Source organism: Myroides sp. NP-2, from assembly GCF_014145665.1.
Lineage (GTDB): Bacteria > Bacteroidota > Bacteroidia > Flavobacteriales > Flavobacteriaceae > Flavobacterium.
The window spans coordinates 1-57,671 of record NZ_JACHTD010000001.1; the positions used below are offsets into that span (position 1 = coordinate 1).

55 protein-coding genes and 1 tRNA gene (1 of these 56 running past the window's edge) are annotated in these 57,671 nt (G+C 36.0%); 28 read left to right on the forward strand and 28 right to left on the reverse strand.

The genetic code is table 11. The annotated features are described in order from the left end of the window. Nucleotides 1-453 precede the first annotated feature (453 nt). The 7 genes from H4K35_RS00005 (at nt 454) to tnpA (ending at nt 6,470) form a co-directional block, all read left to right on the forward strand. Nucleotides 454-1,695 (forward strand): tyrosine-type recombinase/integrase, encoded by a 1,242-nt coding sequence (locus tag H4K35_RS00005; RefSeq protein WP_182625348.1) that lies wholly within the window; start codon nt 454-456, stop codon nt 1,693-1,695. 5 nt (nt 1,696-1,700) lie between these two features. Continuing rightward, nucleotides 1,701-2,435, forward strand: a complete 735-nt coding sequence (locus tag H4K35_RS00010) for a hypothetical protein (protein WP_182625349.1) — start codon at nt 1,701-1,703, stop codon at nt 2,433-2,435. Between the two features lie 81 nt (nt 2,436-2,516). Continuing rightward, nucleotides 2,517-2,792: a helix-turn-helix domain-containing protein gene (locus H4K35_RS00015; protein ID WP_182625350.1), complete on the forward strand. Its 276-nt coding sequence runs from the start codon at nt 2,517-2,519 to the stop codon at nt 2,790-2,792. A gap of 19 nt (nt 2,793-2,811) precedes the next feature. Then, the gene (locus tag H4K35_RS00020) at nt 2,812-4,044 is read left to right on the forward strand and encodes a primase-helicase family protein (protein WP_182625351.1); all 1,233 of its coding nucleotides are present in this window, start codon (nt 2,812-2,814) and stop codon (nt 4,042-4,044) included. A gap of 366 nt (nt 4,045-4,410) precedes the next feature. Continuing rightward, nucleotides 4,411-5,358, forward strand: a complete 948-nt coding sequence (locus tag H4K35_RS00025) for a toprim domain-containing protein (RefSeq protein WP_182625352.1) — start codon at nt 4,411-4,413, stop codon at nt 5,356-5,358. 129 nt (nt 5,359-5,487) lie between these two features. After that, complete coding sequence (locus tag H4K35_RS00030; RefSeq protein ID WP_182625353.1) at nt 5,488-5,838, forward strand: plasmid mobilization relaxosome protein MobC; 351 nt, start codon at nt 5,488-5,490, stop codon at nt 5,836-5,838. A 200-nt stretch (nt 5,839-6,038) separates the two neighbouring features. Further along, nucleotides 6,039-6,470 (forward strand): IS200/IS605 family transposase, encoded by a 432-nt coding sequence (tnpA, locus tag H4K35_RS00035; protein WP_155093506.1) that lies wholly within the window; start codon nt 6,039-6,041, stop codon nt 6,468-6,470. 181 nt (nt 6,471-6,651) lie between these two features. On the opposite strand, the gene H4K35_RS00040 is transcribed toward tnpA, so the two are convergent. The 3 genes from H4K35_RS00040 to H4K35_RS00050 are packed head-to-tail and all read right to left on the reverse strand — an operon-like array spanning nt 6,652 to nt 8,173. Then, nucleotides 6,652-7,284: a hypothetical protein gene (locus tag H4K35_RS00040; protein ID WP_182625354.1), complete on the reverse strand. Its 633-nt coding sequence runs from the start codon at nt 7,282-7,284 to the stop codon at nt 6,652-6,654. A 49-nt stretch (nt 7,285-7,333) separates the two neighbouring features. Then, complete coding sequence (locus H4K35_RS00045) at nt 7,334-7,852, reverse strand: hypothetical protein (protein ID WP_182625355.1); 519 nt, start codon at nt 7,850-7,852, stop codon at nt 7,334-7,336. Nucleotides 7,853-7,858: 6 nt separating this feature from the next. Further along, nucleotides 7,859-8,173 carry a hypothetical protein gene (locus H4K35_RS00050; protein WP_182625356.1) on the reverse strand — a complete coding sequence of 105 codons (315 nt, stop codon included), beginning with the start codon at nt 8,171-8,173 and terminating at the stop codon, nt 7,859-7,861. A gap of 285 nt (nt 8,174-8,458) precedes the next feature. Between H4K35_RS00050 and H4K35_RS00055 the strand changes: the two genes are divergently transcribed. The 7 genes from H4K35_RS00055 (at nt 8,459) to H4K35_RS15685 (ending at nt 18,381) form a co-directional block, all read left to right on the forward strand. Beyond that, nucleotides 8,459-11,344 (forward strand): DNA methyltransferase, encoded by a 2,886-nt coding sequence (locus H4K35_RS00055; RefSeq protein ID WP_255492316.1) that lies wholly within the window; start codon nt 8,459-8,461, stop codon nt 11,342-11,344. After that, complete coding sequence (locus H4K35_RS00060; RefSeq protein WP_182625357.1) at nt 11,341-11,769, forward strand: hypothetical protein; 429 nt, start codon at nt 11,341-11,343, stop codon at nt 11,767-11,769. The genes H4K35_RS00055 and H4K35_RS00060 overlap by 4 nt, the downstream gene beginning before the upstream one ends. 189 nt (nt 11,770-11,958) lie before the next feature. After that, entirely contained in the window at nt 11,959-13,404 is a 1,446-nt protein-coding gene (locus tag H4K35_RS00065; protein ID WP_182625358.1) for an RNA-binding domain-containing protein, read from the forward strand. 230 nt (nt 13,405-13,634) lie between these two features. Further along, on the forward strand, nt 13,635-14,975 hold the full coding sequence (locus H4K35_RS00070; RefSeq protein ID WP_182625359.1) for a hypothetical protein: 1,341 nt from the start codon (nt 13,635-13,637) through the stop codon (nt 14,973-14,975). Between the two features lie 8 nt (nt 14,976-14,983). After that, complete coding sequence (locus H4K35_RS00075; protein ID WP_368668685.1) at nt 14,984-16,978, forward strand: DEAD/DEAH box helicase; 1,995 nt, start codon at nt 14,984-14,986, stop codon at nt 16,976-16,978. Next, nucleotides 16,971-18,170 (forward strand): GIY-YIG nuclease family protein, encoded by a 1,200-nt coding sequence (locus H4K35_RS00080; RefSeq protein ID WP_182625360.1) that lies wholly within the window; start codon nt 16,971-16,973, stop codon nt 18,168-18,170. Before H4K35_RS00075 ends, H4K35_RS00080 begins: the two co-directional genes overlap by 8 nt. Nucleotides 18,171-18,246: 76 nt before the next feature. Beyond that, nucleotides 18,247-18,381 carry a hypothetical protein gene (locus H4K35_RS15685; RefSeq protein WP_255492317.1) on the forward strand — a complete coding sequence of 45 codons (135 nt, stop codon included), beginning with the start codon at nt 18,247-18,249 and terminating at the stop codon, nt 18,379-18,381. 171 nt (nt 18,382-18,552) lie between these two features. On the opposite strand, the gene H4K35_RS00085 is transcribed toward H4K35_RS15685, so the two are convergent. From H4K35_RS00085 to H4K35_RS00100, 4 genes are all read right to left on the reverse strand, one after another. After that, nucleotides 18,553-18,637: transfer RNA gene (locus H4K35_RS00085), tRNA-Ser, on the reverse strand. A 10-nt stretch (nt 18,638-18,647) separates the two neighbouring features. Beyond that, entirely contained in the window at nt 18,648-19,676 is a 1,029-nt protein-coding gene (locus tag H4K35_RS00090; RefSeq protein WP_182625361.1) for an asparaginase, read from the reverse strand. Continuing rightward, nucleotides 19,669-20,802 carry a 1-acyl-sn-glycerol-3-phosphate acyltransferase gene (locus H4K35_RS00095; RefSeq protein WP_182625362.1) on the reverse strand — a complete coding sequence of 378 codons (1,134 nt, stop codon included), beginning with the start codon at nt 20,800-20,802 and terminating at the stop codon, nt 19,669-19,671. The genes H4K35_RS00090 and H4K35_RS00095 overlap by 8 nt, the downstream gene beginning before the upstream one ends. A 53-nt stretch (nt 20,803-20,855) precedes the next feature. Beyond that, nucleotides 20,856-21,626: a TatD family hydrolase gene (locus H4K35_RS00100; protein ID WP_182625363.1), complete on the reverse strand. Its 771-nt coding sequence runs from the start codon at nt 21,624-21,626 to the stop codon at nt 20,856-20,858. 80 nt (nt 21,627-21,706) lie between these two features. Between H4K35_RS00100 and H4K35_RS00105 the strand changes: the two genes are divergently transcribed. Continuing rightward, nucleotides 21,707-22,144 (forward strand): retropepsin-like aspartic protease, encoded by a 438-nt coding sequence (locus H4K35_RS00105; RefSeq protein WP_182625364.1) that lies wholly within the window; start codon nt 21,707-21,709, stop codon nt 22,142-22,144. 2 nt (nt 22,145-22,146) lie between these two features. On the opposite strand, the gene H4K35_RS00110 is transcribed toward H4K35_RS00105, so the two are convergent. Next, nucleotides 22,147-22,716, reverse strand: a complete 570-nt coding sequence (locus H4K35_RS00110) for a DUF3109 family protein (RefSeq protein WP_182625365.1) — start codon at nt 22,714-22,716, stop codon at nt 22,147-22,149. A 367-nt stretch (nt 22,717-23,083) separates the two neighbouring features. Between H4K35_RS00110 and H4K35_RS15690 the strand changes: the two genes are divergently transcribed. From H4K35_RS15690 to H4K35_RS00120, 3 genes are all read left to right on the forward strand, one after another. Beyond that, nucleotides 23,084-23,278 carry a hypothetical protein gene (locus H4K35_RS15690; RefSeq protein WP_255492318.1) on the forward strand — a complete coding sequence of 65 codons (195 nt, stop codon included), beginning with the start codon at nt 23,084-23,086 and terminating at the stop codon, nt 23,276-23,278. Between the two features lie 6 nt (nt 23,279-23,284). After that, nucleotides 23,285-23,899, forward strand: coding sequence for an FAD-dependent oxidoreductase (locus H4K35_RS00115; RefSeq protein ID WP_182625366.1), 615 nt, complete (start codon nt 23,285-23,287; stop codon nt 23,897-23,899). Nucleotides 23,900-24,068: 169 nt separating this feature from the next. Next, entirely contained in the window at nt 24,069-24,449 is a 381-nt protein-coding gene (locus H4K35_RS00120) for a DUF805 domain-containing protein (RefSeq protein WP_182625367.1), read from the forward strand. Nucleotides 24,450-24,498: 49 nt separating this feature from the next. Here the strand turns inward: H4K35_RS00120 and H4K35_RS00125 are convergent, their stop codons facing one another. The 4 genes from H4K35_RS00125 to H4K35_RS00140 are packed head-to-tail and all read right to left on the reverse strand — an operon-like array spanning nt 24,499 to nt 29,577. Continuing rightward, nucleotides 24,499-25,464, reverse strand: coding sequence for a PCMD domain-containing protein (locus H4K35_RS00125; protein ID WP_182625368.1), 966 nt, complete (start codon nt 25,462-25,464; stop codon nt 24,499-24,501). 5 nt (nt 25,465-25,469) lie between these two features. Then, nucleotides 25,470-27,191, reverse strand: a complete 1,722-nt coding sequence (locus tag H4K35_RS00130; RefSeq protein WP_182625369.1) for a phosphoethanolamine transferase — start codon at nt 27,189-27,191, stop codon at nt 25,470-25,472. Nucleotides 27,192-27,201: 10 nt separating this feature from the next. Next, nucleotides 27,202-28,350 (reverse strand): BamA/TamA family outer membrane protein, encoded by a 1,149-nt coding sequence (locus tag H4K35_RS00135; RefSeq protein ID WP_182625370.1) that lies wholly within the window; start codon nt 28,348-28,350, stop codon nt 27,202-27,204. Between the two features lie 30 nt (nt 28,351-28,380). Beyond that, complete coding sequence (locus H4K35_RS00140; protein WP_182625371.1) at nt 28,381-29,577, reverse strand: aromatic amino acid transport family protein; 1,197 nt, start codon at nt 29,575-29,577, stop codon at nt 28,381-28,383. Between the two features lie 522 nt (nt 29,578-30,099). Between H4K35_RS00140 and H4K35_RS00145 the strand changes: the two genes are divergently transcribed. From H4K35_RS00145 to H4K35_RS00165, 5 genes are all read left to right on the forward strand, one after another. Then, nucleotides 30,100-30,456: a DUF2946 domain-containing protein gene (locus H4K35_RS00145; protein ID WP_182625372.1), complete on the forward strand. Its 357-nt coding sequence runs from the start codon at nt 30,100-30,102 to the stop codon at nt 30,454-30,456. A 70-nt stretch (nt 30,457-30,526) separates the two neighbouring features. Beyond that, entirely contained in the window at nt 30,527-32,893 is a 2,367-nt protein-coding gene (locus H4K35_RS00150) for a TonB-dependent receptor (protein WP_182625373.1), read from the forward strand. Continuing rightward, complete coding sequence (locus tag H4K35_RS00155; protein ID WP_182625374.1) at nt 32,893-33,216, forward strand: hypothetical protein; 324 nt, start codon at nt 32,893-32,895, stop codon at nt 33,214-33,216. Before H4K35_RS00150 ends, H4K35_RS00155 begins: the two co-directional genes overlap by 1 nt. 74 nt (nt 33,217-33,290) lie before the next feature. Beyond that, complete coding sequence (locus tag H4K35_RS00160; protein ID WP_182625375.1) at nt 33,291-33,824, forward strand: DUF4625 domain-containing protein; 534 nt, start codon at nt 33,291-33,293, stop codon at nt 33,822-33,824. Nucleotides 33,825-33,931: 107 nt separating this feature from the next. After that, on the forward strand, nt 33,932-36,052 hold the full coding sequence (locus tag H4K35_RS00165; RefSeq protein ID WP_182625376.1) for a prolyl oligopeptidase family protein: 2,121 nt from the start codon (nt 33,932-33,934) through the stop codon (nt 36,050-36,052). Nucleotides 36,053-36,115: 63 nt separating this feature from the next. On the opposite strand, the gene H4K35_RS00170 is transcribed toward H4K35_RS00165, so the two are convergent. The 8 genes from H4K35_RS00170 to H4K35_RS00205 form a co-directional block, all read right to left on the reverse strand. Further along, complete coding sequence (locus H4K35_RS00170; protein ID WP_255492319.1) at nt 36,116-36,721, reverse strand: DUF1684 domain-containing protein; 606 nt, start codon at nt 36,719-36,721, stop codon at nt 36,116-36,118. Between the two features lie 89 nt (nt 36,722-36,810). After that, complete coding sequence (locus H4K35_RS00175) at nt 36,811-37,284, reverse strand: Dps family protein (protein ID WP_182625377.1); 474 nt, start codon at nt 37,282-37,284, stop codon at nt 36,811-36,813. A gap of 325 nt (nt 37,285-37,609) precedes the next feature. After that, a complete protein-coding gene (locus tag H4K35_RS00180; protein WP_182625378.1) occupies nt 37,610-38,077 on the reverse strand; it encodes a hypothetical protein in 468 nt (155 codons plus the stop codon). A gap of 78 nt (nt 38,078-38,155) precedes the next feature. Next, nucleotides 38,156-38,860, reverse strand: a complete 705-nt coding sequence (mtgA, locus tag H4K35_RS00185) for a monofunctional biosynthetic peptidoglycan transglycosylase (RefSeq protein WP_182625379.1) — start codon at nt 38,858-38,860, stop codon at nt 38,156-38,158. A gap of 120 nt (nt 38,861-38,980) precedes the next feature. Continuing rightward, nucleotides 38,981-39,700, reverse strand: coding sequence for a 3-ketoacyl-ACP reductase (locus H4K35_RS00190; RefSeq protein WP_182625380.1), 720 nt, complete (start codon nt 39,698-39,700; stop codon nt 38,981-38,983). A 27-nt stretch (nt 39,701-39,727) separates the two neighbouring features. Beyond that, nucleotides 39,728-40,498: a DUF3050 domain-containing protein gene (locus tag H4K35_RS00195; protein ID WP_182625381.1), complete on the reverse strand. Its 771-nt coding sequence runs from the start codon at nt 40,496-40,498 to the stop codon at nt 39,728-39,730. 90 nt (nt 40,499-40,588) lie between these two features. Next, nucleotides 40,589-41,767, reverse strand: a complete 1,179-nt coding sequence (locus tag H4K35_RS00200; RefSeq protein ID WP_182625382.1) for an acyl-CoA dehydrogenase family protein — start codon at nt 41,765-41,767, stop codon at nt 40,589-40,591. 316 nt (nt 41,768-42,083) lie between these two features. Next, on the reverse strand, nt 42,084-42,911 hold the full coding sequence (locus H4K35_RS00205; protein ID WP_182625383.1) for a DUF4349 domain-containing protein: 828 nt from the start codon (nt 42,909-42,911) through the stop codon (nt 42,084-42,086). 199 nt (nt 42,912-43,110) lie between these two features. Between H4K35_RS00205 and H4K35_RS00210 the strand changes: the two genes are divergently transcribed. Next, nucleotides 43,111-44,226, forward strand: a complete 1,116-nt coding sequence (locus H4K35_RS00210; RefSeq protein WP_182625384.1) for a TlpA disulfide reductase family protein — start codon at nt 43,111-43,113, stop codon at nt 44,224-44,226. 260 nt (nt 44,227-44,486) lie between these two features. On the opposite strand, the gene thrA is transcribed toward H4K35_RS00210, so the two are convergent. The 4 genes from thrA to H4K35_RS00225 all read right to left on the reverse strand — a co-directional run bounded on the left by thrA (nt 44,487) and on the right by H4K35_RS00225 (nt 50,193). Next, entirely contained in the window at nt 44,487-46,889 is a 2,403-nt protein-coding gene (thrA, locus tag H4K35_RS00215) for a bifunctional aspartate kinase/homoserine dehydrogenase I (RefSeq protein WP_255492320.1), read from the reverse strand. 12 nt (nt 46,890-46,901) lie between these two features. Next, a complete protein-coding gene (locus H4K35_RS15695; protein ID WP_255492321.1) occupies nt 46,902-47,861 on the reverse strand; it encodes an alpha/beta fold hydrolase in 960 nt (319 codons plus the stop codon). A 39-nt stretch (nt 47,862-47,900) separates the two neighbouring features. Then, nucleotides 47,901-49,178: an O-acetylhomoserine aminocarboxypropyltransferase/cysteine synthase family protein gene (locus H4K35_RS00220; RefSeq protein ID WP_182625385.1), complete on the reverse strand. Its 1,278-nt coding sequence runs from the start codon at nt 49,176-49,178 to the stop codon at nt 47,901-47,903. A gap of 307 nt (nt 49,179-49,485) precedes the next feature. Then, complete coding sequence (locus tag H4K35_RS00225) at nt 49,486-50,193, reverse strand: tRNA1(Val) (adenine(37)-N6)-methyltransferase (protein WP_182625386.1); 708 nt, start codon at nt 50,191-50,193, stop codon at nt 49,486-49,488. A gap of 205 nt (nt 50,194-50,398) precedes the next feature. Between H4K35_RS00225 and H4K35_RS00230 the strand changes: the two genes are divergently transcribed. Both H4K35_RS00230 and H4K35_RS00235 read left to right on the forward strand, forming a co-directional pair. After that, nucleotides 50,399-50,863 (forward strand): hypothetical protein, encoded by a 465-nt coding sequence (locus H4K35_RS00230; RefSeq protein ID WP_182625387.1) that lies wholly within the window; start codon nt 50,399-50,401, stop codon nt 50,861-50,863. A 4-nt stretch (nt 50,864-50,867) separates the two neighbouring features. Beyond that, complete coding sequence (locus H4K35_RS00235) at nt 50,868-51,068, forward strand: helix-turn-helix transcriptional regulator (RefSeq protein ID WP_182625388.1); 201 nt, start codon at nt 50,868-50,870, stop codon at nt 51,066-51,068. Nucleotides 51,069-51,112: 44 nt separating this feature from the next. Here H4K35_RS00235 and H4K35_RS00240 read toward each other — a convergent pair whose 3' ends face one another. The 4 genes from H4K35_RS00240 to H4K35_RS00255 form a co-directional block, all read right to left on the reverse strand. Beyond that, a complete protein-coding gene (locus H4K35_RS00240; protein WP_182625389.1) occupies nt 51,113-51,643 on the reverse strand; it encodes an adenylate kinase in 531 nt (176 codons plus the stop codon). A gap of 100 nt (nt 51,644-51,743) precedes the next feature. Beyond that, entirely contained in the window at nt 51,744-52,439 is a 696-nt protein-coding gene (locus H4K35_RS00245; RefSeq protein ID WP_182625390.1) for a DUF1003 domain-containing protein, read from the reverse strand. 211 nt (nt 52,440-52,650) lie between these two features. Continuing rightward, entirely contained in the window at nt 52,651-53,181 is a 531-nt protein-coding gene (rimM, locus tag H4K35_RS00250; RefSeq protein WP_182625391.1) for a ribosome maturation factor RimM, read from the reverse strand. 12 nt (nt 53,182-53,193) lie between these two features. Beyond that, complete coding sequence (locus H4K35_RS00255; RefSeq protein ID WP_182625392.1) at nt 53,194-53,718, reverse strand: 30S ribosomal protein S16; 525 nt, start codon at nt 53,716-53,718, stop codon at nt 53,194-53,196. Between the two features lie 533 nt (nt 53,719-54,251). On the opposite strand from H4K35_RS00255, the gene H4K35_RS00260 reads away from it, so the two are divergent. Next, nucleotides 54,252-54,848: a DUF6252 family protein gene (locus H4K35_RS00260; RefSeq protein WP_182625393.1), complete on the forward strand. Its 597-nt coding sequence runs from the start codon at nt 54,252-54,254 to the stop codon at nt 54,846-54,848. A 117-nt stretch (nt 54,849-54,965) separates the two neighbouring features. Then, on the forward strand, nt 54,966-57,671 hold the 5' portion of the coding sequence (gene dnaE, locus H4K35_RS00265; protein WP_182625394.1) for a DNA polymerase III subunit alpha. 1,836 nt of this gene lie beyond the right edge of the window; the window shows 2,706 of its 4,542 coding nt (coding positions 1-2,706); the start codon lies at nt 54,966-54,968; the stop codon falls past the right edge of the window.

Consider the following 57,671-nt stretch of genomic DNA (forward strand, 5'->3'; position numbering starts at 1 on the left):
ACCGCTGCGCTTTGCCTTGTTTTTTTGTATGTATAACCTCTTAGAAAAGCAGAGCTTTCCACGAGGTATATAAACACAAAAAAACCACCAACATCCGTTGGTGGTTTTCCTAGCAGAGAGGAAGGGATTACCTACGCTGCGCTACGGTTTTCCCTAGAAGGGGTATTTTTCACAAGGAAAAACCACGGCACCGCTGCGCTTTGCCTTGTTTTTTTGTATGTATAACCTCTTAGAAAAGCAGAGCTTTCCACGAGGTATATAAACACAAAAAAACCACCAACATCCGTTGGTGGTTTTCCTAGCAGAGAGGAAGGGAAGTGAACCTGAATAAATTTAACATAGCCTGTCTTATATAATGTTACTATATATCACTATTTTAGATATATTTACATAATCTAACATTAGTTGTTTTTATGTTTAAATATTGAATTAGTAGCACCTAAATTAGCACCTATGAACTATACCTTCAAATTAAAAGAACCGAACTCTGATAAGGAGACCTTAATTTATTTCAGATCATACTTTAGTAGTGAAAATAAAAACTTTATCTATTCTACGGGCGAAAAAATAAAATCCTCAGAATGGGATTTTGACAATAGACAACCGAATGATTTGAATGGACGTACTAAAAAGGCAGAAGGGCATAGAAGTATAAAAAAGCAGTTAGATAGATATAGTAGTTTCTTCACTGAAATTGTAAATCGTTATAAAAATATTAATGAAGAGCTAAGTATAACTATAATAAGACAGCGGTTTGATGAAGAGTTTAAGAAAGTTAAAGCTAAAGAAGACTTTTTTAGAGTATATGAAGAATTTATTGAAGAGCGAGCCAACGATTTTACAGGTAAAGGAATTTCTAAGTCAACTAAAACGAGATATGAGTACAATATGAATTTACTTTTAGAGTTTCAGAATTACTCGAAAATAAAAATCACGTTAGGTAACTTCAATGTCAAAATATATAATCAATTTATTAAATATTGTGTAGAGATAAAAGACCATTCAGCAAATACGATTCACAGGGATGTTGGCTTACTTAAAACGTTTTTATACTGGGCTTTAAATAAGAAATACACCTATAATAATGACTTCATTAGTTTTCAAAAGCCTCCTAAATTTCGTACAGACGAAATTGCTTTAAATTATCAACAGGTTGAGGAAGTTTATAATCACGATTTTAGTAAAAATAAAAGGTTAGAAAGAGTAAGAGATTTGTTTGTTTTTGGATGTGTAACTAGTTTAAGATTTGGTAATTATAATCGTATAACCAAAGATGATATTGATGGAGATTTTATTCGAGTTGTAGATATGAAGAGTAAAACTAAAAAACTAGCCATTCCGCTTAATAGTATTTCCCGATCCATTTTGGAAAAGTATGATTATAATCTTCCTAGTATTTCTAATCAAAAAATGAATAAATTTATTAAAGAAGTTTTTCAGGAATTAGAATTTACAGATGAAATAAAAAAAACCATGAAATATGGGGATGAATTAATAGAAAAGAAAACGGAGTTTTATAAGAGGATTTCTTCTCATACCGCTCGTAGAAGTTTTATTACCATTATGAAAAATAAGCGAGTGCCTGATAAAGTGATTATGAGTTATACAGGACACACAAGTTTAGAGGTTTTTAATGCGTATTATCGTCCAAGTGAAGAGGATAAAATAAATTATATGAACGAGGTTTTTAATTAATAGATATGGATCAAAAAAAGCTGTACGGGAAGTGGTTTTTCTGGGATGAGTTGGTAGGTTATCCTATGATGCTTTATTATTGGATAAAAGGGAATAAAATTAATAAATTGTTGGATATTCGAATTGAAAAGGCAAGAATTAAAGCCAGTAGAATTGAGCTAACGAAGAAAATAAAAAATGAATTTTTGATAGAATATGATAAACAAGATAACTTTTTTAGTTATCATTTTAAAAATATCGATGAATCTAGAGATCATAATTTTCAAGATAAAATCAATTATTGTTTATTACGTTTTAGGGATGAATCAAAGAGGAATCTTAGTTCCAGTAAATTGATGATTTTACAGGAGAATTTTCTAAATGGAGCAGAACATACGCTATTCTTGTACTTTGCTTTAGAAGGTAAAGTGAAAAGAGATATCCGCTTATCTGATATTATGATCGGAGAAAAGAGTGCAGAATATTTTCTTCTCTTTCTCAAAGAAAAAAAATTTATTGATGAGAATCATAATTTGCTTGTAGATAAGAAGTCTTTTCTTATACGAATTCATCATTTTTTAAAAGATCACCACATTATTAATCCCGATTTTCAGGATATTACTATTATTAAAGCAATGGAAAATGAGTATAATTCTAATTTCGACCGCGGTACCTTTTCGAGGGCTGTTACCGCAAAACTCAATGATTTCGAAGAAATTGTATTTAAAGAATTATCGATACTATTTAATATTAGGTATTAAATTTTATGCAATTGAGTAGAATTGCATAAGTTATTATTTCTATTACACAATTTTGTTTGCAGAAATAAAAAATATACAGATATGCAAACAAATCCATTCCAGATCATTCTGGATGAATTGGAAGTTTTAAAAGACTTACTCTATTCCATTCAGAAAGAACCAGAAGTAGAACTTCAAAAAAAATTATACTCCTTCAAAGAAGCGTCTGAAATTCTAAAGTTAGATTATCAGACGGTTCGCTCCCATGTCCTTAAAGGAACTATTAAAGCCGAAAAGATAGGTAGGTTCTATCGCATTAGCCATCAAGATTTAATGGCTGCTTTACAAGATGTCAAATCGTTGAAGTATAGAAGGTAATCTTTCAAACATAATTATTATGAGAAAAAATCTTCTATACTTCAGAGTAGGTACGTCTTATTTTAAAATGATAAATAAACCTTTAATTTCTGGCGATACAGTCAAAGTAATGGTTCGTTGGAATCGAGAAACTATAATTTCTGATCACGGTAAATCATTTTTAAATGATATCCCAAAATTAGATGGGTTTTGTTGTATTCCCAATCATTTTGATTATCAACAAATAGTAGGCGACTTTTATAATACATACAATGAATTGCCAATTCAGCCTATTGATAAAGAGTTTGTGTTGGAGGAACTTGAAAAGCTCATTCCACATTCACTAGAGTTTGTGAACCATATTTTTGGAGAACAAATGCAATTAGGTCTGGATTATATCAAATTATTGTATGAAAAACCCACACAAACATTGCCAATACTCTGTTTAGTTAGTAAAGAACGATCCACAGGAAAAAGTTCGTTTATAAAATGGATGAAAGCTATTTTTGGAATGAATATGACCTATATTAAGGGCGATTCATTTGGTTCTCAGTTTAATTCTGATTGGGCAAGTATGTTGATTGTTGCTATTGACGAAGTTTTTTTTGATAAAAAAGAAATTACAGAACGTTTAAAGTATCTTTCAACTACTGATAAAGACAAAGTAGAAGCGAAAGGTAAAGATCGTCAGGAAATTGAGTTTTTCGCCAAGTTTATCTTGTGTTCCAATAACGAAGAAAACTTTATTCAAATTGATCCAGAAGAAATTCGTTTCTGGATTCGAAAAATTTCCTCAATTTCCAGTGAAGATGTTTTTTTCTTGAAAAAGCTACATAAAGAAATTCCATATTTTTTAAAATACCTTCAAATACGCAAGTATTTTTCAGAACAGAGAACACGTATGTGGTTCAAACCCGAGCAAATTATGACTGCCTCATTATTGAAATTGGTTAATCAAAATAAATCTGAACTTATGATTTTAGAATTGCTCCACGAATGTTTCGAGAAAATGGAGGAGGATGAATTAAAAGTAGCCCCTAACGACTTATACATTTTGCTACGCAAGCAAAATAATAGAATTTCTATATCTGCTAATGAAATAAGAAATATTCTGAAACGATGGAATTTTTTACCTGAGGATAATACCAAATCATATAAAGGAATAGAATTATTGTCCCATGGAGAATATGTAAAAGTGGATCGAAGGGGAAGATTTTATACTATTAAAAAGTCTATGTTTTATCAAATCTTTGATGTTTTGATGCAAAATTAATATAACTAATTGAAATAAAGCGATTTGTGTTTGCATCAAAGCTTGCATCAAACTTTTAAAGCTCTGTTTTTGATGCAAAACTGATGCAGACAAAGAATAAATTGATGCAATGATGCAGAAGTGATGCAATGTATTGTTTTGATTTTAAGTTAATTGAGTATGTCTGCATCATTGCATCACGAAAAATCGATTTATTGTTTGATATTCCAAAAACATGAAAATTGTAAATCACTTATCTAAATAGGTTTATTTACGAAGTTGAGTTGTCTATGTGTTGTTTCTGAAATATGGAAGTCCATATGCAGAAGTTGTTTTTTATTGAATCAAAATTAATGAACTGAAAATAATTTAATTAATCAAAGAAAAATGAATGCTATTGAAATAAATAAAATTCCAATCCCACAGTTTTTAAGTTCAATCTCCATTGAGCCTGAAAGAAAATACAATGGTTATTGGATGTATAAATCGTTTATTAATACACAGCAAAAAACAGGAAGCTTGAAGGTCTCCAAGAATAACCTCTGGGTAGATTATTCCGATGGTAATCGAGGTGGGACATTGATAGATTTAATATTACTCATCTATCCTGAATTAACAGTACGTGATATCATCTTGAAATTTAGTAATGAAACTTTTTCCTTTCACCAGCCCACCTTTCAAGATGTAGCTATGGCTATTGAAAAAGAAAAGAATTACGAAATAAGAGTGATTAAGCCACTAACTAATACTCAATTAGTTAATTATATGCAAAGTAGGCACATCAGTCTTAAAATGGCTAAAAAATACTGCGTAGAAGTTTATTACAATCTAAACAAGAAGTCATATTATGGTGTGGGTTTTATGAATGATTTTGAAGGATACGAAATCCGAAACAAATACGTAAAAATGTGTTTAGGAGCTAAAGCACCTACTTACTTTAATAATAACAGTTGTCAAATTGTATTATTTGAATCTTGGAGCGATTTTTTGAGCTTTCTAACGCTATATCCAAAAGAAGAAAAAAATTATGATTATTTGATATTAAATTCGGTTGGAACATTAAATACTGTTTTAAATAGTGATACAAATAATTATTTGTACAAATGTACAAATGGGGAAAGTGACAAATGTATCAATGTACATATGGACAAAAGTATAAATAATGTTTTGTACAAAGAATTAAAGTATGATATAATTATTTGTTGTTTTGATAATGACGATGCTGGAAACAAAGCCACTGAAAAAGTGCAAAATACTTTTCCTAATCGCGTAAAAGACGGAAGATACTTATATCCTAATCACAAAGATTTGAACGACTATATTATGAAAATTTAATGGTTTTTATGTAGGGCAAGATGTGTGTTTATGCGCATCGAATTTAACAATTCAAACACATAACACGCACTTGCCTATTTCATAGGAACTTAAAAACTCGGGACTCGTTTTATTTTAAAAATGAAAAAAATGAAAAAATCAAGAATTCATTTTGTGCTAGATTCAGATTTAAAAAAGAAATGGCAAGAAATAGCTGAGTTAAATCATATGACTTTGACTGAATATATAGTTCACAAAGTAGAAGGTAACTTAGGTAAAAATGAAAGAAAACAAATACTACAGTTCATTGAAACATCGACCAATGTTGATTCTAAAGTTGAGAATAATATTAACCAAATTGCAAAATGGATTAATACTCATAAGGAAATTTCATCCGAAAAACTGAATGAATATTTAGGTCAGTTGAATAAATATCAACGATTGATGAAAGAAAGAAATACTGTTTTTAGAAAAATAATCTTATTACTTTCTGAAATATGATTGTAAAAATTATAACAACAAATAGGGATTCTCCCAATTTTGAAGCTGTACGCTGCAATTTAGAGGAAATGAGTCTTTCTCGATTGGATTAACTGAGAATGCTGTTCAACTGGTTCACTTTATTGGTCGCAGACTGTAGTTAAAACTATGCACTTTAGTGCATTTAGCTTTCAGCTTCTAAAAATGTTTACCTTTGATATATGGAATATCAACGAACCGGAGGACATAGTGTATCACGTTTAACCGCCCATATAGTATGGGTGACTAAATATCGTTATCCAGTATTGGAAGGAGATATTCAGATACGTTGTCGTAGTCTGATCATTCAGATTTGTGAAGCAGAAGATATTCAAATTTTAAAAGGTGTAGTATCAAAGGATCATGTTCATCTTCATATAGAATATCGACCATCTCAAAACATAAGTAATATTGTCAAACTCTTCAAGGGTCGTACCTCAAGGAAACTCCAAATAGAATTTCCTGAGTTGAAGCACAGATACTGGGGACGTCACTTTTGGGCAATAGGCTTTGGTTGTTGGAGTACAGGAAATATTACTGATGAAATGCTAAATCAATATCTTGAACACCATCGTAAACCAAATGATAACGGAGGTAACTTTATACTTGAGTAAGTAGCTCCACCCAGGCAGACTTTAGTCTGCTTTAACAAACTATGGACTTTCAGTCCATAGTGGTTTATTTCTTCTATAGATCAAGGTTTACAATATACTAATGACAATAGGCAAGATCTTGATGATAATTGTAGAAGAAATAGAAAATGTTAAGCGTTGTATGTTAGAAAGTTTGTGTTTTTTAAGTAAAAGTTTCTAAGAACTCATCATAAGAGACAGTAGAATTTTTCTTTCTTTTTTTTAACAATCGACGCAACTTTCTATAGTCATCTTCTGGGTAAAATCTTCCTACTTTAGTTTCATTTTCAAAAGTTCTAAGTGCAATAAATTGAGCACCGATGCTTTTTGCATGATCACTAAAAATAGATGAATTATAATTTTCAATTGCAACATTTATTGATATATATTTTATAGAATTATTTATATATCTTAATTTTTGTATTTCATTGTCATTTTTATATATATTATTGATTTCTAAATAAAAATCCTCAAGCACATCACCATTAGGTAAGAACATTTTGTTATTAAAGTCAGTAAGTAGCTTGTTTTTTATTTCTAAAAAAGCACTTTCTAAATTAGAGTGTATATATTTTTTGCTTTTAAGTATTACAGGGACTTCATTTTCATATACAAGAATCTTATTTGTTAATAGGTAATCACTAAAAGATTTTAAAACATCAAATTTAAAATTGTCAATATGATCTAAATAGAGTTTAGTTAATTTTTTTGCTTTAGATTTTTTGTTATTCTTATATAATAGATATGCTATATAGCCTATAACGAATAATAATAAAAATTGTATATCTGTATCCATAAATCTCTGTTAATAGACATTTTTTTTAGTTTTTAAATAAATTTGAAAACTAAGTAAACATATTAAAAATTTCTCTTTTACTTCTTTTTTGGTTATTAAAATTTAAAACTCTCTTATACTCATTGTTAGAAATAGTCAAATTCTTAACCTCCAATCGATGCAAATTCTCCAAATAGAAATATAACGTCCTATGAATGACAGGATCAGTATTATTACCACATAAAAAATCAAACATCATTGTATTGAATATAGCTTTGCTATCTTGATTGAGATTGGTTGATTTTTTGGACTCCAATTGGTCTGTCATCATAGCAGCTAAAAGCAAGGTGTCATTTTCAATGAGGATTTTAAGGATGTCTGCTTTTTCTTCCTGTGAAACAGATTCTAAAAAGAAGTGAATACACTGATAAAAGTACCTGCTTTGCTTGCCCTTTGCATACTCTTCCATAGATAAAAAGTATCCTTCCGATAATTTAACACCTTCATCTTCAATGGCTATTTCTTTACTTCCTGTTAAGATTAAATGGATTAATGGAACTAAAACTGCATACTGTTTTTTTGTTTTCATCAGCAATTATAGTTTAAAATTCTTGTGGAAAGTATCTTTATCCGTTTGTTTACTTCTCTCTTTTGGTACAGAATCCTGTGCTTGTTTTTTATCGAAAGTGTCTTGGAAAATTTTTAGATCACTGCGATATGTTGAGTCTTGTTCTCGTGCTTTTAGATTAGCATTGAAGATACTATCTTGTTTACTTCTTTCCTGATTAAAGGCTTCCATACGTTGCTGCATTCGCTTTAAGCTTTCTTCAGCTATTTGTTTTTTGGTTTTCTCCTGTGCTATTGAAGTAATAGAAAATAGAATTGATAATAAGAATACTGATTTTTTCATAGTGCCTTGGTTTGTGGTGAATAAAAAAGCGTGGAACTAAGATCATGTCCTTATCAGAGGTTTGCGACAACCCAACAGCCAGACAGACTCAGCCCACGCCAATATAAGGCACGGGCGTAAGTCTATCGCTATGTTGGCTGTCATCTGAAGGTCGCAATTTCTGATAAACCAATAACGATAGATTACGCTTGTTCGTAATATTTTCTAATGCAAATGTAGGGAATATGTAATTATGAATAAAATACTTCCTGTCATTAATTAAGTTACCTCCTTTAAATTATTAGCATGAAATTGAGTAGTGAAAAGAAAGTGAATTGGAATACTTTGTCTTTTATCTATCTTTACATTAAATATTTTCTTTTTGAAAGCATGAAAAAAAACGAAATACAGCAACGCTTACAAGATGTATCGACCAACTTTAATAGAGAAAATTTTATTTATGATTTTCTTTTGTCATTCGGTTTGTCAAAAACTACGATTACACGATTAAAGAAGGGGGACTACAATCTTTCTAACAACGAAGGAGAGCTTTTTTACAAAGGCAAAATATTTTTTAAAAACCTTATTGAAGGAAGCCTAATTGATACCATCGACGAACTTTCAAAAGATGATAAAATCCTAAGACAAAAACCACGTTTTATTATCGTTACCGATTTTGAACGTTTTTTTGCAACTGATACTAAACTTAAAACCAATAAAGAATTTACTCTTGATGAATTAGCGAATCAAACGGATTTCTTTCTACCATTATCTGGTGCGGAAATTTACCGAGTGCATAACAACAACGAATTAGACCGAAATGCGGCCTACAAATTAGGAGAGTTGTATGATATTTTGGTGATAGACAACCCCGATTGGATAGCAAAAGGCAGTCATCAATTGAATATCTTTTTATCACGCTTGTTGTTTTGTTTCTTTGCTGAGGATACAGGTATATTTGCGGTTAAGAATATTTTTACTGAAGCCTTGGTTAATAATACTAAAGCTGATGGCTCAGATGTAGATGAATTCCTATCGTTATTATTTAAAAAATTAAATACGGACAAAGGCAATTTTCCTTCTTACTTAAAAGATTTTCCATATGTAAATGGAGGTTTGTTTCGTGACGATATTGAATGTCCAAAATTTTCTAAAAAGGCTCGTCAAATTTTAATTGATTCGGGTGAATTAGATTGGTCCGAAATCAATCCTGATATTTTTGGATCTATGATTCAGGCGGTTGCCGACCCAAGTGAGCGTAATAATTTGGGGATGCATTATACATCGGTAGTCAATATTTTAAAATTAATTAAGCCGTTATTTTTAGATGAATTGTATGAAGAATTCGAGAAAAACAAAAGTAATGCAAAAGCATTAGATCGATTATTAGTTCGATTGTCTAAAATTAAATTTTTTGACCCTGCTTGTGGTAGTGGAAATTTTTTGATTATTACGTACAAAGAATTGCGTAATCTTGAAATTCAAATTATTAAGCAATTAATCGATTTGAATTCTAATAATGTAACTGATGTTCCAAGCGTACAGTCACGTATCGGGTTTGATGGAGATAAAGCACAAACTATAATTCCAGCTTCACAATCAAAAATGAATTTTGCGGGTGGACAAAGTAAGATTTATTTCACCGAAATTTCATTAAATCAGTTTTATGGAATCGAAATCAAAGATTTTGCACACGAAATGGCAATTCTTTCGCTTTGGTTGGCAGAACACCAAATGAACCAGGTGTTTGAAAATGAATTGATGGATTATGGACGATCAAAACCTATTTTACCTTTAAAAGAAGCAGGAAACATTACCCACGGAAACGCTGCCCGAGTAGATTGGGAAGTAGCTTGTCCTAAAAAAGAAAACGACGAAATCTATATTATTGGAAACCCACCGTATTTGGGTGCAAGAATCCAAGATGCTGAACAGAAAAAGGATATTAGTCTAAATTTCCCGAAACTAAAAGGAGCAAATAATCTTGATTATATTTTTATATGGCTCTATAAAGGAGCGAAATATATTGAAGGTATAAACGCAAAGGTTGGTTTAGTTTCCACGAATTCTGTATGTCAAGGGGAGCAAGTTTCCTTATTATGGCCCGAAATTTTAAATGATAAAATTGAAATTGATTTTGCTTATCAATCGTTTAAATGGACAAATAATGCAAAAGCCAATGCTGGGGTGACCGTTATTATTGTAGGGTTGCGAAATACGTCAAATAAACCTAAATGGTTATTTACAGAAAGTATTGCAAAAGAAGTGAAAAACATAAATGCTTATTTGTTAGATTCTGATAATATATACATAACTCCAAAAACAAAATCCATTTCCAATCTACCTGAAATGAACTTCGGTAATATGCCAAATGACGGTGGCGGATTAATTTTGAATCAAGAGGAGTTTGATGAAATCAAATCTAATGTTCCAAACTCAAATGTTTTTTTGAGAAAATTTATAGGTGCGGAAGAATTTTTAAAAGGGAAAAGTAGATTTTGTTTGTGGTTTGACATCAATAATTATAAAAACTTTGAAAAACATACACTAATTAAGTCTCGATTTGATAAGGTTTTCTCACATAGGAATGAAAGTAAGCGAGAAGCTACTAATAAGCTTAAAGATGTTTATTTTTCTTTTGGGGAAGTTAGATTTAAAGAAACCGATTCAATCATTGTTCCACGTCATTCATCAGAAAATAGAGATTATATTCCTTTAGGTTTTTTTAATTCTGATACAATCATTGCAGATTCAGCTTTAGCAATATACGACGCTCAACCTTGGCTTTTCGGTGTTTTACATTCTAAAATGCACATGGTTTGGGTAGATGCTGTGGGGGGAAAATTAAAAACTGATTATCGTTATTCAGCTAAGTTGTGTTACAATACGTTTCCATTTCCTACACTTAACGAAAAGCAAAAAGAAACCATAAACCAATACGTTTTTGCTATTTTAGATGAGCGTGCCAAATATCCCGAAAAAACTATGGCTTGGATGTACAACCCTGAAACTATGCCTTCAGGTTTAAAACAAGCGCATCACGAATTAGATTTGGCTATAGAACGCATTTATCGTTTAACGCCTTTTAATTCAGACGAAGAACGTTTAGAATATTTGTTTAAATTGTATGATGAAATGACGAAAAAGGAAACCTTGTTTGCAAAGGAGAAGAAAGTAAAAGGGAAGAAATGAATACAGAATTAATATTATCTATTGTTGTAGCTTCAGCAACAACAATATATACCGTCATCACAATCTTTCAATTAATTGAAAGTAGAAAAGTACGTTTTCAAAAAGAATCTCCAAACATAGTTCCGTATTTAAAATCGGCTGAAAATCATATTAATATGGAGTTACACATTGAGAATTTTGGAGAGGGTGTTGCTAGAGATGTTGAAGTAGAGTTTATTAAAGACTTTAAGCGCTTCAATAGTGATGAACTTTACCTCTCTAAAGTAGGCATAGCAGAAAATGGTATGAACTATTTTCCTCCAAAATATAAATTAAAATTTAGCATGGGTTCTATGATTGACCTTTATGAAGAGAGCTCAAATGAAAAAATAATTGTAAAAGTTTGTTATAAAAGCTTAAATAATTATAAATTTATAAATGTATAAATGTATTTGAGCTACCTATTAATCAAATATTTGGACAGACTTATTCTAATCCTCCAGAAACATATATGGGGCAGATTCCTTATTATTTGAAAGAAATAAATAATCGATTGAAAGCCTTTAATAAAGAAACTACTTAATGAATGTTTAATAAAGAAAGTCTTATTTAAAAAAAGCATAGTCATATTTGATATGAATGAAATAGATTTAAAAAAACTTCTTGAGGATTTAGTGCAGCAACCTCAAGAATCAGAATGGGTAGAATTTAAACATAATTTTCATTCCCCGGAAGAAATAGGTGAACGTATTTCTGCATTATCTAATAGTGCATGTATTCTAAATAAAGAATATGGCTATTTAGTTTTTGGTATAGAAGACGGTACGCATAATATTGTAGGAACTTCTTTTAAAGCTAAATCTCATAAAAAAGGAGGTGAAGAATTAGAAATGTGGTTGGTAACAAGACTAAAGCCTCGAATTGATTTTCAAATTTTTGAGTTTGATTATGACAATAAGCATATTTCTCTTTTTATAATTCCAGCTGCAAGGACACAACCAATAGATTTTTTACATAAATCTTATATTAGAGTTGGTAGTTATACCAAACCATTGAATGAGTTTCCTGAAAAACAAGCTAAAATTTGGCGTAACACAGGAAAGCCATACGAGATAGAAATAGCCAAAGAAGGATTAAGTATTTCGGATGTAATTAAATATTTAAGCACTGAAACTTATTTTGATTTAATGAAGATTCCATACCCAACTGATCAAAAAGGCGTAATCGAAAAACTCATAGAAGATAACATTGTTGTAAAGATTCATTCTAAATATGCAATTACAAATCTTGGAGCTTTATTATTTGCAAAAGAATTAAAAGATTTCGAATCAGTTGAACGTAAATCTGTTCGAGTGATAGTATATAAAGGAGCAAATAAAGTAGAGACAGAAAGAGAACAAATTGGAGCTAAAGGATATGCTTTAGGATTTGCAGGAATGGTTAACTGGATTAATGGACAATTGCCTGCAAATGAAGAGATTGGGAAAGCATTAAGAACGGAATCGAGAATGTATCCTGAAATTGCCATACGTGAATTAGTAGGGAATCTTTTAATTCATCAGGATTTAAATAGTAAAGGATTTCCAATGATTGAGATATTTTCAGATCGTATAGAATTTACAAATCCTGGAGAACCTATTGTTAACCCTGACCGTTTTATTGATGCTTACAATTCTCGTAATGATAAACTAGCTGATTTAATGCGTAGAATGGGGTTTTGTGAAGAAAAAGGATCAGGTATGGATAAAGTATTTTATTACAATGAAATATATCAATTACCTCCAATAAATGTCTTAATAGTAGAAGGTAAAACTAGAGTGACAATCTACTCTTATAAGAGCTTAAATGATTTAGATAAAAAAGAAAAAATAAGAGCTTGTTATCAACACGCTTGCCTAAAATATGTATCAAATGATAAGATGACCAATCAGTCTTTACGCGATAGGTTCAAAATTGAAGATCAGAATGCAGCAACTGCATCTAGAATCATTAAAGATGCTTTAGAAGAAGGTGTTATAAAATTAGAAGATCCAGAAAGTAAATCTCGTAAGTATGCAAAATACATTCCATATTGGGCATAAATCTTATTTGATGGTTATTTGATAGACGATTAATTAAACTAAGTAAAACGCTGTTATTCAACACTTTTTTATTTGATAGTCATTTGATTTCTCTGCCGGTATTGGTGGATTCTTATTTGACGGTTATTTGATTAAAATGCATTGATCAAACATAAGATACTCAAAATCAAGTATGTTTTATTTGATGCTTATTTGAAAAAAATGTATAAACAACTTCAACACTACTTGATATGGCAGATTATATAACTATTGAAAATATCAGAACAAAAAGAGATGAAATCAGAGAGAAGATTAAAGAAGTAGATTTCAAAAGCTACGAAGGAAATACTTTTGGCTCTGAAAATGAATACACATACAGAAGTTTAATAGGTGGAATAGAATCTTTGCTTACTGATTTATCAACGCTTACTAAACATAAAAACAAATTTATAAAGCTTTCTACATATCAAGAAAGAGTGGATATCCATTCAGATTTGACATACATTTTAAATTATGTTGATTCGCCTACTCAACTTTATAAGTATATTGATAATTTAAAGATAAAGCTTCGTAGTTATAATATTCGTAATTTCTCTGAAAATCAAATTACATTTGAGAATGAGATTGATAATGTGAGAAAACTAAAACTTGAATTACAAGAGATTTTACAAGAAAGTACTACTCTTAAAGACGAGATTACTGAGAAGAATGAAAGTATTGAAACATTACAACAAGAGACTCAAGACAAATTAGATCGTGCAAAAGACAGTTTTGAAGAAATAAATAAAGAATTAGAATGTCTCTCAGAAAAAAGCGAAGAACAATCTACTTTAAATACACAGTTAGAGAGTATAAAGACTAAAGCGGATGGGTACTTAGATGAAATAACGGATTTTAAGAACGACGCGGAATCTAATAAGAAACTGATTGATTCTTTTGCGACTAAAGTTCAGGAAAGAGATAATAGACTGACAGAATTAGAACAGAAAACTAATGAAAATTCCGATAAACTTAATAAATACGAAGAGGAGCGAAAAAAAATATTAGAAGAAGCAAAAGAACTCATAGAAAATGCAAAACAAGCATTAGGGTATTCAACATCACAAGGATTGAGTGACTCTTTTGATACACAATATACAAATGCAAATAAATGGTGGAAATCTGTTTTTTGGATTGTAGGAGCTTCTTTGTGCTTATTAGGAACTCTATGTTTAGGTATTTGGGTGATGATTAATATACAGGAACAATGGTTTATGATTATGGGAAGAATTCTTTTATTACCTATACCAATCGCTGGAGCTGTATTTTGTGCAAATCAGTATACTAAACAAAAAAACATTATTGAAGATTATGCTTACAAGTTAACTATTGCAAAAGCAATTGTTGGTTTTTCAGAACAACTAAAAAAGAACGGAAATGATGTTGACGATATAGAATACACTGATTATATCCAAAAGGCACTTGGTGAGATTCATAAAGACCCTTTACGATCAAGAAAGGAAGGAAGCTCTGTTGGTTTTAAATCAAATCAATTAGATCAAGTTTTAGAGCTTGCAAAAAAGATTGCAGACTTAACCAAAATAAATAATTAATAAAAGAAGTGAAAAAACAAAATAATATAGACTATATTAAACCTATTAATTTGGTTAATGTTACCTATGCTCAAACAGGTCAAAGTAAATCAACCAATGAATTAGGAATGCGTGAAATGCAGGCAAAAGCCTATGAAGCTCGTACTGCACAATATTTATTATTAAAAGCTCCGCCTGCTTCAGGAAAATCAAGGGCTTTAATGTTTATTGCATTAGATAAACTGATTAATCAAGGGATAAAAAAAGTAATTGTAGCTGTACCTGAGCGTTCTATTGGAAATTCATTTGCTCCAACCGAATTAAAAAAATATGGTTTTTATACAGATTGGGAATTAAATAATAAATTCAATCTTTGTTCACCAGGAAGTGATACATCCAAAGTAAAAGCGTTTAAAGAATTTCTTCAATCAGATGAAAAGATATTGATTTGTACTCACGCTACGTTGCGCTTTGCATTTGAAGGTTTACAAGAGACAGATTTTAATAATTGTTTGGTAGCAATTGATGAGTTTCACCACGTTTCTGCTGATGGAGATAATATTTTAGGGAATGTAATTCGTAGAATTATAGAAAAATCTACAGCCCATATTGTAGCTATGACAGGTTCTTATTTTCGTGGCGATAGTGTACCTGTGTTGTTACCTGAAGATGAAGAGAAGTTTATTAAGGTTACGTATAATTATTACGATCAGCTTAATGGATATGAATATCTAAAATCTTTAGGAATTGGCTATCATTTTTATCGTGGAAGATATTATAAATTAGATGAAGATAAGGGAGTATCGGCATTAGAAGAAATTTTAGATGAAAATCTTAAAACGATTATTCATATTCCTAGTGTTAACTCGGCAGAATCCTCGAAAGAAAAGTTAGAGGAGGTAGGGCATATTATTGATTGTATTGGTGATTTAGAATATCAAGATACAGAAACAGGTGTTTTATACGTAAAAAGTAAACGCTCTGGAAGAATTTTAAAAATAGCTGATTTAGTAAATGATGTTCAGAAAGAAAGAGATAAAATAACGGCCTATTTAAGAGGTGTAAAAACACCTGAAGATATCGATATGATTATTGCATTGGGAATGGCAAAAGAGGGTTTTGACTGGCCTTTTTGTCAACATGCTTTAACCATAGGATATAGAGGTTCATTAACTGAGATTATTCAGATTATTGGTAGAGCTACAAGAGATAGCAGTAATAAAATACATGCACAATTTACCAATCTTATTGCACAACCAGATGCTGTAGATGATGATGTAAGGCTATCTGTAAATAATATGCTAAAAGCTATAACAGCTTCTTTATTAATGGAACAAGTTTTAGCTCCAAATTTTAAATTTAAACCGATGGATGATCCTGATGAAAATGAAGATGGACTAGATAATGAAAATACAATCAAAATAAGAGGATTTAAAAAGCCTACTTCACAAAGAGCTAAGGATATTATTGAAAGTGATCTAAACGATTTAAAAGCACGTATTTTACAAGATGATACGATGTTAAAGGCAATGCCTGGGAATTTAGAACCAGAAGTAATTAATACAGTTTTAATTCCAAAGATTATTCGTGAGATTTATCCTGATTTAGGAGCAGAAGATGTCGAAGCGATTCGTCAATATGTAGTGGTGGATTCTGTTATTAAAAATGGTGAAGTAGAAGAGCATGGTTCAAAGAAATTCATTCGTATGGCAGGAAGTTTTGTGAACATTGATGATATTCATATTGATTTGATTGATACGGTTAATCCATTTCAAAAAGCATTTGAAATTTTATCTAAAAATGTGACTACTTCTGTCTTAAAAGCTATTCAAGACACTATTAATGTTACGAAAATAGAAATGACCGAGGAAGAAGCAATTGCTTCTTGGGAAGCTATTAAACGTTGGAAAATAAACACAGGGAAAGCTCCTGATATTAATTCCCATGATCCAAAGGAACAAAGATTAGCACAAGCTTTATTATTTTTGCAAGACGCAAAACGTAGAAAAAATCAAAATGGCTAAAAGTTTAGACGATATATTTAATGACGATGATTTTGGTTTATTAGAATCACAGCATAAACAATCTATTGTTCGTACAGACGAGGATCGTTTGATTGATTCCTTTGAAGAAATTAATCATTTTTTTGAAAAAAATAAAAGAGAACCTTCAACATCTTCTATGTCTGAATATACATTATCAGCTAGATTGAAAAGTTTTCGAGCTAATGAAAGAAATAAAAGTGTCTTGAAAGCGTTTGATCGTTTCAATCTTTTAGGTGAAGTAGAACTTAAAATAGAAACTTTAGATGATGTTTTAGGTGATGACGATTTAGGTTTATTAGATAATGAAGGAGATAATTCTATTTTTGAATTTAAATACACTCCCAAAGAAGGTAGTAGAGGAAGTGCAGAATATATTGCTCAAAGAAAATCTATTTCAGAAAGAGATTTTCAAAAATACGACCAAATGTTTAAGCAAGTCCATAAAGAGCTTAAGGAAGGAAAACGCAAGTTATTAAGTTTTACTAATGCGGAAGATAATTTAATAGAAGGTAATTTTTATTTAGTAGACGGGATTTTATGCTATTTAGAAGTTTCTAAAGCCGAAAAAGTAGTAAAAGAAAACAAATCTGGAGATCGAATTCGTTTGGAAGGAAGAACAGTAACTATTTTTGAAAATGGAACTATCTCGAATATGTTGTTTCGTTCTTTAGGTAAGGCAATTCAAAAAAATGGTAAAATAGTTACCAATACTGATGAAGGAATATATAATCAACTTCAGGGAAATTTTAATTTTGTAAAAGAAGAAGATATTCAAAGTGGTTGGATTTATGTGTTAAAATCAAAATCAGAAAATCCAGAAATCCAGAATTTAGAAAACTTATATAAAATTGGTTTTTCAAAAAATCCTGTTCAGGAGCGTATTAAAAACGCATCTAAAGAAGCAACCTATTTATTTGCTGATGTAGAAGTTGTAGCATCTTACAACTGTTATAGTTTAAATGTGCAATCTTTTGAAAATTTACTCCATCGATTTTTTGCAAAAGCTTGTTTGGATATTGATTTATATGACAAATCAGGTAATCGTTATATTCCTAGAGAGTGGTTTGTTGTTCCGTTAAATGTTATTAATGAAGTAATTCGACTTATTGAGAATGGAAATGTTGTAAATTATAAGTATGATTATTCAAATAGAAAAGTTGTACTAAAATAAATACGTTCTTGTTTTTATTTAGAATATATTGGTTAGATGAAACTTTCTCAAAACAATTGTATAAAATATCCACTATATGAATAAAGAAAAAATCTTAACTGAAGAAGACAAAGAAGATCAAGGACTTTTACTACTCATGCAACAAGTAAACAAAAAGAAAGTAGTGAGTAGGAGAGAAATAATGAAAGTTTTGAGTGATAATAAAAAATAACTCAACAGTTCTTTTCTTGTATTTTAGAATAAGGATATAGGTATCGTAAAGTAATAGAAAATGTATATCCTTCACTCTTTAAAATAGGTAGTTACACTATGTTATTTAGCACCTAATTTAGCACCCATAAAAACAAAACCCTTTAAGCACTAGTGTTTAAAGGGTTTTTTGCAGAGAGGAAGGGATTCGAACCCTCGATACGTTGCCGTATACACACTTTCCAGGCGTGCGCCTTCGACCACTCGGCCACCTCTCTTTGTATTAGTTTACGCTTCCATTTCGCCGCAAATAGGCGTCTCAAAAGCTGTTTTGAAATCTGCTATATTCGGTTGTGCTAATAAAAACATCAACTTGGTAATCGCCGCTTCTGTTGTAATGTCCTTTCCTGAAATAACGCCAATCTCTTTTAATTCCGTACTGGTTTCGTATTTCCCCATCATCACACTGCCACTGGAGCACTGAGTCACATTGACAACCTTCATTCCCTTCTGTGTTGCACAACGCAAGGTTTCTAAAAACCAAGGCTCTGTCGGTGCATTCCCAGAACCATACGTCTCCAAAATGATCCCTTCTAAATTTGGAATGGCTAAAATAGCTTCCAATACTTGTTGTTGAATCCCCGGAAATAAACGCAATATCATAACATTACGCGACATCTCCTTGTGAACAGAAAGGGGCAAAGATAATGGTTTTTGCAACAATAACGAATGGTTAATGCGCAAATTTACGCCTGATTCTGCTAAATGTGGAACGTTAGGTGAAGTAAAGGCATTGAATAACTCCGCACTAACCTTGGACGTTCGATTACCACGGTATAATTTATACTCAAAATACAAACATACCTCTTGAATTACTGGGATATTATCTTCTTGTAAAGCAGCAAGTTGAATGGCTGTGATTAAATTTTCTTTTGCATCGGTGCGCAAATCGCCAATCGGCAATTGAGATCCAGTTAATACCACTGGTTTATGCAGGTTCTCCAACATAAAACTCAACGCAGAGGCTGAATACGACATCGTATCCGATCCGTGTAGAATGACAAAACCATCGAATCGATCGTAGTTCTCCTCTACAATACTAGCCATCTGCACCCATAAATCGGGTTGCATATCCGAAGAATCAATCGGCACATCAAACGAATAGGTCTCGATGGCACAATCCAATAAATGTAGCTCTGGAATGCGCTCAACCAATTGGTTGAAATTAAACGCGCGCAAGGCACCCGTTTTAAAATCTTTCACCATCCCAATGGTTCCTCCCGTATAAATGAGTAAGATTGAAGGTTTGCTATTCATCTTGTAATTTCAATTTATTCGCTACTGGATTTGCATACATCGCCAAAAAGTTATCGACAACTTTTTGCTCCTGCTTGTTTACTCTCAATTCTAAACGACGCTCAAACAATTGTTTCTCCTTTTCACTATAGTGAGCAGCAAATTTGTCGGTATTGTTTAAAATATCATAGGCGATATAATTCGTCGGCCACAAGTGATAATTGGTAATAATAGAGTGATCAATAACCTGAGCCAACGCTTGTAGCTGTTTATTTGGCTTCTCTGTAATGGCTTTGATCTGATCGAGCTCGGTGTCAATTATATCACCAATGTGGATGTGGATGCCTTTCTTCTGTCCAATAATCCCACTGTATAGATTGACGAAATCTTCATTTTTCTCCTTGATGTAGGTCTCATTATTGGCAATAGCCAACAGCTGAGGCATCTTTAATGCATCCGTTGGATCGTATTCATAGGAAATCGAAACAGGAACAATCTTCAGTTGCTTGAAGTAATCCATCAAGTTCTCCTCTCCAGCATCCATGCCGATCATTTTTAAAACTCCCGTATTGGTTGCGTCATTTCCATCTTTCGTACGACCTTCGCGTTGTGCAATCCATACCGAACGATTTTCCGATACGATTAAGCTGTGAATGTATTCTGACATCAAACGAGAACTCTCTAACAACTCTCGCGGAGTTAATTTTCTACGCACCAAAAAGTTGCGATTTACTTTGGCTAATGCCAATAAAAACGATTTCTGTACCAAGTTATCCCCAATAGCAGAAGCCGTCATCGTCAACCCGTGATCTTTTAAAGTTACATTCAATAGTGAAGTATCCATAATGATGTCACGGTGATTGGATATATATAAATAAGCGGTATCTTTTTGTAATTTCTCAAAACCAGAGGTCGAAAGTCCGTTAGAGCTTTTCTCTAAGATTCGACGAATAGAGTGGTAGGCAAATTCCTCTTGAAATTGCTGAATTGAGGTTACTTTACTCAAATCCTCCATCCATTCCTGTTCAGTTTTTTTAGGGAAAGTAAACCCCATTAACGCTTTTATCATAGGGTGTTTGGAGATCTTTTGTAAAACCTCATTGACCTCATGATCGTGATAATGGCGTATTGAATCAAACTTAGACATTAGTGTTTTAAATATTTATGTAAACTGAAATGTTATGTTTCTTTTTCTTACAATTAAATGCCAAAAACAGCTTTTGAATTGGCTGTAGTTTGGTCAGCAATTGTTTGTAAAGGAAGTGCATACAATTCGGCTAGCTTTTCAGCAATGTTCAAAATATAAGCACTTTCATTCCTTTTGCCCCGAAAAGGGACTGGTGCAAGATACGGAGAATCAGTTTCTAATACGATATGCTCTAACGGTATTTTATGTAAAAACTGATCAATCTTTCCATTTTTAAAGGTTGCTACTCCTCCGATTCCCAATTTGAGATTATAACTAATCGCTTGTTGGGCTTGCTCCGCTGTTCCAGTGAAGCAGTGAAAAATACCCCGGAGATCTTTTCCTTTTTCTAACGCTAATACCTCAAATACTTCATCAAAGGCATCTCTACAGTGAATATTGATCGGCAATTGATACTTTTTTGCAAGTTGTATCTGCTGCTGAAAAGCCTCCTGCTGAATGGACAGGGTGGTCTTATCCCAATATAAATCAATGCCAATTTCCCCAACTGCATAGTATTTGCGTCGAGCTAATTCTCGTTCCACAAAGGCAAGCTCTTGTTTATAGGTCTCTGGCTTGACATCCGTGGGATGCAACCCCATCATTAAAAAAATATGCCCAGGAAACGCCGCCTCCAACTCAAACATTGCCGGAGCATAGCTTGAATCAATTGCAGGTATAAAAAAACGCGTAACTCCATTCGTTATTGCGCGATTTATTGTTTCTTTGCGATCTTCCGCAAAAGCATCTGAGTAAAGATGAGTATGAGTGTCGGTAAAAATCATGCTTTGGTAATGTTCTACAAAGTAGTATCTTTCAAATTACAAAAGTACCTTATAAAAAGTATTAAAACTAAACTTAATTGATGGAAAACTATAAAGATTGGTTAAAAAAAGAACGCTATAAACAAATTCGCTTCAAGATAGCGCGAACCAATCACCTTTTTGTACGAGTAAAAGTAAATGGAATCTGGGGAGACTTCATTCTCGATACCGGTGCTTCAAACAGTTGCATCGACTTTCAACATACTGCTTATTTTGGGTTAACAACTTCAGATTCAGAAACAAGAGCCTCTGGGGCTGGTGCCAATGGAATGATGACCCAAGTGTCTTACAACAACGATATCCAAATGGGAAGATGGAAATTAGAGCATTTTAACTTCGTCTTGTTGGATTTAAGCCATGTGAATACAGCCTTGACGGAGTATAAAACAAAAAATGTACACGGTATTATAGGGTCTGATGTTTTTGGTTTAGGTCAAGCAATTCTCGACTATGGACAACAGACCCTCTATTTGAAATAAGCTTATTTCTTATAGTATTCTTTGGCTACGAGTTCTAACTCCTCATACCAAGCCGAACCGTATTTGCGCGTCAAAGGATCTTTTAAAAATTTGTAAACCGGTACTTCTAACTCTTTCCCCAAGGCACATGCATCGCTGCAAATATGCCATTTGTGGTAGTTTACCGCCGAGAAAGACGAGTATTCTTTTATGCGTATCGGATATAAATGACAAGAAATTGGTTTTTTCCAATCTATTTTCTTCTCTATATACGCTTTTTCAATACCACACAAGGCCATGCCGTTGTCGTAAATTACATAGGCACACTCTCCGCCGTGAATCAAAGGCGTTTCGTATTCGCCATCTTCACCTATAATATAAGTGCCTTGTTGCTCTATCGCAGCAATGCCCTCTGGACGTAAGTAGGGTTTTACCGTTTCAAATATCTCATCTAAAATGGCCGTCTCTTCCTTCTCTACGGGCGCACCCGCATCTCCATCAATGCAACATTGCCCTTTACAAGCTGTAAGGTTGCAAACAAATTCTTTTTCTAAAATATCCTCCGAAACTAAGGCCTGACCGATCTGAAACATGTTGATTTATTTTTGAGCCTACAAAATTACAAATCTTTCTCGGATGTTGACTCCTTCACTTCGAGCAACTTCTATTTTATAATGATACTAAATTGCCCAAACGAAAGTACCTTAGCTATAAGGTATACCACCGTTTTTAAACTTCTAAATATAGAGGAAACTTGCTTTAACGACCGCTTGCCGATGTCATAAGTCTCCCCTAAATTAAAGTTCTATTTACACGATCTCTCTGACAGAAATGCGCAATATGAGATTTTAGAACGGCTTTTACGCCTTGTTAAATTATGTATGGGTAATGTTAAAGCAGTCAGGGAGTGGTTTTTATTTTGTACTTTCGGACAATAGAATTAAAATCTTTTAAGAAATAATGAAAATATTCAGTTACATTATTATTGCATTTGTTGCTGCCTTAATTGTATTAAATATCACAATGCTTGATTTTAATAACTTATTTCAAGGGGACAGTTTAGTTGCTATAATTGGGATTGTAGCACTTTTATGTGCGGTTTGTATTCTGTTAATTTACAGAACTTCAAAGTTAATTGACGACAAAACAAAATAGATCAATATGTTGATTTATGATGTTTTAATTATTGGCGGAGGTGTTTCTGGAGTTTCTTGTGCTCAAGTTCTAGGTAGTGCAGCAAAGAAGGCTTTCATGGAAGGGAAGTCGATCGGAATTGTAATGCATCAAAAGGGGAGCATGCTGCAAGATGCGGTATTCAATAATGCCTTTGGAATTGAACCAGGAACTTTAGGAAGTGATTTACTTGCCCAAGCAAAAGATAATCTGAGAATCTATTCAAACGTCACCCAAATTGAAGGGGAGAAGGTAAACAAGGTAAGCCGCGCGCAAGCAGGTGTGTTTAGCATAGAAACCAATAAAGCGGTGTACGAGGCTCGAATGGTTGTGGTCGCTGTGAATTCAAGCGCTACTTTTGCCATCGATGGCCTCATGGAGTTCGTAGAACCCCATAAAAAGTCAATCCCAGCAAAGAATAGAATTCAATTGAAAAATATAGATCACCTTGTAGCCGAAGGGATTTATGTAGCAGGTACGTTAGCGGGGCACCGCAGTCAACTTGCTATTGCAGCTGGAAGTGGCGCTGCTGTCGCAACAGACATCTTAACCTTATGGAATGATGGGATTGAAACGCACAGCCATGACAGTATTAGAAAATAATAATATTAGATCATTTTAGTACCTAAAAAGGACATCCTGCTGGATGTCCTTTTTTATTGTACTTTACCATAATTAACTCACTATTTATAGTGAAGTTTAATCCAATTTTGTGCAGGTTTGATGAAAGTAGTCTACATTCGTCTCTTATAATTTAAACACACAAAAAAAAATGGAATTGAATTTTACTACATTAAAAGAAAACTTTATCAACATCTTAAAAAATCACTATACGGATTTTAATGGACGTGTAAGACGTAAAGAATATTGGTCTTTCACCTTAGTTAGTTTTATTATTTCAATCATTTTTGGAATTGTAGATAAGATTTTAGGACCGGTAGGTTTTGTCGGAATCATATATAGTTTAGCAGTATTAGTGCCTTCCCTTGGACTTTTAGCTCGTCGTTTACACGATACAGGAAAAAGCGGATGGTGGATCTTATTGTCACTAACAGGAATTGGAGGTTTAGTATTGCTTTACTTCGCTTGTTTGGATAGTACTGTTGGACCAAATGAATATGGCGCTGATCCAAAAGCTGGAGAACGTTTATAGTTAACGGGTTGTAATTGACGGTTTTCATTTTCTGTAAACCGTCAACTACTTACTCATATACTAGTCCGACGTTATCAATCCACAATCTACTGTTTTCATTTCCGATATAAGCCCCACCGTTGCTTGATGAGAATTGAATAATCAGGTGAGTTACGGGGTCAGTTGCACTTCCCCAACCTTCTTCTATAATTTCGGTCATTTGCCCTTTACTATTGCGGGTATAATCGGTAAACTCTCCTGTGCGAAGTGCCATTTCTTTTTGGTAAATAGGCTGATTTCGAATATCGCCATAGTTAATCTGGAGTTGGAAGTTGTTTTTCCACTCTTTTTGTGTTTGGGTTAAGTTGAGCCAAGCTGTTCCCACTCGTTTTGCGTGTACTTTTCCGTCTTTGTCTTCCCAGCGATTTTGCAATAAAACTCGAATCTCTGCTTTGTCATTTTGATTGAGTTCTGTTCCTTTTCCCATACCGTTGATGCGACTTGATTTTCCGCCTGTAGTTACTTTATAGTCAAACTGTAGTGCTTTTGGTTTTTTGGTAAATGGAATTCCAGTAACCAATTTACTCTGCGGATTTTTTGTGTCGGTTATGGGTTCAATCATCTCACCTAAGAAGATCGTTCCACTTGCTAAAACGTTGATGTTGATCAGGCCTAAAACCTTTACGCGTTCAACTTTTGTTTCTAAACGCGCAGCAAAACCACTGCCTCTTTTCTCAGGAAACACCGTTACACTTCCCTTTGTAATCCCACTCACTACAGCTAAGACTGAGGATGTTGCCCAAGGGGAACGCGTGTTTTTGTATGGCGTATTGTCTTTTAATGTGTCTTTTGTGTCGTTGATGGAATACAAGTATCGAATATTTCCCCCAATAAGGAGAGATTCCTTGATTTCTCGAACTTGCCATTGGTTCATGTTGCCAAAAGGCAATAGCTCAAATCGCTCTTTTTGTGCCCATAGATTGGTGGACAAAAGCAGGCCAAGCACCAAATAAAATAGTCGTAAATAAAGCTTCATATCGGTTAATTTTTTAAGTTCAGCTGTTTAATTTTTTCAAAATCCTCTTCTTTCAAATTCATTTTTTGATAAGGAACCGCCAAGTCATGATCGTTTAAATACAATCGAGGCAAGACCTTAAACTCTGGGTTCACCAATGAAAATTCTGACTTGAGGTAAGGGGTTTCTATTGCTGCCGCATCGATAAGCGTGTGAAAAATCACATGGGTGCTGATGGGCTGTGATTGTCTTGCTTGTGCGAGCTTATACTGCTCAGGATGGGCGTCGATAAACGCATCCGAAAACCACATAAAAAACGGAATATGCAATTGATAGTAAGAGGGGGTTGGAGAGGAGTGTAAAAATAATCCACGATCATCATCAAAGAGATCTTCTCCGTGATCTGAAGAATACAACAACATACTCGCAGCGTCAATTTGCTTTAATGCCTCCAAAGTGGAAGAAAGAAAATAGTCCGTATAGCGAATGCTGTTGTCATAGGTATTGACCAATTGCTCTTTTTGTCTGCGACTTACCGCTGTGAGATTATCCGGTGTAAACTGACGGTAATCCGAAGGATAGCGCTCCTGGTAATTGAAGTGAGAACCATAGCTGTGTAAGATGATAAACAAATTACCAGGGGTTTTTTCAATCAATTCAGTCATTAAGGGTATGAGTTCCTCATCAGGTCGATTTACCGTTAAATGTGTTTTGCTATCCGTTGTGCGTATGGTTTTGTAGATGTCGGCTTCTTTAGTGAAATATTCAATAAACGAGTTGTTCTCCGATTGATTGGAAAGACAAATCGTTGTAAAACCACCTTCTTTAAAGGCTTGTGCAATCCCTTTTCTGTAGTAAATGTCTTGGTAATTAGCCGCATTTACGTCGGATAAAATCATCGATACACTTTTGTGTGTGGTGTTGGATTGTGTCAATACATCTTGATAGAGGAGCAAGTGTTCTTGTTGGGCTAAAAGCGGATTCGTCGGTCGATCATAACCGTAGAGCTGCCAGTTGTGTGCTCGCCCAGTTTCTCCTATTACCAACACTATAATTTCGCGTATACTATCGGTGGCAGTTCGCTTGGCTTCAAATGTAAAGTTTTCAGAGGTATGCGGATATGCCTTGACTTTTCCCCACTTTTTTATGGCAAAATTCAAATTGTAATACGCATTTACTGGATAGACATCCACCATGAAATCAAAAGCCTCTCTGTTTTTATTTTGTGATCCCAAAGACAACAAAAACGAAGCAACAAATAGGAGAACCCCGATATTGAAGGCGCGATGTCTACTTGTTTTAGGGAGGTATAATTTTCTTTTCCATTGAAGGCTGGCCCATATCACGGTAGGAATGTACAGCAAACAAACAAAACCAATGGAGGGAAGTAAACTGCCTAATAATTCTGTAATCTCTGTTGTATTGGTCGTTGCAACGTTTAAATACATGTCCACTGCAATTACATCTTCGCCAAAAAGGTAGAATAACACAATTTGAAACGCGTGAATAAACAGAACAGGAAATAGAATTATCTGCGTTCGCCCTATGTTTTTAAAAAGGGAAAAGACAAGGAGGTACAAGCTCAATGGAAATAAGAATACCGTTGCTCTGCCCAACAGGTTAAGGGGTTGGAATAAAGTAAAATATACCGTAGGCACCATGTTTACTAGCAAGTAAATATAGAACAAGGCAATAGGATTATGGCTAAGTCTTCTTAGGAGACTGGTTTTTTGCTTTTTTTCAGGCATATAGTTGTACTTAGAACGCTTCGTTAATATTAAAGTAAAAACCACTTTGACCTCTTGCAATTCCGTAGTCAAAACGAATATTTACACGATTTTTAAATTCCCATCGGTACCCAATTCCGTAAGTAGGTAAAGTTTCAGACCAAGTAAACGCCTTGAACTTATCAAAGACTGTTCCCATACCTCCCCAAAGAACAACACCATGTCGATTGTATATTTTTTGACGCCATTCGACTTGGGTATTCAGCTCTTTTCGATCGCGGTATTGTCCTGTGAGGTAGCCTCTCATTTGACGAGGACCTCCAATTTGGGCCATCATATTCCAAGGCACATCCCCATTGTTGAAAATTCCATTGAAGTCAAAGGCCAATATTGTTTTAGGAGAAACGCGTTTGTAGTATCGCGCGGCTGTTTCAATCTGACTAAAGTGGATATTACTCCCCAAAGTGCGTGAAAAAAACGTTTGTTGGTATTGAAGGAAAATACCTTTTTCGGGATTTGGAATAAAATCTCGCGTGTCATAGGAGAAAATAAGTCCACCTCCAACTAAGGTAGTGGTCAGGTTTTCTTGGGGTTGGAATTCTTCTTTTTCAAATTCACTACCTCGGAGATTTTTGGCAGCAAAAGTAACGCCCATGTATCCATTAGGAACTACTTCTGCGAGAAAGTCTGCTTTTAGGGATAAGCGATATTCGTTGTATTTAGAATAAATACCCGCATCTCCAGCATCATAACCTATGCCGTAGTACTTACTGGGCATATAGGTAAAAGACATGTCTGCGTTGATTCTGAACTTATCATCAGGAAAGATGGTATTGTTTTCCACACCTATAGCAAAGAAACCACTAGTGGTAATATTGGTATAGATAGACACGTTAGAAGGCGATAAGTCGAGGTTCTCCCGATCTAGGCGATACAAACCCGAGGCAACGAGTCCCAAACCTAATTTAGTATCGACAGAGTAACTTGGTCCTCCAATAAAGGAAATGTCAAATTCACTTTGTGATTTATCTTTCTTGGCTTCTTCAAAGTAGTGAATAATCCGCTCAAAAAATTTTTTCTTTTCCAGTGTGTCGTTTACATGATTGGGTTGTTCCTGTGCATAAGAAAACAACGGACCCAAAAAGGCAAACAGTAAAACCAGATCCCTTAAATATCTCATGATTGGTATGGTGTGTTTTTATGGTGTGTTTTAGTAATGACCCAAAGCTATTCTGATCTGCGCCACAATGATGAGTGCGGCTAGCAAGAAAATAAAAGCCATTAGGGAGCCTTGGCCCAAACTTATTCTTTTATTGTGATAGGCCATGGCCTTAATGTATAAGTACTGTGGGATGAACAAAGCTAGTATAACCCCAGCAATTGCAGCATAACCTAGAGCAAGAATGAACCCTTCAGGGTAAAATAAAGCAAATAGCAAGGGGGGAATAAAGGTTAATATTCCTGCTACACTCGTAATGAAGGCAGGGTTGTTTTTTACTTTGAATACGTCTTTATAGTAGTCAAAAAGACCAATGCTGACCCCTAAAAAAGAGGTTCCTAATCCCGTTGCAGCAAATAGGCTAAACAAGGTTTCCACGTGAGGCGAATGTGAGATCTCTCGTATACTCATAATAAGCCCTCTCAATCCTGAGTTTTCTTGTAAGATTTGCATGAAAAGCAATTGATCTAAGCTGCCTAAAACGACTATCTGCCAAATGAGGTAGACGACCAAAGGCAGTAAACTCCCAAGAATAAAAGCGCGTTTGAGTCGTTTTTTGTCGCCGTCAAGGTATTGCACAATACTGGGTATGCTACCGTGAAAACCAAAAGAAGTGAAGATGGCGGGAATCGCACTAATGGTCAAACCAACAGATAGTGGACTGTGCAGTAAATTGGCTTGTTTGACAAAGGGAAACAACAATACAACAAGTAGAACCAGAAAAATGAGTTTAGCGATAAAAATACCACGCGTCAACCAATCCACCCATTGTGTACCTATGATGACAATACCTCCAAACACAAGTGCAAAAAGTAAAATGGCGGTATAGGTATTAAAATTGGTATCAAAAAGTAGGTCGATATTTGTTTTGATGATGGTTCCTCCTCCAGAAATATAAGCAGCTGTTAGACCGTAAATCAAAAACATCAAACTAAAACCAGCTAGTTTATTGATAAACGAGCCCGCGTATTTCTTGGTCAAGGTATTAAACCCAGCAGAAGCATCGTTGTAATCGTATAAATCAACCATCAGTAAGGCTGTATAGCACATGGCAAACCAAATAACGCCTAAAAGTAAAGTGGTTCCAATAAAACCAACACCCGCAGATGTTATCGGCATGGCAAGCATTCCGCCTCCAATGGACGATCCTGCTATGATTAAAATACTACCTAGTAACTTACTCTTCATTAGTTTGAAATTTAGACGAAACACAAAGATAAAGAAGCTTTATGTCTTATTGTTTTAATGTTAAGATAATTTTGTTTTGTAAAAATGTATTAATTGTTAAAAACACACTATTTGAATAGAGTATATCTTCCCTTTTTGTAAAATAGTTTTTTTTCTTATGGTTGAATATCCTGTGTTTAGTTGATAATAATGTACGACTTTTTCTCTTTATTCGGAGATCTATTATTTTTTTTGATTGTGCGAAGTGAATTTTTTGATAATACGGAAAGGTGAATTGCATTGAGCCTTGTTTTATCAGTGTTAGCATTAATTTAATAAATCGTTAGTAAATAGTAAGGCACGGAGAGAACTACAATAGAAAAGCGTATGTTTGATTAAAATTAGGTACAGAAAACGCAATTAGCAATCGTTGCGACCTGTTTTTGTGCAAGTATTGCTACAGAATTAGTAATAAAAAACACACAAAAAAATGTCAAACTAAATATTCTGTACTATATTTGTCCCAATATGAGTAGAAAAAAAATGATAGCAAGGATATTGTTAGTGGTAGCTTTTATGTTTACCACCGTATTCCAATTGGTTCATAGCTATCAACATATTTCTACAGCGGTTGCCTATGAAAACGAGCACCGCACACACGCGCATTACTCAGAAAGCCGTGTTGATCATGGAGGTCTTCAATTCACTGAAGATCACAGTCACACAGATCATTGTTTCGTTTGTGACAGTATTCCTACATCAGGATTAGCCCCTATTCAAATGGAGTGGCAATCTATCACTTACCAAACGAGTCAAGAAGTTCAAGCGGAAGTTGTTTTGCGTTTTGTTCCCCTTGCCCACGTTTACTATTCCCTTCGCGCACCTCCCGTATTGGTTTAATTATTCAATTTTGGTTCATTCACATTGCTGAATAGAACTGCTATTTCATTAATTAAAACCTCACAATACAATGAGAAATCTATGTACATGGATCATGCTGTTGTGCTCTTTAGGTATGTTTGCACAGTCCTATACTGTCAAAGGAAGAGTATCAGATTACCATGGAGAAGCCTTAATTGGCGCAACAATTACCTTAGGAGATCAAGCTTTTATGACGGACGTCAAAGGGCGATTTATTGCGAAACCCCTAGAAAAAGGAACATATCAATTGACAGTTTCTTACTTGGGATATGAAACATTGCGCACCACGATTAACCTAGTTGAAAATCAAGAAGTAGACCTGCATTTAAAAGAAAGCACAACCTTACTAGAACAAGTAGTAGTATCTAGTGAAGCAAAACATACAGTGCAACATGTGGATAGAGTGTCCAATCAACAACTCGTGGAAAAATTTGCGGGTTCACTAGCTAAAACCCTAGAATCCGTTGCAGGAGTAAACGCGATGGATATTGGTTCAGGATCGTCTAAACCAGTGATCCGTGGACTTGGGTTTAACCGTGTGGCCGTGGCAGAAAATGGCGCCAAACAGGAAGGACAACAATGGGGAGCGGATCACGGATTGGAAATTGACGCCCTTAGTACTGAAGAAGTAGAAGTGATCAAAGGAGTTGGTGCAATCGAATACGGAAGTGATGCCATTGGTGGGGTTATTAAAATCAATAACGAAAAAGTACCACAAGTGCATTCTTTTGACGGAAAAGCTATTGTATATGGCAAGTCTGTCAACGATGCTGTAGGAGCTTCTGTTCAAATTAAACAAAGAGGAGATCGCTTCTTTTATAAATTCAAAGCAACCGCACAAGACTATGCTGATTATCGCGTGCCGATCAAACAAATTGACTACCTCAATACGATTATTCCCATCGAAGGGGGACGTATGAAAAATACAGCCGGAAAAAGTGTAGCCTTATACGGGCAAGTAGGCTATGTAGAAGAGAACTTTAAAAATATATTGAGCATTAGCAATGTATACGATAAAAGTGGATTCTTTCCAGGTGCTCACGGCATTCCCAATATAGCTGCTGTACAAGACGACGGTAATCACCGCAATATTGAGTTGCCCAACCAATCAGTCAACCATTTTAAGCTGACTAATACCGCAACATGGAACCTCTCAGCAAGTCAAAAATTAAGCGTGTTAGTCGCTTTTCAAAACAATAAAAGACAGGAAAGCAGCTTGTTTCACAGCCATTTTTCAAACCAAACACCACCGACAAAAAATCCAAACCTAGAGTTGGAATTTGTGTTGAATACATTTGATGCCGCAGTAAAATACGAACATCTGTTTCATAACGAACACAAATTAACAATGGGAATTCAACAGAATTACCAGAATAATACCATCGGAGGATACGGCTTTTTGTTGCCTAAATTTAATAAAATAGGCGTAGGTGCTTTTGGGATGTACGAGTATTTTGTCAATGAACGCCTTACTTGGGAAGCAGGTATACGCGCAGACTACGCAAGTGTTCACGTGAAGCCTTTTTACGATGAAATTCTATATGATTATTTGATTGACCGCGGACAGTCGATCGAAACAGCAGCCAATTACGCACAGCGCAGTGAAAAACAAGATCGCGACTTCACGAGCTTTAATGCGATGATTGGTGCTAAATTTGATTGGACACCGCATTTTAATCTCGCGGCAACTGTTGGAACTAATTTTCGTTTTCCTACCGCCATTGAATTGGCATCCAATGGTGTACACCACGGGGCATTTCGCCATGAAAAAGGAAATCCAAACCTAGATCCGGAAAAAGGAATTGCCGTTGACTTGAGAGCTACCCTACAAACAGAAACATTTAGTACAACACTAAGCCCTTACGCCTATTTTTTTAGCAATTATATCTTTTTAAAACCTACTGGTACGTTCTCAATTTTACCAGATAGTGGGCAAATTTACGAATACACACAATCCAAAGCCCTGATTACGGGATTTGAATGGAAAGCTCAACAACGCTTTTGGGATCGCTTGACTGTTGAAGGAATTTTTGAATTTATCTATAACAAGCAGTTGGACAACGGCAAAAAAGGAAATTATCCGTTGCCCTTTTCAACGCCAGCTAACTTCTTTGGACAGGTGAGCTATACCTTTAACGATTGGAATGTATTCCGCGATTCAGAAGTTTTTGTCAACGGAAAATGGTATGCTGAGCAAGAGCGAATTGCACAAGGAGAAGATATTACGCCTAGCTCACAGAGCTACGGATTTGGAATTTCTTCCACGATTCACTTAGGGAAAGTACAAGCGAAAACAAGTCTAACAGCAACCAATATTTTTGATGCAAAAATATTGAATCACATGAGCTTTTATCGACCGCTGGGAATCCCAGAACTAGGACGATCGATTCAATTAATGATCCAAATACCGTTTTAATGAAACAAACTAACAGCAGTGTTAGTAAGTACCTTTTCTTAGTGGTTGTGTTTTTTATCCCACTAACGAGCAATTTACTACACTATGTTGTCATTGAACATGAATATGGACTGCGAAATCACGCTTTAGAATGGATCGACGGAAGTAAAGTTCACTATTGTGATCAATACTTATTCAAGATTCATCCAGCTGTTGAAGTACCAATTTTTGCTATTGCTATAGTCCCCCTTGTTATAAATGCCGTTGTTATTGATGTAATAAGCGTACGCATTAAACAGCCAAGTCATTTTTTTTATTTTAATCGCGGTCCGCCGTTTGTGTGATGTATATAGGAGGAAACAACAAAACAACAAAACAACAAAACAACAAACACACACAATAATTAAAAATTAAAACAATGAGAAGATTACAATATTTAGCAGTAACAGCACTAGTAAGTGCATTTGGTTTCACTTCATGTTCAAGTGACAACAACACAGATACAGAGAAACCCGTAGTTGATTTAATCGCACCAAAAGAAGGAGCAAAATTAGAGGCGGGAAAAGATATTCACTTTGATATGGTCGTATCCGATAACGACGGATTAGCTTCGTATAATGTGGATATTCACAATAATTTTAATGGGCACAACCACACAGGAGGAGACAATCATACCCATGCTGTAAAGACTACAGCTGCAGAGGGGAAACCGTTTGAATTTAATAAAACATGGAGTCTTGGTGGGGTGAAAAACGATAACATCCACCACCATGAGATTGTTATTGATGCCAATGCAAAACCAGGAAAATATCATTTTGTGGTAAAAGTATTGGACAATTCAGGAAATCAAACGATGGAATTTAGAAATATTGAGATTGTAGCTGCTGGTGAAGGAGATGGAGGACACGATCACGATCACGATCACGATCATGACCATGACCACGCACATTAATGATTAATTGGTTTATAATTGTATAAAAGCAAGGCTTTACGCCTTGCTTTTGCATTAATTATTAATATATTTACTTGCACAGAAATTTAAAAATAGAATTATTTATTATGAGAAAATCGTTAATGACACTTCTTGTAGCAACTTTGATTATTTCCTGTAAAAATGAAGGGGCAAAAGAACAGGTAGCGGATATCCAATATCCTGAAACAAAAAAAGGAGATGTAGTTGATACGTACTTCGAGGTTGAAGTAGCAGACCCTTACCGTTGGCTAGAAGACGACCGTTCTGAAGAAACTGCAGCTTGGGTAAAAGCACAGAATGAAGTAACCTACGGATACTTAGCTCAAATTCCATTTAGAGATCAATTGAAAAAACAAATGGAAGAAGCATGGAACTACGAAAAAATAGGCGCTCCATTTAAAGAAGGAAAATACACGTATTTTTTCAAAAATGACGGTCTGCAAAATCAGTCGATTTTATATCGCAAAGATGAAGCAGGAAAAGAAGAGGTATTCTTAGATCCAAACAAATTCTCTACGGATGGAACAACTTCTTTAGGTAGTATTGATTTCTCTGAAGATGGAAGCAAAGCTGCTTATGCTATTTCAGAAGGTGGAAGTGATTGGAGAAAAGTGATCGTACTCGATACGGAAACAAAAGAAGTCATTGGCGATACCCTAGTTGACGTGAAGTTCAGTGGTGTATCTTGGTTTAAAAACGAAGGTTTCTACTATTCAAGCTACGATAAACCAGCAGGAAGTGAGTTATCTGCAAAAACAGATCAGCACAAATTGTTCTATCACAAATTAGGGACTGCTCAAAAAGACGATACCCTTATCTTTGGTAAAGATCAAAAAAGAAGATATGTAGGTGGATATGTAACAGGAGACAACCAGTTTTTGGTGATTTCTGCAGCAAATTCAACTTATGGAAACGAATTGTACATTAAAGATTTAACAAAGGCAGCTAGTCCAATTGTTACTTTAGTCAACAACTTCGATAGCAGCAGTAGCGTATTAGACAGTAAAGATGGTAAATTGTATATAGAAACAGATTTCAATGCGCCAAATTCACGTATCGTAACAGTAGATGCAGCAAAACCACAACAAGCAAACTGGACAGATCTTATCCCTGAAACTGAAAATGTATTGTCGCCAACAAAAGGAGGAGGCTATATTTTTGCAAGCTATCTGAAAGATGCTGTTTCAATGGTAAAACAATACGACTATACGGGTAAAGAAATTAGAACAATCGAATTACCTGGAATCGGAACAGCAAGTGGATTTGGAGGGAAAAAAGAAGATACTACCTTGTATTACTCTTTTACAAACTACATTACGCCAGGAACAATCTATGCATTAGATGTACAAAAGGGTACTTCAAGCGTATACGAACAACCTAAAGTGAAGTTTGACTCGTCGCAATATGAATCGAAACAAGTGTTCTACACTTCGAAAGACGGTACAAAAGTTCCGATGATCATTACCTATAAAAAAGGAACCGAACTAAACGGAAAAAACCCTACGATGTTATATGCTTATGGTGGATTCAATGTTAGTCTTACACCGTCATTTAGTATTGCTAATGCCATTTGGTTAGAAAATGGAGGAGTATATGCAGTACCAAATTTAAGAGGTGGTGGTGAGTATGGAAAAGCTTGGCACGTAGCTGGAACAAAAATGCAAAAACAAAATGTATTTGACGATTTCATCGCTGCAGCACAATACCTAATTGACAATAAGTATACATCATCTGATTTCTTAGCTATTAAAGGAGGATCAAACGGAGGATTATTAGTTGGAGCAACAATGACACAACGTCCTGATTTAATGAAAGTAGCTTTACCTGCAGTAGGTGTATTAGATATGTTGCGTTACCATACCTTTACCGCAGGTGCTGGATGGGCGTACGACTATGGAACTGCTGAGGATAGCAAAGAAATGTTTGAATACTTAAAAGGATATTCTCCTCTACACAACGTAAAAGAAGAATCTTATCCTGCAACAATGGTTACTACAGGTGATCACGACGACCGTGTGGTACCTGCACACAGTTTCAAATTCGCAGCTGAATTACAAGCCCACAACAAAGGAACTAATCCAATGTTAATTCGCATTGAAACAAATGCTGGACACGGAGCTGGAAAATCAATCGCTCAACAAATTCAAGAGCACGTTGATTTACAAGCGTTCACTTTATACAATATGGGTATCAAGAAATTGAAGTAAATTTTTACCAATTAGAATAATAAAAAAACCTCAATCTTTCGATTGAGGTTTTTTTTATGCTGTTTAGTATTTATAGTCTTTAATTCCTGCATTAATCTCCGCATTAATGTCATTTTGAGGCGGTGGAATAGGACAAGAGAATTTAGGGTTATACACACAATATGGGTTATACGCTAAGTTGAAATTCAATATAATGGTTTCTCCGTCGGGTATTTCTAGGTCAATATAACGACCACCACCATACGTACTCACACCTGAAGTTAAGTCCGTAAATGGGAGAAACAGATGCTTTTCGTATTCTTTTTGATTGCGTAGATTAATATCTTGAAACAAGTCTAAGGTTTGTTCTTTGCCATTTAGTGAAAAACTAGCTTCACCGTATTTGACATATATCGGTTTGCGTTCTGTAGTGGTTGGCATTTCAAAAGGCACTTCATCTGGCGTACGCGTGAATTGTGCTTCGATAATAAAACGCTCATTTATTGGAAAGAAATCTAAACTCACGAATTTCTTTAAGGCATCAGGCACTAAGGGAGAAGTCTCTTTATTGGCAAACTCTTTATTTAAGCTTTTCTGAAATAAAAGTGCTTTCTGCGTTTCCGTTTGGGGCGAAGACGTACAAGCGCACTGTAGCAACAGTACAGCACTAAGCATAATCAATCGTTTCATTGTTTTTATTGTTCTGGGTTGACCGTAAAAGTAACAAAAAAGGTTTGCCTTTTAAAGACAAACCTCTATAATAAATAAGCAATAGGATATTACTTAATATGTGCGCGTAACATCCAAGCTGCTTCTTCGTGTTTTTCTAACAAACTCGTCAAGAAATCAGCAGTCCCTTTGTCATTCATTTCATCAATCGGGTCAATGTTTTCTCTTAGGAAAATAATAATAGCCTCGTGATCTTTGCATAAGTCTTTAATCCAAGACGCACTGTCATTTGCTTCGTTATCTCTGGATTCAGTTAATTGAGTTAATGCAAGGTATTCTTTTAAGCTACTTGGTGCATAATGACCTAGATGGCGAATTCGCTCTGCAATGTCATCTACATCTACAATCGTGGCTTCATATTGGGATTGAAAAAATAAGTGCATGGAATGAAAATCAATGCCCTCTACGTTATAATGCGCTTTTCTCGTTTTGGTGTACAGTACATATTCATCTGCCAACAATCGAGCGAGTACATCCGTTACTTTTTGTCTTACTTCGTCTTTTAGACCAATATTTGTTTTCATAGTATTTGATTTTTAGTTGTTTACAAATTACGAAAAAAATAAGAAAGAACCATGTGTTTGAGTGGTAAATAAAAGATAAAATAGTTGTTTTTTGATAAAATACAGAAAAACCTTTGATGTCTATAAAAAGAAGGGGCTGTCCAATAAGCATAAGAAGATAGAGGTAAAACGATAAAGCAATAGTGAATCATTCTACTTCCTACTGTATACGTTGTGTCTTCTTCTTGACTGCTTTTGGTCAATTGAAAGAATTTTTAATCAAAGGGAAAAGTCCCACTTTAACAAAACAAAAGAGGGTGACCTTTTGGGACACCCTCACTATTATTTATTTTTTCAATTTATCAGCGGCATTTTCCAACCCTTTTTGAGTTTCTTTAGCCGCTTCTTTTACATTTTCTTTTGCTTGTTCTGCCTTTTCTTTGGCGTCTTCTTTTAATTCATTGGCTTTGTCTTTTGCCTCATCTAACGATTTTTCAGCGTCTTTTTTCAATTCATCCGCTTTGTTCTCTAGGTGATTGACTGCTTCATCCGTTTTTTGTTTGGTTGCCTCCCAAGCCTTTTGAGCCTCATCTAGTGTTTTCTTCGCTGCTTCTTCTGCCGCTTTGTCTCCACTCTTAACTGCTTCATCTAGGGCTTGTTTCGCTTGTTCAAATTTAAGCTCCGCTTCTGATTTCGCTTCCGTTAATTCGGTTGCTGGAATAGTATCTCCCTCGGTAGGCGCAGTTTTGTTGTCTTTACATGATGTAGCGAAAAGTAATCCACCTAACGCTAATGTTAATACAATTTTTTTCATAACAAATAAATTTAAGTTTGACTACAAGTTAGTAAAAATCTAGTTTAGATGAAAATAAATAAAGAAAAATGTATTATTTTATTTCTTTTTACTCTTTTCTTTCTTTAAATCAAGTGGACCATAGCCTTTGATGTATTTAGAGATTGTTTGTTTTCTCCTGCTGACATAAGGACCAGATTGTACGGGATTGTAGCGTCTTGGACTAGGGAGGATAACAGCTAATCCGGCAGCTTCCTGAACGGAGAGTTTAGCAGCACTTTTCTTATACCAGTGTTGAGCCGCAGCTTCTGCACCATAGACGCCATTCCCCATTTCAATGCTGTTGAGGTAGACTTCTAAAATGCGTTCTTTGGACCATAAAAGCTCAATAAGCACCGTAAAGTAAGCCTCAAATCCCTTGCGAATATAGCTGCGCCCTGGCCATAAAAATACGTTTTTAGCCGTTTGCTGAGAGATGGTACTTCCTCCCTTAATGCGCTTGCCCTTTTCGTTGTTTTTCATTGCCTTTTCAATCGCTTTAAAATCAAAACCATTATGCGATAAGAAGTGACCGTCTTCACTGACAATAACCGCCTTTTGCAAATTCGGACTGATTTGTTCGATCGGAACCCAATCGTGTTTTAAAGTAAAGGATTGACCATCCTTTTTTTGCTCATATAGCCGTATGAACATCAAGGGAGTATAGGGAATTGGAACAAATCGGAAGAAAATAACAGATAAAATGCTTAGTGCAAAGAACCACAACACAAGCTTTAAGATAAAGCGTAAAAGTTTGCGAACCATAGATTTATACGATATAAAAACGGGTACAAATGTACTAACATATTGGTAAATGCAATTCACAAGACGAAAAAAAAATAAGCAAAAAAAGCTACCTTTTCTCGGTAGCTTTTTTTGCTTATTTTATACGGGATTTGTTGTCCAAAGTGAAGCTGTCTTTAGCATCGCTCTACGCGGTAGTTTCAACGTTGCAACAAGTAGTTCCGCAAAATCTTCCGGTTGTAAAATGTGATCGGGATTGCCGTCTGTTAAGCCTAGTTCAATCGACATATCTGACGCAATGGTACTCGGTGTTAACGTACATACGCGAATGTTGTTTTTTCGCACTTCTTTCATCAGGGATTCAGATAACCCAATTACTGCAAATTTAGAAGCCGAATAAGCCGAAGTCGTCGGGTTTCCATTTAATCCAGCAGTTGAGGCAACATTGAAAATATCACCTTCATTTTTCTCAATTAAATGTGGAAGTACCTCTCGTGTAACATTGTACACCCCCATAACATTGGTTAATAAGATCTCTTCCCAACGCGATGCAGGCATGTCAGTAAATTTTCCAAATTCAGAGATACCAGCGTTGTTTACTAAAATATCAATACCGCCTAAAAAAGCAATGACCTTAGCAATTTCGCGTTGAACAGCTTCTTTGTCTACCACATCAAATACGGCATAGGTCGCTCTAATACCTAACGCAGTCAATTCTTCGACTGTCTGTTTTAAGCGCTCCTCGTTTCTTCCCGTGATAGCCACGTTAATTCCTTCTTTGGCAAAAGCAAGTGCAGTCGCCTTTCCTAATCCGCGCCCACCGCCTGTGATAATTGCATTTTTTCCTTTTAATGTACTCATAGCCTTGTTTTTTATTTATAAAGTGAATTAATTTGATTCAATGTTGCGTTCAATGGCATTCCACAAACCATATCTTTTTTCAAGTGCGGCTTTGGAAACGCGAATAACGTCTTGCCATTTCTGTTCGTCTGTTCCACAGAGTTCTGTGATCATCTGCATAGCCATGGGCCCGTGTTCATCCCCGTCCAATTCAATGTGTCGCTCAAAGTAATAAATTAATTTTGACAAATCTGTTTCGGGAAAGTTAAGTTGGAACCCTTTTAAGATTTCAGTAAACATATCGGGAATTAAATCTTCCCGACCGAAGGTAAAGGCAGCGGCGATTTCATGTGGTTTTCCTTGGGCAATTACGTCAAAGGAAAACGCGAGAAACGCTTTAATATCTGGATCAACTGCTAAGGAGGCAATCGCTTGTTCGATGGTGTGCCCGTTTTGCAATTCCACTAAGAAGTCCTTCATGGTTTGCGTATTCGCCTGAGCGTCTTCCATTGCGTCAAAATACATCTCAAAATGACTCAAACGCTGTCCATCCAGAGTAAGATCCGACTCTTCAGCTAAGACAATTTCGTTGATTAAATACCTGGTTTGCGGATAGGGCGATGCAAACCAAGGCGTAGTAGTACAAGTGAGCTTTTGCTGTAGCGCTTTGAGTAAGGACATAAAATCCCACACGGCATATACATGGCCTTCCATGAATTTTTGCAAATGTGCAATGGACGTTATTTTTTGATATAAAGGATGCTGTAATAAAGCGTTGCGTTCGGGAGTAATCAATTGATTAACGGATAGTATATTCATGGTGTTATAAGAATTTATACAAAAGTAAAAAAGCTTCTCGGTTAGGAGAAGCTCTTTATATAAAGTTTATCTATTTTAGTATAAGCTAGATTACTTGAATGCAGGGAAACCTGTCACATCCATACCTGTAATTAACAAGTGGATATCGTGAGTTCCTTCATATGTTACAACTGACTCTAGGTTCATCATGTGACGCATAATAGAGTATTCACCTGTGATTCCCATTCCTCCTAACATTTGACGTGCATCACGAGCAATTTCTAATGCCATAGCCACGTTGTTGCGTTTGGCCATAGAAATTTGAGCTGAAGTTGCTCTTCCTTCATTTCTCAAAACACCTAAACGCCAAGTTAACATTTGCGCTTTCGTGATTTCTGTGATCATTTCAGCTAATTTCTTTTGCTGTAATTGTGTTGCTCCAATTGGCTTGTCAAACTGAATGCGCTCTTTTGAATAACGCAAAGCAGTATCATAACAGTCCATAGCTGCTCCAATAGCTCCCCAAGCAATTCCGTAACGCGCAGAATCTAAACATCCTAGAGGTGCTCCTAATCCTGATTTGTTTGGCAATAAGTTTTCTTTTGGAACTTTTACATTATCAAAAATAAGCTCTCCTGTTGCTGAAGCTCTTAAAGACCATTTGTTGTGTGTTTCTGGTGTAGTGAATCCTTCCATCCCTCTTTCCACGATTAATCCATGGATTCTACCTTCTTCGTTTTTCGCCCAAACTACTGCTATATCAGCAAATGGTGCATTCGAAATCCACATTTTCGCTCCATTCAATAGGTAGTGATCCCCCATATCTTTGAAGTTTGTGATCATCCCTCCAGGGTTAGAACCATGATCTGGCTCAGTTAAACCAAAACAACCAATCATTTCTCCTGTTGCTAATTTTGGTAAGTATTTATTGCGTTGTTCTTCGTTTCCGTATTTCCAAATTGGATACATCACTAAAGACGACTGAACAGATGATGTTGAACGTACGCCTGAATCTCCTCTTTCAATCTCTTGCATGATTAAACCATATGAAATCTGATCTAATCCTGCTCCTCCATATTCCGTTGGAATATAAGGACCAAATCCTCCAATTTCAGCTAATCCACTGATAATTTGTTTCGGGAATTCCGCTTTTTGAGCGTATTCTTCAATAATTGGAGATACCTCTCTTTTTACCCATGCTCTCGCAGCATCACGAATTAATTTGTGCTCTTCTGTAAGTAAATCATCTAAAAGATAGTAATCCGGTGCCTGAAATAAATCTGGTTTCATAATATTCTTAAGTTTATCAGTTGTGACGACAAAAATAAGTAATATTTATAGATGTGCAATTTTTGGGTGTGAAAGTATAGCTAAATTGCTGTTATTTTACTAGAGAATGGAAATTACCCTAGTTTAATTGTTTCGAAGTTAAAAAGCTGAAATTAGCGATAAACTGTCGCGAACGCAATGACTTGATTCCAATGAAACGAGTATGTCCTTGGAAACTAAATCTTGTCCTTCATAAACCCATAGAAACAATTAATCCTTAAAAAAAAAATGAGCCGATAAATGTTATAATCGGCTCATTTTTTTGTAATCTACTGATTTATAGTGATTCGTTTGTCTTTCTTTTTTTGCGTTTGATTCTCCTTCTAATCAAGAAGAATACGCCTATACTAATTAGGATAAATGGCCAAATGTAAAATAGTCCCAAGGTGAAAGCAACCAAATTATCCCATCCTTCTTTAAAAGCGCTAGTAAATTCAGAACCTGAGGAGGTTGTTGAAGGCTGTGTTTCGTAAAATACGACAGTCAGTGTACTAAAGGCAATGCTACTTTTTAAATAATTCAATCGACCTTCATAAGATTCGATATCCGAACGCAGAGTTTCGATTTCTTTCTCAATCGCTAGGATTTCTTCAATCTTAGATGCTTTACTCAAGAGTGCTTTATAGCGACTTTCCAACTCTTTTTTTGTTTGTATACGCGATTCTACATCAATAAATTCTTCCGTAACATCGAGGGCTTTGATGTCTTGTTGTTCTATGTTTTTAGCTGTTGTAGCAATGTCGGCCAGTAGGCTTTCAAAATGGGCTGCTGGAATGCGTAAGGTCAGGGTATAAACAGAGCGATTTCCGTAGGATTCTGCATTGTCTTGAGATACATAGCCTTGGTATTTCGCAACAGCAGTAGTAAGCTGTTGACGGGTATCTTTTGCATTCGCGGTTTCAAAGCGAATACTTCCCTCTTTAATGATTTTGCGCTGTGTCGTTTGTTGTTGACTTTCGAGGTTTTTAGCAGGAGTGGAGTTGACATCAGCAGACTCCAAACTCATTGCTGTATCAGCGGTCGAATGTTCATAGCTTTGGTTGCAAGCCGCCACCGTTATAAGGAGAAACCCTCCTAATACAATACTTAGTACTCTTTTTTTCATTGCTTTTTTTTTGTGCTCTAAGAGCATTCCTAGTGGATGGCTACCTATAGCGTTTACAGAGATTAAAAGTATTAAAAAAGGGGGAAAATCTGCTCGTCTTTTTGTTGTACATCCGTTTTTTTGCCCGAAAAAAAATAAATGGCATATAGATGAAAAAAGAGTACATTGCACAACAACCAATGAAATGCAGCAGTAAATCATGAAAAAAGCAACAATTTTATTTCTAACATTCGCCTTATCTACACTGAGTCTAGCACAAGAAAAATTGCGTATTAAAGGAAAATTAAATGGGTTAGCAGAAGGAGCCTCGTTGATCCTGATCAGTGGAGAGCAACAAGTAGAAATTCCTAAAAAGGGAGAAGAATTTGAAGTCGAAGTACAGCTGTCTGAGGCACCAGCACCAGTTTATTTGGTAGTAAAAGAGGGACAAGGAGTTAGAAACACGCGTTTTTTTCTAGGAAATGAAACGGTTGTTATTGAGGGATCTATGGATAATTTCTCTCAAGATATTCGCGCGATGAATTCAGAAAATGACCGATTGCGCTATGAAAATTATCAAGCAAGTAAGGCCTTGCGTCTAGAAGTTGATAGCCTACAAAAAGAGGCGATGGACCTTTGGAAGCAAGGAAAAACAGATAGCATACAGTACATTTATTACAATCAGGTTGAACCTCTTGGAAAGGTGACAAAAACCCTAAAGCAAGTCGATCTAGTAGACTATTCTTTCATAGCAGACCATATCAACACAGCATATGGACGTTCCATGTTACTTTATGTAAAGGATAGGTTTACAAAAGAAGAATTGCAACATTTGTTGCGTTTGGTAGCTCCCGAGTATAAAGATAAAAAAGAAGTTCAATACCTTGACGCTTTGGTGAATGCTAAAAAATTGGAAATAGGCGATTCTTTTTACGATTTTACTGCATTAGATCAAAAAGGAGATAAGGTGCAATTTAGTCAATTCTTTACAGGAAAGCCTGTAATAGTAGAGTTTTCAACCATGCAATGTGAAGCATGTCAGGAAGCTGCGCCTCATATGGCAAGCTTGGCTGAGCAGATCCAAAGTAAAGTTACTTATGTAACCTACTATCTCGACAATCAGACTGAAGCTATGAAAATGTATTATGCGTTAAAGGGGAATAAAGGTACAATGCTTTGGAATAAAGAAGGGCGATTAAATCTTATGAACGCCAAGTACAAAGTTGAAGGAACGCCTACATATATCTTCTTTAACGCTCAAGGAAAAGTAGTACATATCCAAGTGGGAAATGATTTTGCTCTAATGCTGCAAAAAATTAAAGATTTGGTGCGATAGTCAGAAATCGATTGATTAGTTCCTATAACAAGACATAGGATTATTATTTTTAATATGATGACGTCTAGCAGTAGTGCACCCTAGTGCGCTACTGTTTTTTTATAAAAAATTGAGCGGATTGTCAAAGGACAAAAAGAGAGTAGTTTGTGGCTACTCTCTTTTAACGAAATTTAGAATAAAACAACAACCAAGAAAAGAAGTGAACAAGCTTCTTTCCGCGGTTAACTATAATTGAACTATAGTATCAGTAGATGTTAGGGTTACTTATCGGCCAAACGCAGAATATCGCCGAATACCCCCCTGGCTGTGACAGCTGCACCTGCACCTGCACCTTGTATAATGATTGGGTTCTCACCATAGCTTTCCGTATAGATTTCAAAAAAGCTATCAGACCCTTGGAGTTGACCCAAAGGAGATTGATGAGGTATCGCAACTAATTTAGTTTCCAAAATGCCTTTGTCTTGCTGTAAATCACCCGATAGTTCACCCACATAACGCAAAACGGTATGCGGTTGCAGTTCTTTTTTAAGGGCTTCAAAAGGCGCATCCAAAGCAGTGAGTGAAGCAATAAAAGCTGCTGTATCTATGGTTTGTAAGGCTGGTGGTACAAGATTTTGAATCTGAATTTCTTCAAATTCATTGTGTAAATCTAGCTCACGAGCGAGTATTAAAAGCTTTCGACCTACGTCGTTGCCCGAGAGGTCTTCCCTTGGATCAGGTTCTGTAAATCCTTTGCTAATAGCCTCTTCCAATACTGTACTAAAAGGCTTGTCCTGTACAGAATATGTGTTGAAGATATAACTTAAGCTACCCGAAAATACCCCCTTTATTTTGGTGATATTCTCACCAGATAAATGCAGCAACTTAATGGTGTCAATTAAGGGTAATCCTGCGCCGACATTCGTTTCATATAAATATTCTTTATGGTTGTTCTGAAGCGCTTTACGGAGTTTCTGATAGTAAGCATACGAAATGGTATTGGCAATTTTGTTTGAGGATATTAAATCAAACCCACCCTCCACAAGGGGAATATAATTGTCAACAAAATGTTTTGATGCGGTGTTGTCTATTGCAATGAGATTCTCCAAGTGATGCTGTTGTGCAAAGGCAATTACGTCTTGAATATTATAAGGTATACCTTGTGTTTCTACTGCTTCACGCCAATTTGAAGGGAGTTTATTCTCTGTTAAATATATTTTTTTGGAATTTCCGATGGCAAATAGGTGAAGTTCGATATTTTTCTTCTCGCCAATAGCTGTTGCTGACGCCAGTATTTGGTCAATTAACGTACCGCCTACTAATCCATGACCGAATATCGCCAAGTTGATTTTTTTGGCCATCCCAAAGATCTGCCCGTGAATGACGTTCACTGCTTTTTTTGCTTCTTCTTTGCGCACAACGACACTGACGTTTTTTCCCGTGAGTGTATTGTGAAAGAGAATAGGCGTTATTTTATTTTTTACTAGAGAAGCATATGGCTTGTCGAAGGTACTGAGGTCTTGTCCGATGATGGATATAATCGCAATATCGGGTATGTATGTAATCTGATCGACATCTTTGGTATAAAAATCAGGCTGAAATTCTTTTTTTAAGACCTCCACAGCTTGTTGCGCATTTTTTGCTTCCACGGTAAAGCCCAATCCGCGTTCAGAAGAGCCTTGAGCGATGACCCCAATGCTGATGCCAACAGCAGCCAATGCAGTAAATATGCGAGCGTCAACCCCGACAATACCTAATAATCCACGCCCTTCGAGCTGAATGAGCGCCACATCAGATTGTACGGATAGGGATTTAATCCCTTTTGTACTTGGAGTAGATGAAATCAACGTTCCTTTACTCTTGGGATTTAGTGTATTTAAGATTCGCAAGGGGATATCGCTTTCAACTAAGGGCAAAATGGTTTTTGCATGCAAGATAGAAGCGCCAAAATGCGCGAGTTCATTAGCTTCCTCATAATGGAGTTCATCTATTTTTTGCGCGTTTTTCACCCAGTCAGGATTGGCAGTATAAATACCGTCAACGTGAGTGTAGTTCTGCAATTCTGACGCTCCAGTATAATTGGCGAGTAAAGCAGCAGAATAATTACTGCCATTTCTACCTAAAGTGGTTGTTTCCCCTCTTTCATTTGCCCCAATAAAACCCGTCACCACAGCAAGAACAGTTGGATCTAAACTTTTAAAGAACAAGGTTGTTTTGGCTTTGGAAATTTCTTCTTTTACTTGAGCCTGACCGAAAGAAGAATCGGTAACAAAAAAATGACGGCTGTCAATGGCAACTGCAGGAAGGCCTTGCTGTGTTAAGTGATGGGTGAGTACTTTACTCGATATGAGTTCACCTTGTGCTAGCACGCTATCTTTGATCTTTAAACTGTAGTCTTCCAAAAGAGAAACCCCCTCATACACCTTCTGTAACAAGGTAAATTCCTCCTCTAAATCAACGCCTGCGTGATAAGGTCTCTCCTGAAATGCAAGGAAAGGAGCGAGGTAATCTTCTTGATTTTTGGCTAGGTCTAAGAGGGATTCAAGGGTGTCTGTCGTATCGCCAATGGCAGAAACCACCACGGCAATTTTTCCTTGAGTTGCTTTGTCTTTTACAATGGATATGACCTTGTCGAATCCTTGCCCTGATGCAAGTGATTTTCCTCCAAACTTTACTATTTTCATGGTTGTGTTGATTTATAATAGATTTTTTATTAGACGGTTTAGTTGCTCATACTCCAGAAGAAAGGCATCGTGACCGTGAATAGATTGTATTTCTTTATAGGTGATATCTACACCGTATTTCGTTAATTTTTCAACTGTTTGCTGTTGCTCTTGTTGGGTAAACATATAATCTGAATCAATGGCAATTACCGTGATTTGAGCTGATGTTTGAGTGGCAAATATGCGGAGTTTATCTTCTGTCAACTCTTTTCCAATGGTTTTCAATAAATGGTTCATCAGTTGATAGGCCAAGAGTTGAAAGCGATTTTTGAGGGTTTCACCATGATAGTTAAGCCAGCATTCGACGGCGTACTGTTCTTGTTCCATATGCCTGTTGAATTTTTGAATCATTGACGCCGGGGTGCGATACAACAGCATCGCATGTTTTCGCGCATCTTCTAAAGGATGACTCGAGTGGGCGAGAATGCTTTCTTGTACGTGTACTTGACCAATTAACCAATCCGAAGCTTGTATATTAGTGGCAATTGGAATTAAGTGGGTGATAGCCTTTGGACGTTGTATGGCCATTTCCCAAGCAATGCTTCCACCCAAACTTCCGCCAATAACAGCATACAATTGTTTGATTTGCAGTGCATCCAATCCTTTCCAAAACAAGTCAGCGATGACTGCTGTAGTGAATACCCGATAATTTGACAGTAAATGAGCTGTAGATCCTTCGTATCCATTGCCAGGGATATTAAAGGCTATAACCGTATAGCGGTGTAAATCAATTACTTTTCCTGGACCAATGAGCTGTTTCCACCATCCGCTATCCCCCGTTACCGTACTATTTCCTGTCAAGGCGTGATTTACTACTACGACAGGTGCTCGATGCAAGGGTTGACCGAACACTTCATAACTCAGCCGTAAGGTTTGTCGTGTTTGGTCGGGTAATCTGCAATCGTATAAGGTGATATAGTTCAAGTGGTTCATAAGGCAAGCTCTTTCGGTTGTACACCGATCAAAAGGAGATTAGGTTAATAATTCAAATACGCGGGCTAAATCTTGTTTTAAATCTTCAAGGGATTCAATTCCTACAGATAGTCGCACCAAATCAGATGTAACACCCGTAGCTTTCTGCTCTTCTACTGTCAGTTGTTGATGTGTTGTTGACGCAGGGTGGATCACCAGGGATTTCGTATCGCCAATATTGGCAACTAAGGAAAATAGTTTCGTTTCATTGGCTACCTTCTTAGCCGCTTCAAACCCTTGCTTTAAGCCAAAAGTAATGACACCACTCTGCCCTTGGGGGAGGTATTTTTTAGCCAAGGTGTGATACGGGCTAGAGGCTAATCCAGGGTAGTTTACCCAAGCCACTGCTTCTTGGTTTTCTAGCCATTGCGCTAACCCCAACGCATTTTCACTGTGTTTCTGTAGTCGAATCGGCAACGTTTCTAGCCCTTGTATGATTTGAAAAGCGTTGAATGGGCTTAAAGCAGCCCCTAAGTCGCGCAATCCTTCCAGGCGTATTTTACCAATAAAGGCTGCCTTACCCAAGGCTTCATGGTATATTAACCCGTGATAACCCGGGGCAGGTTCTGTAAATTCTGGGAATTTGCCACTGCTCCAGTCAAATGTTCCCGCGTCTATAATCGCACCTCCCAATGCGGTACCATTACCTGAAATGTATTTGGTCAAGGAGTGAATAACAATATCAGCACCGTGCTCAATGGGGCGTAGAAGAGCAGGCGATGGAACAGTATTGTCCACGATAAAAGGAATCTGATGTGTTTTCGCAAGCTGGGAAACGCCGGCTAAATCAATAATATCTAGTTTGGGATTTCCTAAGCTCTCTACAAAAATGGCTTTGGTGTTTTGCTGAATGTTCTTGCTGAAGTTCTCGAGAGATGACGGGTCTACAAAAGTGGTATGAATGCCTAAACGAGGCAGTGTCACATTGAGGAGATTGTAAGTGCCTCCATACAAACTGTTGGAAGCCACAAGGTGATCTCCCGCTTTTAATAGGGTTAATAGCGCAGTACTTATAGCAGATGCTCCCGAAGCGGTTACTACAGCGCCAATACCGCCTTCTAAGGTTGCAAGGCGTTGTTCTAAGATATCGTTGGTCGGATTGTTTAATCGCGTATAGATATAGGCAGGAATGGACAGATTGAATGCACCTGCTGCGTGTTCGGCATTGTCAAAAACATAAGAGGTTGTTTGGTAAATGGGAACCGCTCTCGAACCTGAGGTTTGTGTCACTTGATGCCCCGCGTGTACCGCTTGGGTTGAAAATTTTAAATTGCTCATAACATTGGTTTTAGAAGTTTAGAAAAAGACAAAAAAAAAGCCCCACCGAATGACCGGTGAGACTACAACTAATTTATCTACTTATATCAGATCAATTCATTGACTTCCGGCCATAACAAGGAGTGAACATCATTGTGTTCATTGTCATGTACATCATCATTGAATTAAAATTGGAAATCATGGTTCTATTTATTTATCCGTAGCAGGCAAGAAGATAGTGGAATAGATTAGCTATCTTTTTGACTGCTTTGTTGTAGAGCAAATTTCTATAAAATAATTTGATTTACAGGTATAAAAACTTGTAATACTATAATTTTAGATAAAAATTCTGCACTAGGGTGGTAAATTCAGGGGTGTAACAGTGTCTTTTTTCTTCTAATACCAACTCATTTAGAGGAATTTTCTCTATGCGCTTTCTTGAAAATGCAAGTAAACTGCGTTTTATCTCACTGCTAGGTGTTCCTTTAACACGAGTGACCTGCATAGGGTAGATATCAAACTCCGCAGCAAGGTACATGATGCGTTCTTCTTCTTTAGAAGGAATGATCAAACTAAATATGCCCTCTTCGGATAAAAAGTACTCCACTGCTTCGATGAGTAACTCAAAGGGAAGTGCTTCTTGAAAACGCGCTTGATCTCTTTTTTCATCTGGTGTATGGTAATCTTCGCTATAAAAAGGAGGATTGGAAACAATTAGATCGTAGGTTTCATCCATACCATTGGCAAAATCCTCTAATCCTGCGTGATAGCAGAATAAACGATCCCCCCACGGGCTATTCTCAAAGTTGTCAGTGGCTTGTTCATGGGCATCTGCATCAATTTCTACGCCGTCAATTTGTTCCGCATTAGTGCGTTGTGCGAGCATTAAGGCAATTAACCCTGTACCCGTACCAATATCTAAAATTTTAGTTGGGTTGTGATCTATGGGAGTCCAAGCACCTAATAGTACACCATCCGTACCTACTTTCATGGCGCATTTGTCTTGGTGTATCGTGAATTGTTTGAATTGAAACATAAGGATAAGTATAATTTCGATCCCTCAAAAGTACAAAAAATGCAGGTGTCGTGGCTTGACTTTTCCTTTACTCCTCCGCATTTGTTGTTGATTTAGTACGATTGAGGTATTTTTAAATGTAAAGAATGCAAGTCTAAATGTAAAGTATTTCTTACATAATGAAAAGTTTTTATTACATTTGAGTTCACTTTATAATCAGAAAACGATGGAGACAAAATTTTTATTACCTCACGCTTGTAAGAAGTTTGGTTGGATCTTACTAATCCTGAGTGGGCTTGTTTGGTTGTATTTACAACTGACAGGTCAAGAGGAACTTCCTTTTTTAGAAACTTCGGTGTTTAGTATAGCGGGGAGTTATTTTTTTGGGGATAAGACGGCCTTTTTCACCGTAATCAAGGCGAATATTACGACTACATTGATTGGTAGCTTATTTTTACTTGGCGGGTTGGGCGTTGCTTTTTCAAAGGAAAAAATAGAAGATGAATTTATTGCTAAATTGCGATTGGAATCGTTTCAATGGTCTTTTTTGATCAACTATATTTTGTTGTTTTTGGCCTTTGTCTTGATTTACGGTTTTGATTTTTTTTATGTCATGATCTACAATATGTTCACCATGTTGATTTTGTTCATTTTCCGTTTTCACTATTTAGTAGTGCGCCATAAAAAATAATGCAATGAAGAATACGTTAAAGGTACACCGTGCCATTAAAAATATAACCCAAGAGGAATTAGCCACTATTATTTCAGTGACTAGACAAACGATCAATGCCATGGAGAAGAATAAATACGTTCCTTCTACGGTGTTAGCGTTAAAGTTGGCGCGTTATTTTGAGGTAGCTGTTGAAGAGTTGTTTCAATTGGAAGAGACGGATTAATCATAGGTAGAAACATCCAATGTTTTAGGTTAACACAATAGCCATTACAAGCCCCATTGCTTGTAATAGTTGCGTAAACTGGCAAAAGATGTCATTCGAATGCAAGGAACACCACTGTTAACAATGAGTTGTTGATACTTGGTTTTATTCTTGGGAATGTGAAATAGAATGTGTCGGATCATTTTAAAACTAAACTGTGTGGTGGCACCTTCGAGGTTGCCTGCGCGGTTTTTGTTGTTTTCTAAGCTGCGTTTGGTATAGCGGTAAACTGAATCCCAACGAGAAAAATCCAACCAAAGAATCACGGTCGCTCGGGCAAAGCGCTCCGGCATCAAATAGCTGTAGTTTCCTTCGATAACCCAGCAGTCATGGTGATCGAGAAAATTTTGATGATCGATGCGCATCAGTTCTTTGTCTCGAGGTTGCCAATCCGTATGAGGGAGATGGGCAATTTGATCCAAATGACAAATTGCAAGACCAAGTTTACGTCCTAGTGCCTGTGCTAAGGTCGATTTTCCTGCTGCACTGTTGCCTATAATACAGATGCGACTTCCTAAAATTTCTAGATTATTCATGTTTTTTCGTTTGGTTTTCTGTTTGCTTTGTGCGCGGTTTGTTGTTCGTTCGAAAAGCGTCCAAAGCCCAAATCGAGCAAGGAGTCAACCACACACAAAACTAGCCTTTCTTTTTGATTTCCTTCATCAAATCTTCCAAATAGTCTACTTGAACTTCCTGTATTTCCAGTAGTTTTTTGTTTTGGTGAACCAACAAATGGTCAATTTTTTCGCTGAGTAATTTGATTTCTAATTCTGCTTTTAGGTTGATTTTATAATCCTGTTCCCCTCGTTGTCGGTCTTTCTGTTCTTGTCTGTTCTGACTCATCATAATAATAGGCGCTTGGATGGCAGCTAGACAAGAGAGTATGAGATTTAGCAGGATAAATGGATAAGGGTCAAAGGGTTTAACTGTGAAGACCCAAATATTGATGGCCATCCAAATAAGTAGGAAGGTAAAAAATGTGAGGATAAAGGTCCAACTACCACCAAAAGCAGCAACTTTATCTGCTATTTTTTGCCCCAGTGTTAACTTCGTTTCCATGTCTTCCTGTATATTTTCAGAGAGAATGGAGTTATTCTTTATGGCCTGCATGACATCTTGATCGAGGTGAGCTAGTTCCCCTTTTTCTTGTAGGATGAGTTCCGCTAGATACAAACGTCGGTATCGGTTTAACTCACCTAAGGTGATGTACTCTTCTTTTGTAAAAGAAGGATAATCGCGTTGAATCAGCTCAAAAATACTTTTTCGAATATCCTTAGCTCGAATCTCTTCGCCAGGATTAATAGTGAGTTTACTGAGTGCACTTATTTTCATGATCTTTTATTTTGTTGGTTGTGCTGGTGAATCTCTACTTGACAAGGAAGGGGGACATTGAACTAAATGTACAAAAAAACAAAATACAATTATCTTCCCAATGAGCAAACCGTATAATGAGCAAACCGTTTATTGACCAATCTGCGCAAAAAAAAAACACCTATAAAGAAAAGCTTCCTTTATAGGTGTTTGATACTATCAACGGTAAAAATTAATTACCTAAATACAAGTCCACTAAACCAGCGGGTATATTTAGTATTAATTTTTTGTTTTCTCGATCTACTTCTTCGATTAATTGATCAATCATGGGTACTAATATTTCGGTCCCTTGGTGATCAATTTCGAATAGGGCTTGGTAATTGCTATCGTTAATACGGACTAAAGTTCCAACAGGACCTAAAGTGATATCTACTACTTCAAAACCTTCCACTTCGTGATAATAGAACTTATTTCCTTCTAGTTTGGGCAATAAGTTCAGGGGCAAATACAATTCCGATCCTATGAGGCGATCTGCTTCTTCTTCCGAATTACAGTCTTCAAACTTGACTCTTAGGAAATCGTTTTTGTGCAAAAAAGCATCTTCAATAAAAAAAGGAACCAGTTGTCCGTTAAAGTCAACGAACACTGATTCCAAATTTTCGTATAACTCAGGTTCATCTGTGTCTAAATAGACCAAAAGTTCCCCCTTGAAGCTAAATTTTTTTGCGACTTTGCCTAAATAGAAACAATCTTTTTTACGCATATCGCCAAGAAATTATGCTTGAGTTTCTTCGTTATTTTCTTCAGTTGCTTCTTCAGTTTCTACAGCAGGTGCAGACTCAGCAGCAGCTTTAGCTACGTTAGCAGCAGCGCGTTTAGCGTTAGCTTCTTTTTCAGCAGCGATTTTTTGTGCTTTATCAGCCGCTTTAGAAGATGTTAAACCATCTTTTTTCGCGTTGATTTTGTTTGCTTTCTCTTCTAACCAAGCTGCAAATTTAGCATCTGCTTGTTCTTGAGTTAAAGCACCTTTGTTCACTCCACCTTGTAAGTGGTGTTTCAATAAAGCACCTTTGTAAGAAAGTAATGTTCTAGCAGTATCCGTTGGTTGCGCACCATTGAATAACCATTTAACAGCTGAATCTACGTTTAACTCAACAGTTGCAGGGTTAGTGTTTGGATTGTAAGTACCGATTTTCTCTAAGTATTTACCATCTCTTTTAGCGCGTGAATCAGCAGCTACTACCCAGTAAAAAGGTTTCCCTTTTTTACCGTGTCTTTGTAATCTAATTTTTACAGACATAATAATTTGTTTTGTTTGAGGTACCCGACCTCGGTTAAAAATTTGCGCAAATATACTAACTTTTTTAATGCAATGCGGTAATTAAATGCAAAAAAATCTCTTTTTAGACGATTGGTTTTTAGGTGATTATCTATATTTCTACAAAATATCTAGTGCATGCGTTTTTAAATTAGGAGTCATATTGGTTAAAATTTTAGACCTAATCTTTTGTATTTTTGCTATAGCGCGTGATGAATCTCACTTTCTTTGGGTAAGATACCCCAAGTCTAAGAGGAGGAAATAGGACAAGAATGCACGACTATTTTTGTGGGATTGAAGCAAACGAAAAAGGGAGGAAGAAACCATATTATATTATCTTTTTCTCAATAAAAGTTAATTCTCAGTGGCACAAGCAATAACATTGATTTTGTATTTTAAGGAAACGCAAAAAATAGTTTGACTTCAAAGTTAAAGTTTTATTAAAAAAATTTTTTTATGAACAATAAAAAATATATTTTTGCGATGTATATATATCACTAATAGGTTAGTATAGTATGAGAAAGATAATAGGAATATTTGCTTTGGCTCTTGGATTTATGGCGTGTGAAAATGATGTTAAATTTTCTGACCCAGGCATGCACGCAACAATGACGTTAGAAGCAATAACGGATACAGCTAGAATACACGGAAACCCTTATAATCATTTTGCGGAATATAAGCCCCAAAGTTTTAAAGCGTATGTAGTGAATGATAAGACGTTGATTATTGATGCTAAGACAGATTCTACTCAATTGAGAATTTATTTGCCAGATTATGAATTTGGTGCAAAATACGAGTTTAACGCTACAGATAACATCAAGGCAGATTATTTAGTATTCAATGACTTTGAGAAAATCAAAGCGTTTTATTCTACGGATGCATTATCATTAATAGATAATAAACCAGTGAATCGCCCAGGATATGTAATTCTTGATTCGGCTGATAAACAAGTACCGGGAACAATCTCAGGAACATTTTTTATTAATATGAATGCGGCACAATTGCCAGAAAATGAACTTGGAGTAGATGGTACACTTGTAAAGCGTTATGTGGATAGAAAAGCATTCGACGCTGGTGTTTTCTACAGAATTCCATTAGAAAAAGGAAAATAGAGATTTGTAAATTTATTTATATTGAGAAAAGTCGCTTACCAAGTAAGCGGCTTTTTTTGTACCTTTGAAATTGTTACAAATCTTCCCTTTTTTGGGTTAATAAGCTATAAATCAAGTATGTATTTAATTTTTGATACGGAAACCACTGGGCTTCCGAAGAGTTGGTCTGCTCCTTTAACGGATACTGATAACTGGCCACGTTGTGTGCAAATCGCATGGCAGTTACACGATGATATGGGACGACTTGTTGAACATCAAGATTATCTGATTAAACCAAAAGGATTTAATATTCCTTATGATTCGGAACGTATCCACGGAATCTCTACAGAATTAGCAGAAGAACAAGGAATCGACTTGGAAGAAGCATTGGCTAAATTCAATATTGCCTTGTCCAAAGCTCGTTTTATTGTCGGACAAAATATTGGTTTTGACGTCAACATCATGGGCTGTGAATTCTATCGCATGGGGGTGGGTAGTACCCTCACAGAAATGCCTGTGTTAGATACTTGTACGGAAGTTACAGCCGAAATGCTGAAACTACCTGGAGGACGTGGTGGTCGCTATAAACTGCCAACCCTTACTGAATTACACACCTATCTGTTTGGTGATGCGTTTGCGGAAGCACATAATGCAACCGCTGACGTGGAGGCAACTACCCGTTGTTTTCTTGAATTGATTAAACGCCATACCTTCTCCAAAGAAGAATTGCAATGCGACGATACGTATATCGATCGCTATACAGCTTTTAATCCCCAACCTTTTCAACCGGTAGGACTAAAGCATATCAACCTAAAAAAAGCCTCTGACGAAATTAGAGCGCGCCTAGCTAAATCGCAAGGGAGTGCTACAGAAAAGATTTCCTCAGAAGAGCGTTTGAAATTTCAAGAGGCAAAATTTGCTCATCTACACGTACACACTCAATTCTCAGTGCTGCAATCAACCATTGGAATTCCAAATTTGGTCAAAAAAGCAGGAGAGATGAACCTCTCGGCTATTGCCATGACGGATCACGGTAATATGATGGGGGCCTTTCACTTTGTAATGGCGGTAAATAACCACAACAAGGGTATTGAAGCGCAGAACAAAGAGCGTTTAGAACAGGGTGAACAACCCTTGCCTTTATTAACACCTATTGTTGGCTGTGAATTTTTTATTAACGAAAATCACCTTGATCGCACTAAAAAAGACAATGGGTATCAAGTGGTACTCTTGGCTAAAAATAAAAACGGCTACCACAATTTAGCAAAGATGGCTTCTATCGCCTATACTAACGGATTCTATTATGTACCGCGCATTGATAAAAGTGTGGTGGAACAATATAAAGAAGATGTGATGGTGCTTACTGGAAACTTATTTGGAGAGATTCCAGGAAAGATTTTGAATGTGGGAGAGCGCCAAGCCGAAGAGGCATTATTGTGGTGGAAAGAGCAGTTTGGTGCAGATCTGTATATCGAACTCATGCGCCACGGTCAAGAAGATGAGAATCGGGTCAATCAAGTATTGATTGAATTTGCTCGCAAGCACAACATCAAAATGGTAGCGACTAATAACGCTTACTACTTAGATAAAAAAGACGCCAATGCCCACGATATTTTATTGTGTGTTAAAGATGGTGAAAAACAAAGTACACCGATTGGTAGAGGGAGAGGATATCGCTACGGATTGCCTAATCAAGAGTACTACTTCAAATCGGAAGAAGAAATGAAAAAATTGTTTGCGGATATACCCGAAGCAATTTACAATATACAAGAAGTTGTCGATAAAGTAGAGCCTTTTGTGTTGCATCGCGATGTACTACTTCCTAAATTCGACATTCCTGAAGAATTCCAAGATGCGCGTGACCTAGAAGGAGATGGTGAGGGAAAACGAGGGGAAAATAACTATTTAAAATACCTGACTTACGAGGGGGCAAAACGCCGTTATCCAGAAGTGACGGAGGCTATACGCGAGCGTTTAGACTTTGAGTTGGCAACTATTGAGCGCACGGGATATCCAGGGTATTTCTTAATTGTACAAGACTTTATCGCTGCCGCTCGTCAAATGGGGGTTTCTGTGGGACCTGGTCGTGGATCTGCTGCAGGATCTGCTGTAGCCTATTGTTTGGGAATTACCAATTTAGATCCGATTGAGTACGATTTGCTTTTTGAGCGTTTCTTAAACCCTGACCGTGTTTCCATGCCCGATATTGATATCGACTTCGATGACGAAGGACGTAGTAAGGTAATGGATTACGTTATTGATAAATATGGGTCTAATCAAGTGGCGCAAATTATTACCTATGGAAAGATGGCAACTAAGTCTGCCATCCGAGATACGGCACGTGTGTTGGATCTACCTCTTTTTGAGGCTGATCGTATTGCGAAGTTAATCCCTGGGATGATGCCCTCCAAATGGAATCTCGCGCGTTTTTTATCGGAGAGTGAGGATGTAATTAAAGGCGTATTGCGAAGTGAGGAGTTTGACAAAGTAAAAGAATTGATCGCCTTAGCTAAAGAAGATTCACTAGCCGCAGAAACGATTCAACAAGCGAAGATATTAGAAGGATCTATGCGAAATACTGGTATACACGCCTGTGGAGTGATCATTACCCCCGACGATATTACTAAATTCGTACCTGTAACCGTAGCTAAAGACTCCGAGTTATATGTTACCCAATTTGACAACTCCGTAGCAGAGAGCGCAGGATTGCTCAAGATGGACTTCTTAGGGTTGAAAACCCTGACGTTGATTAAAGACACCATTAAGTTGGTTAAATATAGAACGGGAATTGATATTGATCCAGATTTAATTCCAATTGATGACGAAAAGACGTATGAACTCTTC

Coding starts and splice junctions, on each gene's coding strand:
- H4K35_RS00225 (WP_182625386.1), bottom strand. CDS start 50,193: ATGTTTCAATTCAAACAATTCACGATACACCAAGACAAATGCGCCATG.
- H4K35_RS00050 (WP_182625356.1), bottom strand. CDS start 8,173: ATGAAAAAATCAGTATTCTTATTATCAATTCTATTTTCTATTACTTCA.
- H4K35_RS00045 (WP_182625355.1), bottom strand. CDS start 7,852: ATGAAAACAAAAAAACAGTATGCAGTTTTAGTTCCATTAATCCATTTA.
- H4K35_RS00195 (WP_182625381.1), bottom strand. CDS start 40,498: ATGAATATACTATCCGTTAATCAATTGATTACTCCCGAACGCAACGCT.
- H4K35_RS00230 (WP_182625387.1), top strand. CDS start 50,399: ATGGAGACAAAATTTTTATTACCTCACGCTTGTAAGAAGTTTGGTTGG.
- H4K35_RS00140 (WP_182625371.1), bottom strand. CDS start 29,577: ATGAAGAGTAAGTTACTAGGTAGTATTTTAATCATAGCAGGATCGTCC.
- H4K35_RS00245 (WP_182625390.1), bottom strand. CDS start 52,439: ATGAAAATAAGTGCACTCAGTAAACTCACTATTAATCCTGGCGAAGAG.
- H4K35_RS00155 (WP_182625374.1), top strand. CDS start 32,893: ATGAAACAAACTAACAGCAGTGTTAGTAAGTACCTTTTCTTAGTGGTT.
- H4K35_RS00235 (WP_182625388.1), top strand. CDS start 50,868: ATGAAGAATACGTTAAAGGTACACCGTGCCATTAAAAATATAACCCAA.
- H4K35_RS00125 (WP_182625368.1), bottom strand. CDS start 25,464: ATGAAGCTTTATTTACGACTATTTTATTTGGTGCTTGGCCTGCTTTTG.
- mtgA (WP_182625379.1), bottom strand. CDS start 38,860: ATGGTTCGCAAACTTTTACGCTTTATCTTAAAGCTTGTGTTGTGGTTC.
- H4K35_RS00255 (WP_182625392.1), bottom strand. CDS start 53,718: ATGTCTGTAAAAATTAGATTACAAAGACACGGTAAAAAAGGGAAACCT.
- thrA (WP_255492320.1), bottom strand. CDS start 46,889: ATGAAAATAGTAAAGTTTGGAGGAAAATCACTTGCATCAGGGCAAGGA.
- H4K35_RS00190 (WP_182625380.1), bottom strand. CDS start 39,700: ATGAGTACATTAAAAGGAAAAAATGCAATTATCACAGGCGGTGGGCGC.
- H4K35_RS00025 (WP_182625352.1), top strand. CDS start 4,411: ATGAATGCTATTGAAATAAATAAAATTCCAATCCCACAGTTTTTAAGT.
- H4K35_RS00100 (WP_182625363.1), bottom strand. CDS start 21,626: ATGATTTTTACCGACACTCATACTCATCTTTACTCAGATGCTTTTGCG.
- H4K35_RS15695 (WP_255492321.1), bottom strand. CDS start 47,861: ATGAACCACTTGAACTATATCACCTTATACGATTGCAGATTACCCGAC.
- H4K35_RS00180 (WP_182625378.1), bottom strand. CDS start 38,077: ATGAAAAAAATTGTATTAACATTAGCGTTAGGTGGATTACTTTTCGCT.
- H4K35_RS00060 (WP_182625357.1), top strand. CDS start 11,341: ATGAATACAGAATTAATATTATCTATTGTTGTAGCTTCAGCAACAACA.
- H4K35_RS00040 (WP_182625354.1), bottom strand. CDS start 7,284: ATGGATACAGATATACAATTTTTATTATTATTCGTTATAGGCTATATA.
- H4K35_RS00065 (WP_182625358.1), top strand. CDS start 11,959: ATGAATGAAATAGATTTAAAAAAACTTCTTGAGGATTTAGTGCAGCAA.
- H4K35_RS00150 (WP_182625373.1), top strand. CDS start 30,527: ATGAGAAATCTATGTACATGGATCATGCTGTTGTGCTCTTTAGGTATG.
- H4K35_RS00115 (WP_182625366.1), top strand. CDS start 23,285: ATGTTGATTTATGATGTTTTAATTATTGGCGGAGGTGTTTCTGGAGTT.
- H4K35_RS00120 (WP_182625367.1), top strand. CDS start 24,069: ATGGAATTGAATTTTACTACATTAAAAGAAAACTTTATCAACATCTTA.
- H4K35_RS00020 (WP_182625351.1), top strand. CDS start 2,812: ATGAGAAAAAATCTTCTATACTTCAGAGTAGGTACGTCTTATTTTAAA.
- H4K35_RS00260 (WP_182625393.1), top strand. CDS start 54,252: ATGAGAAAGATAATAGGAATATTTGCTTTGGCTCTTGGATTTATGGCG.
- H4K35_RS00220 (WP_182625385.1), bottom strand. CDS start 49,178: ATGAGCAATTTAAAATTTTCAACCCAAGCGGTACACGCGGGGCATCAA.
- H4K35_RS00030 (WP_182625353.1), top strand. CDS start 5,488: ATGAAAAAATCAAGAATTCATTTTGTGCTAGATTCAGATTTAAAAAAG.
- H4K35_RS00160 (WP_182625375.1), top strand. CDS start 33,291: ATGAGAAGATTACAATATTTAGCAGTAACAGCACTAGTAAGTGCATTT.
- H4K35_RS00130 (WP_182625369.1), bottom strand. CDS start 27,191: ATGCCTGAAAAAAAGCAAAAAACCAGTCTCCTAAGAAGACTTAGCCAT.
- H4K35_RS00210 (WP_182625384.1), top strand. CDS start 43,111: ATGAAAAAAGCAACAATTTTATTTCTAACATTCGCCTTATCTACACTG.
- H4K35_RS00010 (WP_182625349.1), top strand. CDS start 1,701: ATGGATCAAAAAAAGCTGTACGGGAAGTGGTTTTTCTGGGATGAGTTG.
- H4K35_RS00005 (WP_182625348.1), top strand. CDS start 454: ATGAACTATACCTTCAAATTAAAAGAACCGAACTCTGATAAGGAGACC.
- tnpA (WP_155093506.1), top strand. CDS start 6,039: ATGGAATATCAACGAACCGGAGGACATAGTGTATCACGTTTAACCGCC.
- H4K35_RS00105 (WP_182625364.1), top strand. CDS start 21,707: ATGGAAAACTATAAAGATTGGTTAAAAAAAGAACGCTATAAACAAATT.
- H4K35_RS00080 (WP_182625360.1), top strand. CDS start 16,971: ATGGCTAAAAGTTTAGACGATATATTTAATGACGATGATTTTGGTTTA.
- H4K35_RS00055 (WP_255492316.1), top strand. CDS start 8,459: ATGAAATTGAGTAGTGAAAAGAAAGTGAATTGGAATACTTTGTCTTTT.
- H4K35_RS15690 (WP_255492318.1), top strand. CDS start 23,084: ATGAAAATATTCAGTTACATTATTATTGCATTTGTTGCTGCCTTAATT.
- H4K35_RS00170 (WP_255492319.1), bottom strand. CDS start 36,721: ATGAAACGATTGATTATGCTTAGTGCTGTACTGTTGCTACAGTGCGCT.
- rimM (WP_182625391.1), bottom strand. CDS start 53,181: ATGCGTAAAAAAGATTGTTTCTATTTAGGCAAAGTCGCAAAAAAATTT.
- H4K35_RS00015 (WP_182625350.1), top strand. CDS start 2,517: ATGCAAACAAATCCATTCCAGATCATTCTGGATGAATTGGAAGTTTTA.
- H4K35_RS00200 (WP_182625382.1), bottom strand. CDS start 41,767: ATGAAACCAGATTTATTTCAGGCACCGGATTACTATCTTTTAGATGAT.
- H4K35_RS00240 (WP_182625389.1), bottom strand. CDS start 51,643: ATGAATAATCTAGAAATTTTAGGAAGTCGCATCTGTATTATAGGCAAC.
- H4K35_RS00095 (WP_182625362.1), bottom strand. CDS start 20,802: ATGTCTAAGTTTGATTCAATACGCCATTATCACGATCATGAGGTCAAT.
- H4K35_RS00110 (WP_182625365.1), bottom strand. CDS start 22,716: ATGTTTCAGATCGGTCAGGCCTTAGTTTCGGAGGATATTTTAGAAAAA.
- H4K35_RS00165 (WP_182625376.1), top strand. CDS start 33,932: ATGAGAAAATCGTTAATGACACTTCTTGTAGCAACTTTGATTATTTCC.
- H4K35_RS00135 (WP_182625370.1), bottom strand. CDS start 28,350: ATGAGATATTTAAGGGATCTGGTTTTACTGTTTGCCTTTTTGGGTCCG.
- H4K35_RS00175 (WP_182625377.1), bottom strand. CDS start 37,284: ATGAAAACAAATATTGGTCTAAAAGACGAAGTAAGACAAAAAGTAACG.
- H4K35_RS00090 (WP_182625361.1), bottom strand. CDS start 19,676: ATGAATAGCAAACCTTCAATCTTACTCATTTATACGGGAGGAACCATT.
- H4K35_RS00145 (WP_182625372.1), top strand. CDS start 30,100: ATGATAGCAAGGATATTGTTAGTGGTAGCTTTTATGTTTACCACCGTA.
- H4K35_RS00205 (WP_182625383.1), bottom strand. CDS start 42,911: ATGAAAAAAAGAGTACTAAGTATTGTATTAGGAGGGTTTCTCCTTATA.
- H4K35_RS15685 (WP_255492317.1), top strand. CDS start 18,247: ATGAATAAAGAAAAAATCTTAACTGAAGAAGACAAAGAAGATCAAGGA.
- H4K35_RS00070 (WP_182625359.1), top strand. CDS start 13,635: ATGGCAGATTATATAACTATTGAAAATATCAGAACAAAAAGAGATGAA.